The sequence below is a fragment of the Polaromonas eurypsychrophila genome, from assembly GCF_014641715.1.
Taxonomy (GTDB): Bacteria; Pseudomonadota; Gammaproteobacteria; order Burkholderiales; family Burkholderiaceae_C; genus Polaromonas; species Polaromonas eurypsychrophila.
Window position 1 is genome coordinate 115344 of sequence record NZ_BMIG01000004.1, and the last position, 57671, is coordinate 173014.

The window sequence follows — 57671 nt, forward strand, 5'->3', positions numbered from 1 at the left end:
CAATGCGATCATGGCCGATCTGGGCTTGCCCGAGGACATGCTGACCTTTGTCAACTACCCGACCCGTTTTGACTGTCGCGAAACGCTGGCCGCTCTGAAGGGTTCTGGCGTCGAGTGCCCCAACCTTAAGGACTACGCCTGGCGCGTCTGGGACTATTGGGAGCGGCACCTGGACCCGGATCTGCACATTGACCGCTCGCTCAGAGGCACAGTCAACGGCAAAGTCGTGCTGATCACCGGCGGCTCCTCAGGCATCGGCCTGGCAGCGGCGCACAAATTTGCCGAAGCCGGCGCTATCACCATCATCTGCGGCCGTGACCAGGACAAGCTCGACGAGGCCTGCAAGGAGGCCAGCGCCAAGGGGTATCACTTCATCGCCTACCCGGCCGACATTGCCGACATGGCCGATTGCGACCGTTTTGTGCAAACGCTGATTGCCAATCACGGAAGTGTTGACTTTCTTATTAACAATGCGGGCCGCTCGATCCGCCGTGCGATCGAGGCCAGCTACGACCGCTTCCATGACTTCGAGCGCACCATGCAGCTTAACTATTTTGGCTGCTTGCGCGTCACCATGGGCTTTCTGCCCGGCATGGTTGCCAAACGCAAGGGTCATGTGGTCAACATCAGCTCGATCGGTGTGTTGACCAATGCACCGCGCTTTTCGGCCTATGTCGCGTCCAAGTCCGCGCTGGACGCCTGGACACGCTGCGCATCCAGTGAATTTGCCGACCAGGGCATCACCTTCACCACCATCAACATGCCGCTGGTGCGCACACCGATGATTGCGCCGACCAACCTCTACAACAATGTGCCGACGCTAAGCCCTGAAGAAGCTGCTGACCTGGTGGCCCAGGCCTGCATCTTCAAATCGGTGCGTATTGCCACACGCCTGGGCATCGCCGGTCAGGTGTTGCACGCGTTGTTGCCGCGCGTGGCACAGATTGCGATGAATACCAGCTTCCGCATGTTCCCGGATTCATCGGCAGCCAAGGGTGCGAAGCCGGGGGACAAACCGGTCAAGCAAACTTTGTCACCCGAGGCCGTGGCCTTGCAGCAGATGATGCGCGGAATTCATTTCTAAGCACTGACTTACATGGCACTATTGTTGGAAGAATGACTTCTGCATCAAAAAGTTATTTAATTAGAAAATCTTCCTTGCTATAACCAGCCGACAGATATGCCGCCAGCCAGCTTGGCGTCTTGCCACGTCCGGTCCAGGTTTTACCATCGGACGGGTCCTGATATTTCGGCGCAACGGTTGAACGTTTGTCGCCCACTGGCCGGGGCTCTTTGCGTGTTATCGCTTTCTTCCCTGCGAGGCCCAAGTCGGCCAATGTAAGCTGATGCAATTTAATCAGCTCTTTGGCTGACGCGATGGCTTGTACACGTTCATTGCTTTTCTGTTGCGCCAATATCTTGCGCAGTTCATCGACTCTGGCTTCGGCTTGATTAATTTGCTGTTGTAGCTCATTCACGGTGGACATTAAAATTGGCCCTCTAAAATAACGCGTTGAGTAATCAGATGCGTTGGTCAAAATTAACTGGGATTGTAAGTCGCATTAAATCATTTGTTGAATCGGACTTAAGTGAATTTAGAATGGCGGCTCACTCGCCATCAAATAGCGCAGGTTGAATAACTCCAAACTCGCTCAATGGAATCTGGTTCCGCCGCCTGGATTGACAGCATTGCGTTAGCTTCGAATAAATATCATGCCGGATCCACATATGAAAATTCTCCTCCTTGGAAAAAGTGGTCAAGTTGGATGGGAACTGCAACGCAGTCTGGCGCCTCTGGGTGAGGTGATGGCAATCGATCGCAACAACCAGGACTTGTGTGGCGACCTGACGAACCTTGATGGCTTGGCCCAAACCGTGCGGCTACTGCGCCCTGCCCTCATTGTCAACGCTGCCGCCTATACCGCAGTGGACAGGGCCGAAAGCGAGCCCGAGCTGGCTCGTGTTATCAACGCCACCGCCCCCGGCGTGCTGGCGCTGGAAGCGCAGAAGTTGGGCGCTTGGCTGGTGCACTATTCCACTGACTACGTATTTGACGGCAGCGGAACCCGGCCCTGGGCGGAGACCGACGCCCCTGCCCCGCTTAACGTTTACGGCCACACCAAGCTGGAAGGTGAGCAACACATCGTCGAACTTTGCCAAAAACACCTGATCTTCCGCACCTGCTGGGTCTATGCCTCTCGCGGTGGTAACTTCCCCAGAACCATCTTGCGACTGGCTCGGGAGCAAGAGCGCTTGACCGTGATTGACGACCAGTTTGGTGCTCCCACCGGGGCTGAGTTGCTGGCCGACGTAACCGCCCACGCCATCCGCCAGGTCATGCGGCCGGCTCAGCAGTGCCCCGCAGGCGCTGGCATCTATCATCTGGCCGCCAGCGGGGAAACAACTTGGCATGGCTACGCAAATCACGTGGTTCGTCAAGCAGGTAAGGGGACGAAAGCTACTGAAACAATAGCAAAGGAGATGGTCCCAGTGGCCAGCAGTGCTTTCCTCACGCCTGCGCGGCGCCCTCACAATTCGCGCTTGAACACCGCCAAGCTGAAAGCTACTTTCGGCCTGACTCTGCCTCCTTGGGAGTACGGGGTGAACCGCATGCTGGCTGAGATTTTTTGAGCGCAGGACGAGAGGCATGACTTGGCCCAGACGCATCTCGTTGAAGGGTAGTCAGCTTCGGAGTGAGTGGCTCAAAACGGCGAGTTCGGGCGCAGTCATTCTTCCATGGGCCATACGATTTAATTGACAAGTGGGCAGGTACGTAGAATAACCGAGTGGCGACATGGCCTCGCAACTAACTGAGTCAACGGAATCCATGGAAGAAAATCATAGCCCCATCAGCTCAGGTATCCACCGCGAGCAGGATGAAGTCTGATCTTGCCCCCGAAAAACGTACTCCATAGCTGATGGTCCAATTCAGCAATTGGAGAATGAGAAATGAGCAAGAGAAAAGACGGACAGGCCCGGGGCAAGTGCACCCTGGAATTCAAGCTGGAGGCGATGCGCCTGGTCGAGGGTGTGCAAGCCGTGCCTGTGACGGCCAGGATCCTGGGTGTGCCGGTGCAGACGCTGGGCAACTGGGTGAGGCTCAGCGAGAAAGGCCAACCCAAGGGCGCAGGCGATAAGCCGGTGAGTGTCGAGCAGATGGAGCTGGCGCGCGTGACGATGGAGCGCGACATTCTAAAAAAAGCGACGGCGAACTTCGCGCGGGAAGCCCCGTGAAGTACGCCTGGATAGCCAGGCACAAGGCCCTGTGGCCCGTCACGCTGGCCTGCAAGGTGCTGGGCGTCAGCGCCATGGCTACTTCGAGCACTGGCGACGCAAGGACGCCGGCAAGCCCAGTAAACTGGGTGCCAACAAGCGCATCAGCGACGAAGCCTTGCTGGTGCACATCAAGGCCATCCATGCTGAAGTCAGGCAGGAGTATGGCTGGCCCAAGATGTGGAAAGAGCTGCTGGCCCGAGGAATTCGCGTGGGCAAGGAGCGGGTGAGAAAGCTGATGCAACGCCACGGCATCAAGGCCCGGGGCAAGAGAAAGTTTGTGGTCACCACCGACGGCAAACACGACTTGCCCATCGCGCCGAATCTGTTGGCACGCAACTTCAGCCCGGCGGCGCCGAACCAGACGTGGAGCAGCGACATCACCTACATCGCCACCGATGAGGGCATATTGCACCTGACGGCGATCAATGACCTGTTCACCGCCAGGTGGTGGGCTGGATGCCCAACTGGCCCGCCTGACCAAGAAAGCTGCTCCCAGGCTTCTCGCTCGTTTCGGTATCGGTCCGCAAACGGCCGCCCCCTTGCTGATAACCGCTGGCGATAATCCCACAAGATTGCACAGTGAGGCAGCATTGGCGGCGCTTTGCGGAACCAGCCCACTTCAGGCATCCTCTGGGAAGGTTAATCGCCACCGGCCCAATCATGGCGGAGATCGCCAGGCCAACAACGCGATGTGGACCATTGCAATGGTTCGCATGCGAAGTGACGCCCGCACCCGGCAAATACGTCGCACGACGCACAGGCGAAGGACTGTCCAAAAAGGACCGCCTGAAGGTCGGCAGGCTGTACGGGAGACGGTTTGCCACCCGGCGCGAGGCCATGGACGAGGGGATGGACTGGCTCAATTTGTAAAACCACAAAAGATTGCACTCGACGCTGGGCTATGTCAGCCCAATGACGTTTGAGCAACGCTGTCTCGCTGCCCAGCAGCGAGACAGGAAGTCCGCACAATGGGCAGTCTATGAGGAGTGGACAACAGGGGCAAGGTCACTTCGCTCTTTCAGCGTTTAAGAAAGTGTCCGTTATTTCAGGGGAATCCTACATCATTGAGCCCGAAGTGTTCGCTGACGCGCGCGGCTTTCTATGAAAGCTTCAACCAGAAAGCCTTCAATCAAGCCACCGGCCTGAACCTTGATTTTGTGCAAGACAATCGCAGTCGCAGAGGCGTGTTACGCGGTCTGCATTACCAGATTCAGTAACCGCAGGGCAAGCTGGTAAGTGTGCTGCGTGGTGCGGTGTTTGATGTGGTGGTGGATATTCGCAAATCTTCATCGACGTTTGGCGCGTGGGTCGGCATTGAGCTGATCGAAGAGAACCGCAAGCAGCAATGGGTGCCGCCAGGGTTTGCCCATGGTTTTATAGTGACCAGCGAGTGGGCCGATTTCGTCTATAAAACGACGGACTATTACGCGCCTGAACATGAGCGCTGTATCCGGTGGAATGACCCCGATCTGGCCATTGCCTGGCCGCCCAACTTGTTGCCACTGCCTTCCGACAAGGATAACAATGCACCCCTGTTTCGTCGTTGCGAGCTGGCCGGCTGAGCGCAGTCGACAGCCGTCAAGACGTGTTAGCATCCGCGTTTACTCAATGAACGCCTCCGATTTACCATCCCTCCAAGAAGAGAATCACTTCAAAATCCTGCGCCTTTTGAAGGCCCAGCCGTACCTTAGCCAGCGCGATCTGACAGACGCGCTGGGCGTGAGTCTTGGTAAAACCAACTACTGTCTCAAAGCCTTGCTCACCAAGGGCTTTATCAAGATGCAGAGCTTTCCCAAAAGCCCGAATAAGCTAGCGTATGTCTACGTGCTCTCACCTGTCGGCATTACTGAAAAAGTCGGCCTCACGGTACGTTTTCTGAAGCTGAAGATTGCCGAATTTAAGAGTCTGGCGCTGGAAATTGAAGCTCTGAAATATGAAATGAACCAGAGCAACCCAAAGCAAATCGTCCCCACTTCATGACAAACACAAAAATCACCGCCGGTATTTGTTGCAGCGGCCCGGCTACAAGATTATTGCAGCTATCGCTGAAGCGTTTCTCCAGGCAATCCTCTCATCTGCTTGATAGGCCTTTAGTCGCGCCTCGTTCAAGTTGCTTCCTGACAACCGTCCAAACGCCATGAATCCAGGCACTCATAAAATTGCTCTCATCGGCTTGGGCTATGTCGGCCTCCCGCTGGCTGTTGAGTTTGGTAAACAGCGCGCGGTGTTGGGTTTTGATATTAATGTGGCCCGGATTGCCGAACTGAAGGTCGGGCAAGACAGTACCCTCGAAGTGACTTCTGAAGACTTGAATGCGGCAGCTCACCTGTGCTTCAGCAGTGATCCGGATGATCTGAAAGCCTGCCAGATATTCATTGTCACCGTGCCCACACCCGTGAACACCGCCAACCGTCCCGACCTGACTCCGCTGGTCAAGGCGAGCGAAACGGTCGGTAAGGCGCTCAAACAAGGTGACATCGTCATTTACGAATCCACCGTATATCCCGGTGCCACGGAAGAGGTGTGCGTGCCCGTGCTGGAAAAGGTCAGTGGCAAAAAGTTCAATGTCGATTTTTTTTGCGGCTACAGCCCCGAGCGGATAAACCCTGGCGACAAGGTGAACACTCTCACAAAGATTAAGAAAATCACCAGCGGCAGCACGCCAGAAATCGCTGACACGGTCGATGCGCTGTATCGCAGTATTATCACCGCCGGTACCCACAAGGCCAGCAGCCTCAAGGTGGCCGAAGCCGCCAAGGTGATTGAAAACACCCAGCGTGACCTCAACATTGCTTTGGTCAACGAGCTCTCTGTCATTTTTGAGCGCTTGGGCATCGACACGCTGGATGTGCTTGAAGCCGCAGGCAGCAAATGGAACTTTCTGCCGTTTCGTCCCGGCCTGGTCGGCGGCCACTGTATCGGTGTCGACCCGTATTACTTGACCCACAAGGCCGAAGAGGTGGGCTATCACCCTCAGGTCATTCTTGCCGGGCGCCGCATCAATGACAACATGGCCCGCTACGTGGCGCGCAACACCATCAAGTTAATGCTCAAAAATGGCCTCGATGTGCCGCGGTGCCGCATTGGTGTGCTTGGCATTACCTTTAAAGAAAACTGCCCCGACATTCGTAACAGCAAGGTCGCCGATATGGTGCGCGAGTTCGAAGCGTGGGGCGCCACCGTGGTGGTGGCCGACCCCTGGGCCAGTGTCAAGGAGGTAGCGCATGAATACGGCCTGCTGTTGGGTACTATTGACGCAGCCAATCCAGTAGATGCGTTGGTGGTGGCGGTCGGGCACAACCAATACCGTCATGCCACACCGGCCGAACTGCGTGCGCTGTGCCGAGGTCCCAGGCCGGTGCTGGCCGACGTGAAGAGTTTGATCGATCGCCACGAAGCCGCCGCAGCCGGCTTTACCGTCTTCCGTTTGTAGTCAATCCAAGACATGAAAAACTTTGCTCTTATCGGTGCTGCTGGCTATATTGCCCCGCGCCACATGCACGCCATCAAAGACACGGGCAACCGATTGGCCATGGCCTACGACGTCAACGACTCGGTTGGAATCATCGACAGCATTTCACCCCAAAGCGAGTTCTTCACGGAATTCGAACGCTTCCAGGAATACGCCTTCCAGCTCAAGCGCGCGCCGGCTACTGCGCTGGACTATGTGGCCATCTGCACCCCAAACTACTTGCACCACGCTCACATAGCCGCGGGACTCCGCTTGGGGTGTGACGTGATTTGCGAAAAACCGCTGGTACCTACCCCTCAGTTGCTCGACGAATTGGCGCTGATCGAAAAGGAAACGGGCCAGCGCGTTTACAACATTCTGCAACTTCGCCACCATGCCGCCATCCTCAAGCTTCGAGATAGGGTGGCCGCTGCCCCGAAAGACAGCAAGTTCGATGTTGAGTTGACCTACATCACTTCTCGAGGCAAGTGGTACGCGGAAAGCTGGAAAGGCGATAACCGCAAGTCCTTCGGCATAGCCACCAACATCGGCGTGCATTTCTATGACATGCTGCACTTCATTTTCGGCAAGCTGCAGAAAAACGTGGTTCACCACACTGGCGAAGCCAAGGCCGCAGGTTATCTTGAATACGAACGCGCCCGCGTGCGGTGGTTTTTGTCTATCGATGCCAATGACCTGCCCGCCGACGTGAAAGGCAAAAAGTCGACCTATCGCAACATTGATGTGAGTGGCGAGCAACTCGAATTTTCCGAAGGCTTCACCGACCTGCACACCACCAGCTACAAGGAAATTCTTGCCGGTCGTGGCTACGGGCTGGACGATGCCCGCCATTGCATAGAGACCGTTAACGTCATTCGCACTGCAAAAATAGCCGCCGCCGGTGCCGATGCACACCCATACGTCCAGCGCTTGCAGGCATGAGCTACACGGCCCATCCCAGTGCCATCATTGACGAAGGCGCGCAAATTGGCGACGGCAGCCGCATCTGGCACTGGGTTCATATTTGCAGCGCGGCCAAAATCGGTAGTGATTGCTCCTTTGGCCAAAACGTGTTTGTCGGCAATCGCGTGGTCATCGGCAATAACTGCAAGATTCAAAACAACGTCTCGGTATACGACAACGTCACTCTGGAAGATGATGTGTTCTGCGGCCCCAGCATGGTTTTCACCAACGTGTACAACCCCCGCTCTGCCGTCAACCGCAAGGATGAATACCGTAACACTGTGGTCAAGCGTGGCGCGACCCTTGGCGCCAACTGCACGGTAGTCTGTGGCACCACTATCGGGAACTACGCCTTTGTAGCCGCCGGTGCTGTCGTCAACCGTGATGTGAAGCCTTATGCCCTGATGGTCGGGGTGCCGGCCAGGCAAATCGGCTGGATGAGCCAGTTCGGCGAGCGCCTTGAATTGCCTTTAGAGGGTAATGCTCAAACACGTTGCAGCCAGACGGGGCTGAGCTACGTGCTTCGTGGCGGACACTGCATCTTGGAAGAATGAAGATCGGAAAAGAATGGAATTCTGTGACCTCAAAAGCCAATACCAGCGGCTGAAAGCCGACATCGATGCCGGCATCCAGCGCGTGCTCGATCACGGTCAGTACATTCTTGGCCCTGAAGTGGCCGAGCTGGAAGAGAAACTGGCGGCTTACACCGGTACCAAGCATTGCATCAGTGTGGCCAACGGCACTGACGCGCTGCAAATCGCGCAAATGGCGCTGAATATTGGCGTTGGGGACGAGGTCATTACCCCTGGCTTTACTTACATCGCCACCGCCGAGACTGTGGCACTGCTGGGCGCCAAGCCGGTGTATGTGGATGTTGACCCACGCACTTACAACCTGGATCCGGCGCTGCTTGAAGCCTCCATCACCCCCCGTACCAAAGCCATCGTTCCGGTCAGCCTGTACGGCCAGTGTGCAGACTTTGACGCCATCAACGCTATTGCCGCCAAGCATGGGATTCCTGTCATCGAAGATGCCGCCCAAAGCTTCGGCGCCAGCTACAAAGGCCGCAAGAGCTGCAACCTTTCAACCATCGCCTGCGCCAGCTTCTTCCCCAGCAAGCCACTGGGTTGCTATGGCGACGGCGGCGCCATCTTCACCAATGACAACGAACTGGCCAAGGTTATTCGCCAGATTGCTCGCCATGGGCAAGACCGGCGTTACCACCACATCCGCGTCGGCGTGAACAGCCGTCTTGACACACTTCAGGCAGCCATCTTGCTGCCCAAACTGGCTGTGCTGGATGAGGAAATGGCCCAGCGGCAGCAGGTTGCCGCTATCTACAAAAAGCTGCTTGGCGAGGCGGGTATCCACACCACCCCCTATGTAGAGCAACACAACATCAGCGCCTGGGCTCAGTACACCATCCGTGTGCAGGATCGTGATACGGTGCAGGAAAAGCTCCGGCAGGCTGGTATTCCAACAGCGGTGCATTACCCGATCCCGCTGAACAAGCAACCGGCTGTGGCCGAGCCCGGCGCCACGCTGCCTGTGGGCGATCAGGTGGCGGCGGAAGTCATGAGCCTGCCCATGAGCCCGGGTTTGGCCATGGCAGATCAGGTCTTGATTGCAGAGACTCTGCGCACGCAACCAGCGGCGTAAGCACAGCAGATTCCCACAGTGAGCGCCCTCAAGTATCGGTCCGATATCGATGGTCTGCGGGCGCTGGCTGTACTCAGCGTAGTCATCTACCACGTCAGCCCTCAAAGCCTACCCGGAGGTTTTCTTGGCGTCGACATTTTTTTTGTAATTTCAGGCTATCTCATATCCCTAATCGTATTTCGTGAGCAGGCGGCTGGCACGTTTAGCTTCGCCGATTTCTACGCGCGGCGGATTCGTCGCATCTTCCCCGCCCTTGCAGTGGTGCTGCTGGCAACTGTTGTGTTCGGCGCATTCTCGCTCTTTGCTGATGAATATCGGCGACTTGGCATCCACGCTGCATCGGCCATCGTTTTCCTGCTTAATTTTCAGTTGATGGGGGAGGCCGGTTACTTCGACGTTGCTTCTGATTCCAAGCCATTGCTTCATCTCTGGTCCCTATCCGTCGAGGAGCAGTTCTATCTCGTATGGCCAGCCTTGCTCGTGGTGCTAGGGCGCGTTCGTTGGCGTATTGGCTTGGTCATTGGAATACTAATTGTCGGCTCCTTTGGCTTCGCTATTTACCTCGCGAATAAACACCTCGACGCATTCTATTTTCACCCCCTCGCTCGATTCTGGGAGCTTTTGCTAGGCGCAGCCTTGGCCTATTGCCACAACCGCTTCGGAATTAACGCACTCCCGACCAGAATAGATCAACCATGGATGCGTCATCTTCTTTCTTTCACAGGGTTGGGGGCGATATTTTTCGCGCTTTTTATGTTTGACGGCCGGGCTCCCCACCCCAGCGGACTCACGCTCATTCCGCTGCTGGGCACGGTCTTTTTGATGGCCAGTGGAGGCAGCGCGGTGGCTGGACGTCTCCTGGCACTGAAACCAATTGTCTGGATTGGACTGATCAGTTACCCGCTATACCTCTGGCATTGGCCTTTGCTTACATACATACGCGTTATGGAGTCTGGTACGCCAGCTAGAGGGCTCCTTTGGATTGGTGCGGGTGCTGCGGTCTTGCTCGCCGGGTTGACGTATAGATTCATTGAACAACCGCTGCGTCATCCCAGCAGAGCTCGCCCCGCACTCGCCATCCTTGTCAGCACAATGATTGTATTGTTCGTGGCATCGCTAAGCGTGGTGGCTTCCGAGGGACTTCCGGGCCGTACATCCGTAGGCTATGTGAAAGCCGCTGAAGCGCAAATAAAGCGTGAGCCTGCATCTGACGAGGCCTGCAAGAACCTTTTCGCTGCAGGAAGCGCACCAGTTTATTGCCGACTGCACAATTCCGGCAAGCAGATGATCGGACTCATTGGTGATTCACACGCCCATGTCTTGTTTCCGGGTGTATCAGAGTTGGCCGGTAAGCAGGGTTATGGAACATTGCTATTGGCGAATTCTGGTTGCCCGCCATTGTTGGGCGCGGTCACAGGCCGAAATGCAGCAGAGCGGCAATCGTGCGCTCAGAGCATTGAAACAATAGTAAAGGCGGTGCTTAGTGACAAACGAATCGTCACCGTTGTTATTGCTTCACGAGGTCCTCAGTACTTGACGGGTGCAGGTTTTGGCCCCGCTGAAGCCAACTATAGCTATCCACCGATTACTACAGAACCGCTTCCCACTAAGCAGAGTCAATTGACTCCGGGCAAGATCTTTGCAGATGGCCTGCTTAACACGAGCTTGCAACTTCATCAACGCGGGATTCGCGTGTCCTACCTCCTACAGGTGCCAGAGCTGGGAGTTCCTGCACGGAACTGTCTGGGGCGACCATTGGTGCTGACTCCGCAGACCAATATGTGTACTGTCGAATATGAAGTTTACCGGGATCGAATGCAGTCTTATAGAGATCAAGTTTTAGGTCTCGCCCAAACGGCGCCTTATATGCGCATAATCAACGTCGAGCAGGCGTTATGCATTGAGAATAAATGCTCTGGGTTTATCGGCAATCAGCTTCTTTATGCTGACGACAATCACTTGAGCGTAATAGGTTCCAAGAGGGTTGCACCAATAATAATCAAAGCTGCCATTGAGGGCGAGGTTCGCTAAATGGTATTAGACGCAGAAGGACGCTCGACGGTCAGAACTTTCTGGCGAAGTGTGGGCGTGGTCTTGACCGGGACGGTTGCAGCGCAGTCGATACCGTTGCTTGGATCTCTCGTTATCGCCCGAATTTATGCGCCAGCAGAGTTTGGTCTCTTCTCTGCCTGGCTGGGGATGGTGATGATGGCGGCAGTTGTCGTCACTGGGCGTTTTGAAATGACGCTTGCTGTGGAGCCCGATGGTGCCCCGAGAAGATTCGCTGTGGCGGCTACGCTCGGCACAATATTGCTTGCAAGTTCTTTTTTCGCGCTGATTACGGGGGGTATTTATCTTGCAGGCGGCCTGCTTGACGACGTCCAGCCCGCTATGGTCGGATTGTTCGTTCCGGCCGCATTGCTTGCAGGGGTGACGCACACCTGGCAGGCGTGGTCGGCAGCGGAAGGGAATTATCGCGGACTGTCCTGGATACGAATCTCCCAGGCGTTTGTCGTGACAGCTGCGCAAATAGGTGCCGGCCTCATTTCACCGACGGCGTTTGGAATGACGCTCGGCCACGTGCTGGGTACTGCAGCGGGCATAGGTTTCGCCGTGTATTTCATGCCGCTGAATCCCTTGTTGCTGGGAGGAAGGGCGGAGTTCTGGACAAAACTTAAAGCCTTTTGGCGGAACCAACGGCGTTTTCCGATGCTGGCCTTGCCAGCGGATGCCCTCAATGCGGCATCAGGCCAATTGCCGCTCCTCCTGATTGCCAGTCGTTTTGGGGCGGAAGCGAGCGGCCTGTTTGCCTTGACACTTCGGGTGCTGGGTGCCCCCATCGGGTTATTGGGTGCAGCGGTACTGGATGTGTTCAAACGAAGCGCGGCCAGCAGTTATCGAGAAAAAGGGCATTGCAGGGACGAGTACGCACGTACCTTCTGGCTTCTGGCTGCTGGCGGGTGTGTGTTGGCGCTCGGGGTCATCGTCGTTGCCGAGCGACTATTCGTTGTCGCATTTGGTGAACCGTGGCGCCAGGCGGGCATCATCGCCATCTGGCTGATGCCCATGTTTGCGTTCCGTTTCGTGGCAAGCCCCCTCAGTTATGTTTTTTATATCGCAGGTAAACAGCAGATTGACTTGGTGTGGCAGTGCGCCCTGTTTGCAATGACGCTGGCATCCTTCATGTTAACTTCCAGTTTTGAGACGTCCATCAAGTTCTATTCGGCGGGATACAGTCTTCTCTATGTTATTTATGCCATTCTTTCTTATCACTACAGCAAAGGCAAGCAATCATGATTGTCATTGTTGACTACGAAATCGGAAACCTGGCGGCGATTGCCAACATGTTCAACCGTCTGGGTGCGCCTTGCGAAATTACGGCGAACCCTGAAAAAATCGAAAATGCTGAAAAGCTTGTTCTGCCTGGCAATGGTGCCTTCGATGCCTGCATGCACAGCCTGCGCGCCACCGGGTTGATTCCTTTACTTAACGACAAAGTATTGAACAAAAAAACGCCTCTTGTCGGTATTTGTGTTGGCGCGCAAATGCTTGGCCACAGTAGCGAGGAGGGTAACGAGGCTGGGTTGGGTTGGATGGATATGAAAGTCAAGCGTTTTCCAGCCCTTCCGAACTTGCGGATTCCTCACATGGGCTGGTGCCATGTCAAGAATGCCTCGCCGGCCCATCCGCTTTTCGAAGAGTTGAGTGAGGATGCAAGGTTTTATTTTGTCCACAGCTATTTTCTCGATCCGGCAGATGCGGAGGATGTCTTGTTGAGGGCGACCTATGGTGTGGAATTTGCCGCGGCGGTCGGCAAAGACAATATCGTCGGCGTGCAATTTCACCCGGAGAAAAGCCATCGTTTCGGCAAGCAGCTGCTCGCCCAGTTTGCGGAGAGGCCGTCGTGATTCGTGCACGCGTTATTCCCTGCCTGCTGTTACGTGGTCATGGACTGGTGAAGACACGGAAATTCAAGGACCCGGTCTATGTGGGTGACCCTGTTAACGCTGTGCGCATATTTAGCGAAAAGGAAGTAGACGAACTTGTAATTCTTGACATCGACGCTTCCCGCGAAGGGCGGGAGCCAAACTACGAGCTTGTCGCAGAAATCGCGGGTGAATGCTTTATGCCGGTTGCTTATGGTGGCGGCATCAGCACACTTGCTCAAGCCCGCAAGCTGATTCGTTGTGGCATAGAAAAAGTGGTTATCAACTCGGCATCGGTTGAGTCGACTGCTTGTATTCGCGAGATTGCAGATGTTTTTGGCAGCCAGGCAGTGGTCGGCGCCATTGACGCGAAAAAGACGCTGTTGGGCGGGCACCGCGTGTTTGTGAAGTCCGGAACAATCGATGCGAAAGTGAAGCCTGAAGATCATGCCGCCATCCTTGAGCAGGCTGGGGTGGGCGAGATTTTTCTAAACAGCATTGACTGCGACGGGCAAATGCAGGGCTTCGATTTACCCCTAATCCAGAAAGTGGCACGTCGTGTCAATGTTCCCTTGGTGGCTTGTGGCGGTGCCGGCAGCGTCGAGCATCTGCGAGAGGCGATAATTGAGGGCGGTGCTTCCGCCGTTGCTGCGGGCAGCATGTTTGTGTTCCACGGAAAGCACCGTGCAGTGCTCATCAACTACCCGACCGCGATTGGATTTTGAGCCGTAACACTTATTTAGGCGCACTTTTTCTTTTTAGAGTGCGCAGGTTACCGAGGTACGAAACGTGAATAGCGCAATTGATTCAAAAATGACTGGACTTCTTCTAGCGAGCACGCTCGGCCTGCTATTTATTGGATTTATTAAAAAAGTCTTGCCCTGGCCGGTTGACATGACACTTGTTTCACTTGGCCTAATGGTCGCGACAGTTTTGATTCATCCAAGAAGGATAGAGGTCGTAGCGCACTCTAAGGTCGTTGTAATTCTCGTCATTTTCCTTTTGTTCATGGCTGTCCGCCTTGTCCCGACATACTCATTGGTCGGAATGGAAAAGTTTGCACATCTCTTCTTTATTGGAATGCCAGTATTCTTCTCGGGATTCATTATTGGACAAAGTGAGCTTGCGTTGAAACAGTTGCTGAAGGTAGTACAGCTGAGCGGTACGGCCATCAGTATTTTTTTGGTACTCAGTGTGGCACTCGGGCTTACGAGCGGGCGTCAATCGTTTTTGTCCGGGGGGTATCAACTTACTGGGGTTCTGATTGGTCTGGCGCTAATTGGTGGTGCCATTGAGCGTCGCAGTTTGGTGGTCGCTATTGCTGCGTTAGGTTTGGCGGTATGCGGCAATTTGTCGAGCGCTCTATTTGCGTCATTTGTAACTTTAGCTATATTGGTTTTAAGACGAGATTTCCGATTGGCAGCGAGCTCTGCTAGCTTGACTATCGTACTGACTAGTGGCTACGCAGTGTTATTCGAGGTGCCAATACTCGTAGATGTTATGGTCAGCAAAGTGATAGGTCTGAGTTCAACTTTTCCAGCTGCGTTTTCAGCTCTAAGTTCTAACATCTCGTGGCCTGACATAGGTGCTTTTAGAGGGGATGATCTGGGATCCGCGGATGCACGTGTTGGCAGTGAACGTGCGTTAGTATTACCTGAAGGTTTCGATCCAAGAGCCAAAACAGATGAAGCGAGCGCAAATCGAATATGGCTGTTTGCTGACGCGGCCCGTCATTGGGCTGAGGCCCCGCTAGTTGGCGGTGGTTTTGGAGCACTTACTTACCTCCTTCCTGAGCATGCTTACCCGCATAATATTATTCTCGAGCTTTTAGCGGAAACTGGGTTGGTTGGCTGCATGCTTTTCATTGGACTGTGCGGGTCACTAGTTATGGCCGTACATAGAAGCCCAAGGTCCATGGTGTTATGTGCTTTTGCATCATTTTTGTTTTTGTTGTCCATGGTGGGCGGGGATATCAGCTCTCGACTGCTCTGGTTCGGTTTAGGGCTCTTATTTGCGACTAGAGAGCGAGCACCGTTGAATTCGTAGTCTTATCGTTGCAGTACTAGCCGGGGAAGATTTGACTAAACAATGCGAATCATCGCGAATTGATAATTTTTATTAAGTGCTCATGAGCTCAAAAGAACCTCTCTTGGGGGCAAAGAGCAACATTTTTGCTTTAGCTTCGTTGTATGCGCTGTACGTGAGCGCATTACTATCTACATATATTGTGCAACTAGCAGAAGCGCACAAGGATAAAGGATGGCGGCCATTAGATATGTCGGCAGAAAGTTGGCTGGGGATGGCAATTGGTTTAGCTTTTTGCATTTGGACATTTTCTCGAATGGATGGTCGGCCTTCTGATTTTTTTAGATTCTTTCTCTGTGCTCTTCCACTGACCTCATTCATACTGTTGCATTCCGGTTCTGAGTCCTTGCCTCGCGGAGCCGTGCTAGCGTGCATCCTGATGCTCATCGCCCCCCTTATTCTTATGGAGATTTTTAATGGCGTTTTCCCCCCTCTGACTTCTCCCAAGCGATCAAATCCTGTTGCTATCGAATGGATGGTCTCACTCCCATTAGTGTTCGCCATTCTGATTGGCTTTTTAAGTGCGCCAGAAAACGCTGGCTTCGGTCTGAATAATTCTCACATCAGAAGGTTTGAAGGTCGTGAGCTATACGCCGCAGGTAGTCTTCAGGCCTATGTGCTATCAATGAGCATGAATGGATTCATACCGTATTTGGCGTTTCTTTCCGCTTTGAAGAAAAACGTATGGCTACTTGGGTTGGCAATCCTTGCGGGGATATTCTTTTTTTGGCTAATAGGGGTCAAAGCTCCGTTGGCTTACCTTATTGTTGCCCATATTCTTGGTTGGCTTCTACGCTGGAAAATGCTGAATAAAGTCGCCCATATATTCTTGAGTGCCATCGTGGTGCTATGGATGATTGTGTTGCTTGAGTGGTGGCTGAAGGGGTATTCATACACGGCTGATTATTTGTTTAGGCGTCTTTTCCCCGTTCAAGCTTTTCAACAGGGCTACTATCTCGACTTCCTACTTTCCGAAAAACTGATTTCTTGGTCTTGGCTAACTGGAGCCTCCGACCCCAACTTCCAAGCTTCGTTCTACATAGGGGAACGCTACGACGGTGGTGTAAAAACTAACTCCAACACGAATGCCTTTCTTTCCGCATTCATGAGTGCTGGGGTGGTAGGCTACGCGGGTGCGGCAATTTTCATCTCATCGATTCTGGTCGTGTTTGACCGGCTTTGGAGATCGAGTCGCAATCCCTCGTATTTATTTCTTGGATTTTTGTACGGCATTTTGGTGATTGAACAGGCCTATACCGTGGCCATGGTGTCATCGGGTGTTGGATTACTATTTATGCTGGTTTTCTTTGAAAAACCGGTGACGCACGATAATTCTAGTTATGTTAACTAAGGAAAGATAAATGCCTTTAGATAAGTATCGGCGGTGCTCGCGATGCGTGATGGATGAGAGCGACGAAGCCATTACGTTTGATACGGAGGGCGTTTGCAATCACTGTCGTCACTTCGACGCGGTTACGCGAAAGGAATGGTTTCCAAATGAAGAGGGCGCCAACCTATGGAATGACATATCTCGTGAAATTCGCAAGTCGGGAGAGGGTCGAGAGTATGACTGCATACTAGGTCTTAGTGGGGGGGTCGACAGTTCTTACCTGGCCATGAAGGTCAAAGACTGGGGGCTGCGCCCCTTGGTCGTACATGTTGACGCCGGATGGAACAGCGAACTGGCTGTCGCCAATGTCGAGAAGATTGTCAAGCATTGCAACTTTGACCTGCACACCCATGTCGTTGATTGGGAAGAGATGCGCGATTTGCATCTTGCGTATTTGAAGGCGGGGGTCGCCAACCAGGACGTACCACAGGACCACGTTTTTTTTGCAAGTCTGTACCATTTTGCGGTGCGAAATAATATTCGTTACATACTGAGTGGTGGCAATCTTGCGACCGAAGGGATTTTTCCAGATACGTGGCATGGCAGTGCCATGGATGAGATTAATTTGAAGGCGATTCATTCCAAGTACGGCGAGCGGCCACTTAAAACCTACAGCACCATCAGTTTTTTTGACTACTATTTTTGGTATCCGTTGGTCAAAAAAATGCGCACTGTACGTCCGCTGAACTATATGCCCTACGACAAGCAGCAGGCTGTGTCTGAGCTGGAGCAAAAAATTGGCTGGCGAGCCTATGGCCGCAAGCATGGTGAATCCCTGTTCACCAAACTTTTCCAGAACCATTATTTGCCGGTGAAGTTTGGCTACGACAAACGCAAGCCCCATTTATCCAGCCTGATTGTGTCTGGACAGATGTCACGTGAGCATGCTCTGGCCAAGCTGGCTGAGCCGCTGTACGATCCGCAGGAGCTTGAAATCGATATTGCGTATTTCTGCAAAAAACTCCGCATTACCCGCCAGCAGTTTGATGGTTTCCTAGCCGCGCCATCACAACACTACACCGACTTTTCTACCTGGAACGGGCGTTACCGGTTGCTTAAGAAGGCGCAGCGCCTGATTGAGCGCAGCCTGGGCCGACAAGTCAAGGTTTATTCCTGAAGCCGTAATGAGCAATTTGCAAATGGTGCACCTGAGCACCGCTCATCCGCGTGACGACACCCGTATTTTTATCAAGCAGGTGCACACCTTGTCTGCTGCGCTGGCGGAAAATGTGAGCTTGGTCGTGGCTGATGGCTTGGGTGACAGCCGGCAGCCGAACCAGCCCGGGATTTTCGATCTGGGGAAATTGCCCGCGAGTCGCTTCAAGAGGGCGGTGGTGGGGAATTTTAGGGCTTTGATGTTTTTTTGGAGGAATCGGCCGCAGTTGGTGCATTTCCATGACCCGGAGCTGATCCCGTTGGGGTTGCTGCTTCGTCTGCGCGGCTCTCAGGTTATCTACGATGTTCATGAGGATGTGCCGCGCCAGACGATGAGCAAACACTGGATACCCGTCATTTTCCGGTGGCCAGTCGCTATGGCGATCGCTGCCATGGAGTGGCTTGGTGGCAAAACTTTCAATGGCATCGTGCCAGCCACGCCAACCATCGCTGCGCGATTCCCCGTAGGCAAGACGGTGTTGGTTCAAAATTTTCCGATTCAGTCTGAATTGGTTTTGGCCGATCCTTTACCTTATGCTGAGCGGCCGCAAAAATTTGCGTACGTTGGCGGCATTTCCGATATACGTGGTGGCCGGGAGATGGTGCAGGCACTTGAACATATGGATGATCTGCCTGAGGTCCGGCTGGAAATGGCGGGAGGTATCACGCCGGAAGGCTTCGCTGCTGAACTTGCCAAGTTGCCTGGCTGGTTCAAAGTGCATCACCGCGGAACCATTGGAAGGCAAGACGTGGCGCGTCTGCTGGGTAGCGCCAGAGCCGGATTGGTGCTGTTCCAACCCATGCCCAATCACGTCGATGCCCAGCCCAACAAGATGTTCGAGTATATGTCGGCTGGCTTGCCCGTTATAGCTTCGGACTTTCCACTGTGGAGGCAGATCGTTGCAGGCGCCAGATGCGGGTTGTTGGTGGACCCGCTTGACCCGCGCGCAATTGCTCAAGCTCTCCGCTGGGTGCTCGAGCATCCCGTTGAGGCAGAGGTCATGGGCCGAAATGGGCAAGAGGCTGTTCACAAAATATACAATTGGGAGAAGGAGGCTACTCAACTGGTTGGGCTATACAAAAAATTGCTTTCCGCCTGAGCGGTCCAAGATATGAAGAAAATAGTTACAGTGCTCGGCGCGCGCCCTCAGTTTATCAAGGCAAGTGCCGTATCCGCTGCAATCGCAAAAGCTGACTCTCTGGATGAGGTGGTCATTCATACCGGCCAACATTTCGATGCCAACATGTCGGATGTTTTTTTTGCGGAACTGGGCATGTCCAAGCCTGCTTACCTCCTGAACATCCATGGAGGTTCGCATGGAGCCATGACCGGTCGCATGCTCAGTGAAATCGAACGTGTTTTGATGGATGAGAAACCCGATGCGGTGCTGGTTTACGGCGATACCAATTCCACTTTGGCGGGGGCTTTGGCGGCTGTCAAGCTGCACATACCTGTGGCTCATGTCGAAGCCGGCCTGCGCTCCTTTAACATGCGGATGCCCGAGGAAATTAATCGCATCCTAACGGACCGGGTATCGTCGTGGCTATTTGCACCTACAGCGGCTGCGATGCAGCATCTCATGCAAGAGGGCACGGATTCGAAAAAGATTTATCTTGTGGGAGATGTCATGTATGACGTTGCCCTTTACCATGGTGCACGAGTCTCCCCAGAAGCGGGGATGTTGGGGCAATTAAACCTATTGCCAGAAAATTATGTGCTGGCTACCGTGCATCGTGCGGAAAACACCGACAGTCCAGAAAGGCTCGCCGCCATCGTTGATGCGCTGGATTCAATCGCAAAAAACATACGTGTGATCTGGCCAATGCATCCGCGCACGCGCGCTGTGCTGCGCCAAAGCGGTCGGCTTGAGCAACTTTCCAAGCGCGTGACGCTCACAGAACCAGTTGGTTACCTGGACATGGTGCAGCTTGAAAAATATGCTGCTTTGATTGCCACGGACTCTGGAGGCGTGCAAAAAGAGGCCTTCTTTTTTGGCGTGCCATGCGTTACCTTGCGTGATGAAACCGAATGGGTGGAGCTGGTGGCGGCCGGCTGGAACCGTTTGGCTTCTCCCGCGGGCGGCGATGATATCCACTCCGTCATTCAGGACGCGCTTGGCAGCAGAGGTCAATCCATATTTCCGTATGGGGACGGGCGAGCAGCTGAGATGATCGTAAGTCACTTGTCTGAATCACCCGGTTTATCCTCGACCTCATCCCGCACAAGCGGAATCTTATAAATACTTTTGAAGATATATATGTGTGGCATTTTTGGAATTATTTCCCAGTCCACGATCAGTCAGGATGTCCTGAATGTTTTGGTTAGACATGCGGAGCAAAGAGGCAAAGACTCATCAGGGCTGATCACCCACAGAGACTCGCAATACAAGATCACCCGCGCTGATTTTGCGGTTTCAAAGTTGGCCAGGCAGGTGGACTTGCGAGGCATTAACCTGGCCTTGGGCCATAGCAGGCTGATCACCAATGGGCTATCAGACAATCAGCCCGTCGTGCGGGATGACGTATTTGTGCTGCATAACGGGATTGTGGTCAATCATGAGTCAATCTGGGCTTCTCTCGAAAAAAAGAGAGAACTGGAAATCGATACGGAAGTGATCGCTGCACTTGCTGCGGAGCATATTGAATCCGGCGGATTGCTTGAAACGCTCCCTGTAAAAATCCTGAATCTTTGCGAAGGCGTTGTGGCATGCGCAATCGCCCTGCCTAAATTGGGAAAGCTTTGCCTCTTTTCCAACAACGGAAGTCTGTATCTGGGGACGAAAGATGGAAGTACCATATTCGCCTCGGAGAGCTTTCCGCTGACAATGCTTGGTTGCGAGGGGGTGCGGCAAGTAAGAGATGTGGTCATCATCGATATCCCTGTGAGCGACCAGCCCGCTCAAATCATCGAAAAGGGAAGTCGGGACATCAACTTGGTGCCTGCATTGTCGTTCTCAGGCGATGAAGAGAAGCTTCTCGCATTCAGTCCAGTCAATCTGCGGCGTTGCACCAAATGTCTTCTTCCTCACACCATGCCTTTCATCAGATTTGATGCGGGCGGTATATGCAATTATTGCCATAACTACAAGCCCAGGAACGTTCCGAAGCCGAGAGAAGAACTGTTTGATTTGGTGAAGCCATATCGCAGGTCTGAGGGCGATGATTGTATTGTTCCGTTTTCCGGCGGGAGGGATAGTTGCTATGGTCTTCATCTCATAGTCAATGAACTCAAAATGAAGCCGGTAACTTATACCTACGACTGGGGAATGGTGACGGATCTGGGTCGACGCAACATCAGTCGCATGAGCGCCAAGTTGGGCGTGGAAAATATTATCGTTGCCGACGACATCACCAAAAAGCGGGAAAACATTGCCATCAATCTGCGGGCTTGGCTCAAATCCCCGCATCTGGGAATGATCAGCATATTGACCGCTGGCGACAAGCACTTTTTCAGGCATATCGAGACCATCAAGAAACAGACAGGTATTGGCTTGAATTTATGGGGGGTCAACCCGCTGGAGGTCACCCACTTCAAAGCAGGCTTTCTTGGCGTTCCTCCGGATTTTGAAGAAGATCGGGTCTATGCCCACGGGGCCATGAAGCAGCTTCGATATCAATGGTTGCGTTTCAGTGCAATGCTCGACAGTCCAGGTTACTTCAACAGATCACTGTGGGATACCCTGTCGGGCGAGTACTACCGCAGCTTTTCCGAAAAAAGCGATTATTTTCACATCTTCGATTACTGGCGTTGGGATGAGCGACAGATTGACGAAACTCTGGACCAGTACGGTTGGGAAAGAGCGCCTGATACGACAACCACTTGGCGAATCGGGGATGGCACAGCCGCCTTTTACAATTATATTTATTACACGGTTGCCGGTTTTACGGAGCATGACACATTCCGGAGCAATCAGATTCGGGAAGGAGATTTGAGCAGGGAGGAGGCGCTGGCGCTTGTGGAGCAGGAGAATGCTCCGAGATATCCGAATATAAAATGGTATCTGGACGCGCTCGGCCTTGACTTCAAGGAGGTTATCACCGTGATTAACTCCATACCCAAGCTTTATTCGGCATAAGCGACAAGATGCGCAATCGAATGAGGGTGTGGTATCTGTCCGCCTATGACCAGCCAGGAGGCCAGTCTACCCGGACCCATGATTACTCGAGAGAGCTGGTGCGTCGTGGCCACGAGGTCACGATGTTTACCAATGGGTTCTGTCACTTCACGCACACGGAGCGGCTTGGCGCTGATGAGCGCTGGCGTGTCGAGATGGTGGATGGTATCCGTGTGGTCTGGCTGAAAACGCGTCCCTACAACGGAAACGGAGCTGGACGCGGGCTCAACATGCTGGACAATGTTCGGCGCATCTTGCAGGCATCGAAAGTACTCGGGGACAAGCCGGATGTGATACTCGGCCCCTCGGTTCCCACATTGACCGGTTGGGCCGCCGCGAGGCTTGCCCAGCGCTATCGTGTGCCGTTCATTTTTGAAGTGCGTGACGTCTGGCCGGACGCGCTGGTGGATATTGGTGGGCTGTCAAAGCGCAGTCCGGTTTATCACGTTTTCCGTTATCTTGAAAAAATGCTTTATCGAAAGGCGGAGCGCATTTCATCGACATTGCCTCACCTCTCGGAACATGTTGCCGCTAGCGGCAACGATCCAGCGAAGATCGTTTGCATTCCAAACGGAGTAGATCTGACCCCCTACACCCGGGACGCAGCGTACGATGGTGGCGAAGGGCGCCAGCTTGTTGTGATGTACGTCGGTGGGTTCGGTCTGGACCACGATGTGCCCACCATCATCCGTGCTGCAAAACTGTTGCAGGACGCCGGAGACAAGACTTTTCGCTTTATTGTGATCGGCGGAGGTGTTCGCAAGGCCGAGGCTGAGGAGCAAGTGCGATCCTACAAATTGCGTAATCTTGAACTTCGCGAACCGATACCGAAGTCCCGTATTCCGGAAACCCAAAGAGGCGCGGATATTCTGGTGGCAGCCATCACGGATTCCAGGTCCTATCGGTTTGGCTTGAATTTGAACAAGCTGTGCGCGTATTTCGCCTCGGCGCGTCCCGTTTTGTTCTCTGGCAATCCGCCTAACGATCCTGTGCGTGATTCGGGTGCGGGTGTGAGTGTCGCAGCGGAGGATCCAGCCGCTATGGTGGCAGGATTTAAGGAGCTGGCGGCTATGGGGCCTGCCAGGAGGATTGAAATGGGTGAGCGCGGACGGATGTATGCACAAACCACGCTGAGCATGGAAGCTCTGGGGGCACGTATGGAAAACATGCTCGCCTCCGCTATAGAAGAGTATAAAGCGCGTTCCTGAGTCAGGGCGCGAGGTGTTTTAACGAGATCAGGAGAAAGCAATGGAACAAGGGCAATTGGAAGAGCGCAAGCTCAAGGAAATAGAGCACTCCCGCAAACGCCGCGAGGTTCTTCAGGGCTTTGAGCGCATTGCCGATACGCATGCTGCGGCGCAGGTCGAGAACCTGGAGGAGCTGGTCAAGGACAAAGAGAAGTTTGATTACCACTTCTCCAACATGAAGTACTACGCCGTGGTGGTCAAGAGCGAGGAGCACAAGCACAAGTGGCTTGAACAGCACTGCGCTCCTGGCAAGAAAATTCTGGACTTCGCCTGCGGCAATGGAGAGAACGGCATTTATGCCGCCACGATGGGGGCTGATTGCACCGGCATTGACATTTCGCCGGAAGGGGTGGCAAATGCCACCAAGAATGCCGAGAAGTTCAATGTCTCGGATCATTGCAGGTTCGTGGCGATGGACGGTGAGAACATGACGTTTGAAGACAACACCTTCGATCTGGCTGTTGAGTATGGCGCCCTGCACCATGTGGAACTAGACAAGGCCCTTTCTGAGCTGGCTAGGGTGTTGAAGCCGGGCGGGAAAATGATGTGTGTTGAGGCGCTGCGCCACAACCCGTTGATTCATTGGTATCGCAAACGAACACCGCATCTGCGCACCGAATGGGAAGTCGAGCACATTCTGGGGGTTGAGAGCCTTGACATCATGCGCAAGTATTTCGGCCAGGTCGACGTGAAATTTTTCCATCTGACCGCGCTTGCGCTGGTCCCGCTCCGCAAGACATTTCTTTTCCGTTTCCTGCTGCCAGTTTTCAACGCAATTGACAGCGTTCTGTTATCGACGCAGGCTGTCGGCAAGTATGGCTGGATCATGACCGTCGAACTGGGACAGCCCAAGAAGTGATTTATCGCGTTGCCAAGCGATTGACGGATCTGGGGTTGTCGTCCGCGGCGGTCTTGGTCCTTGCACCCGCCATGCTGTTGATCGCGCTATTGATCAAGGCAGGATCGCCTGGCCCGGTCTTCTACCGTGGGGAGCGGGCGGGCAAGAATGGTCGGGTGTTTCGCATACTCAAATTTCGTTCGATGGTCGTGGACGCAGAGCGCAAGGGTGGCTTTTCAACGGCTATCGACGACCCCAGGCTGACGGGTACAGGAAGGTTTATCCGTAAGTACAAGCTGGACGAATTGCCGCAGTTTTTCAATGTGCTGGTCGGGGATATGTCCCTCGTCGGGCCACGGCCGCAGGTGCTGTTTTACACCAACAAATACACGGGGGAAGAGAGATCGATTCTGTCCGTCAAGCCGGGAATCACGGATCTGGCGTCGCTTTACTTTGCAGACATGGACTCGGTGCTGGGAAGCGGCGATGTGGACGCCCGTTATCTTGCCGAGGTGGAGCCTGTCAAGAACAAGCTGCGCCTGCGATATATCAGGGAGCAGTCGTATTTGCTGGATATGAGGATTCTGGTGGAGACGGCGTTCAAACTGATCGGTTTTGAGAATGTCACTGGCCTTAATGTCTCGCCAGGGAAGTCCAAGGCCAATGGCTAGCGTGCCCGAAATTTCCAGAATCTGCTTTGGGTGCGAGCCACTCGGCGGCGCAGACTGGGGACCCATCAGTGTGCCGGATATCGCCGATGCGATTTCCCGGGCGCTGGAGCTCGGCGTTAACTTCTTCGATACAGCTGACGTGTACGGGTTGGGCTTGTCCGAAACGCGGCTCTCGGAAATTCTGGGTGCCAGGAGACATGACGTGGTGATTGCCACGAAGGGCGGCATGTCGTGGCGCGAGGCCACCTCAGGCGGGCGTGCTGCCGTTTCCAGGGACAGCTCCCCAGCCTATTTGAGGACGGCGGTGGAAGCGAGTTTACGGAGGTTAAGGCTAGACCGGTTGCCCGTTTACTTTATTCACTGGCCTGACCCTGGCACGGAGATCAAACATACCTTCGAATTCCTTTCCAGGCTGAAGGAAGAGGGGAAGGTCGGGCATATCGGTTGCTCGAATTTCAGCGCGGCACAGGTCCGGGCCGCGTGTGAAGTTTCAGAGGTCTCGTTGGTGCAGTTGCCCGTGAACTTGCTTGGTGAGGAGATGGATCTTGAGATGGCGGAGTTGGTGAAGGAGAAAGCTATCGGCGTGGTGGCTTACAACGTGTTGGCCAATGGGCTTTTAACGGGTAAATACGACACCAATTCGCGATTCACACAGGATGACAGGCGCGCCCGCCTACCTCTGTTTCATGGCGAAGCCTACCTGCGGGCATTGCTTCAGGTAACTGAGATTTCCGCCCGGGCGGAAGCCGAGAATCTCACATGCGCCCAGTACGCCATCGCCTCGGTACTTCGACGGGGTGATGTGGTTTCAGCAATTCTTGGTGTCAAGAATCGTGCGCAAATCGAGGAAAACTATTCTGCAATGTCCCGGCTGTTCGGGCGCTAGGGCATGAGCGGGTTATGTGATGATGGGGCTATGGTGTCTGAGCGTCCGGAAGGCGTTTCAAAGCCTTTGATGAATATCATGTTTGCCTTGCGTCTGAAGGGTGTGACGGCCCTGCGGACGGTTTGGCCCCTTTTTGGGTTGGGCAAAAGGCTGCAGCCCTTTGGCTGCAGCCAACTGTCATCGCAATTTACGGAAAACACACTATGAACGACTGGTCCCTGGGCCACTTGGCCGACCCTGCCCAACATCAGCAACCGCTCGATGTTGCTGGGCAGGATCCAGCTACCTTGCTGGCTCAACTGCAAATGATGCTCCGTATACGGCTGGCAGAGCGCTGTCTGGCTGAAGGTCGCCGTGACGGGTTCATTGGTGGCCCGGTTCATCTCGGCGTGGGGCAGGAGGCCGTGGCGGTGGGTGTTGCTGCGGAGTTACGCAAGTCGGATCGTGTCTTCGGCGCACACCGGTCGCATTCGCATGTGCTGTCCATGGGATCCAGCCTGCATCGCCTGTTTGCCGAAATTCTGGGCAAGGACACAGGACTTTCCCGGGGTATGGGAGGCTCCATGCATCTTTGGGATCAGCCTAACGGGTTTTATGGGTCTGTGCCTATTGTCTCCGGAACCGTCCCGCTGGCCGTGGGAGCGGCATTAGCCGCAAAAATGCAGGGCGGCGGTGATGTGGGCGTGGCGTATCTCGGCGATGGGGCGGTGGAAGAGGGCGTTGTTCACGAGTCGCTCAATCTGGCCAGAATGCTCAAAGCGCCAGCCATTTTCATAGTCGAAAACAACCTGTTTGCAAGTCATATGCATATCTCGTTGCGACAACCCAAAGAAGCAACCGCACGCTTTGCCGCCGCCAACGACATTCCTTACGAAATCGTGGATGGCAATGACGTGATTCAAGTCCGGGCGGCCGCTGCGAAGCTGATCGGGCAGGCACGCGCGGGGGATGGCCCGGGATTTCTGGAAGCCGTTACATACCGGTGGTACGGCCATGTTGACTGGCGTGAAGATATTGACGTGGGAGTTAACCGCAGTGCGCAGGAAGTCAGCGCCTGGCGCAAGCGTGACCCGATCGCTCGTCTGGTGGCCGGTCTGCGGGCTCTCAATCTGATCGATGCAGATCAACTGGCGAACACGGAAACCCAAATCGCTGAGGAAGTCACCGATGCCTGGAAACGGGCGCAGTCTGATGCCTTTCCTCCCCTTTCCGCATTGATTTCACGGGTGTTTGCTGGCACGGGAGTTACACAATGAGCGGCACGCGATACAACTACGGCACGGCCATGCTGTCGGCATTCGAGTATCTTCTGGAGAACTACCCTGAAGTGTTTGTGATTGGTCAAGGACTGTGGAGTCCGTGGTATGTCGGCAATTCAATGACTGACCTCGACAAAAAATTCGGTGCACACAGGGTGATAGATACACCCGTGTCCGAATCGGCGTGTACAGGCGCCGCCGTAGGAGCAGCACTGGCGGGCATGAAACCCATCGTGGTCCATCCGCGCATGGATTTCATGCTGTACGCGATGGATGCCGTGGTCAACCAGGCAGCGAAGTGGTCTCATATGGTTGGTGGCCAGGCAGGCCCCGGCCTGACCATCCGAACCATCATCAATCGGGGAGGAGAGCAGGGTGCCCAGCACTCGCAAGCCTTGCACGCCTGGTTTGCGCATGTTCCGGGTCTGCGTGTTGTCATGCCAGCCACGGTGGCTGACGCGCGCGATTTATTGATTGCTTCGGTATTGTGTCCCGATCCTGTGATTTTTATTGATGATCGTTGGCTCTACGATCTTGAAGATGACTTGCCACCGGTGGTCGAGCGTTCACTGGCCTCGGAGCGGCCGCAGTGTTTGAGGGAAGGCCATGACATCACGATCGTGGGCTCTGGCTACTCAACCAGACTCGCACTGGATGCCGCAGCACTGCTCCAGCAGCAGGGCGTGTCTGCGGAGGTCATTGATCTGCGAGTACTCAATCCGTTTTTGCCGGATAACATCATTGCTTCTGTGACAAAAACCGGTCGCTTGATGGTGCTCGACGGAGGCTGGAGCCCGTGCGGGATGGCTGGTGAGGTTATCGCTAGCGTGGTAGAACGTGTCACTCCTGCCGTCTGGAAAAAATCGCCTGTGCGTATTACCTTGCCCTTCGCGCCTGCGCCGACTTCACGGGTGCTGGAAGAGGCTTATTACCCCACTGCCGCGATGGTGGTGTCTCAAGCCGGGCAACTCATGGACAAGGCGTGCTGAAGAAGCCATCCGACCTCGCGTCCTGGCGCTTGTGGGCTGCATGCGACTCGAGAGTGGGCTAAAACGTGTGCCGGCTCTGGTGAATCAGCAATTGTCCTGCGGCCCAGGCATGGTCGCGCCGCGTGCGGGTCGCCCGTCCCCACCTGATCTGGTTGCAGGGGCAAGCCCGGCAAGCTGTATGACTTTCATGCGTTGCAAATGACGACACGCCGCATCAATACCCGTATCGCCGCCGCAGGCATGGCTGCCGTAGCCACCGGCTTGTCGGTTGCCATCATGAGCCTTGCCAAGGTGGTGTTGTTGATCGCGGCGCTGCTGCTGCTGCTGCGGGGCAATCGGGCGTCCGGCCGTGACGCAGCATTGCATGAACTGTGGACACCAAAACTGGTCCTGCTCATTATTTCAGCATTTGCCGCCAGCTTGTTATGGACGTCGGCGCCCACGTCCGAGGCCTTGGTAGCGATGGGCAAGTATGGAAAGTTACTTGTGATTCCGGCGCTGCTGGTGCTGATCCGTACGCCTCGAGAGGCCACTTGGGCCCTGACCGCCTTTCTTGGGGCGCAGGCATTTTTGCTGATCAGTTCCTTGCTGCTCTATTTTCATTTGCCCGTGCCGTGGGCGACTTCCCGGGATGCGCTGACCTCTTATGCCGTTTTTTCCAGTTATCTGGATCAGGGCATCATGAGCGCTGTGGCCGCCGCTGTGTTCTGGCACTTGAAGGGGCTGGCACCTGTCCGGTCTTTGTTTTATGCCTGTATTGGGATGTCAGTGTTGGCATTGGGCAACGTGTTTATCGTGTTCACCGGACGAACCGGTCATCTGGCGGGCATTGTCATGATGTCGCTGGCCATTTTTTGGGCATTGCCTCGGCGATATCGTTTTGCGGCGCTTTTCGCAACACCATTGATCTGTCTGCTGGTTTTCTTCAGTTTTGACAAAGTGGCGCAGAGATTTGCAGCCACCACCGCCGAGATATCTGCCTACACAGCGGGTGTCGGCGCTGCAACTTCGGCAGACAACCGGCTGGACTTTTGGGCGGGATCTCTGGGGGCCATTGCGGCGCATCCTTTCCGGGGCACTGGTGCTGGTAGCTGGATCACCGAATACAACAGAATTCAAGGCGCCAAAAGTTCTGCTTTCAAAGATTTGGGAAGCAGGAAAGAGGGAAACGCCGGTAATCCTCACCAGGAATATTTGTTGTGGGGGGTACAGCTGGGCGTGGGAGGAATCGCTCTACTGCTGGTTTTTCTGGGTGCCGGCGCGGTTGACTTGCTGAAAATGTCATCTCCGATTGCCAGGGCGGGTCTGTCAGTGGTGGCGGCCCTGGCGGTGTCTTGTTTGTTCAATTCATCCCTATACGATGCCTATATCGGTGATTTCTTTTGCCTGACGCTGGGTATTCTGCTCGCCTACGGTGTCCATGGTGGCGCCATGCGCGCCCGACAGGAATCGCCAACACCGACTTGACGGTCGATGGTGCTTTCTGGCTTCCGGTGCCCGTGGACTGCGTTCGCGGCAATCTTCCCCATCGGGAGCTTCCACAGGTCGCCGGAAGGCGTCTGTCAGGTTAAGTGGGCCACTTTTCAACCTGTTCCGCGTCGCTGCGCTGGGAGGTGCCTTCGCCTCCAATGGTTGTCGGTCTCGGTCCTTCTGTCCATGTCAGGTCAGTGCACGTGCGCGGTGTTAGGAACGGCTCCGGTAGCGCACCTGTGGCGTTTAGTCAGCCATCCAGCTGGTTTTCACCTTTGCTAATCCATCAGCATTTGGGGTCCCGGACCCCAGGGCTGAAGTGAAGGACCGGTCCCGGTTTGGGAACCGGATTAAATGACAATATAGCTGAGCGGTTATTTTGACGCTTGACGATGGCTTTGTGGCATTGACAGTTAAAACTGTTCTACTTTTCATCTAGCTGGCGAGCGGCAACAAGTCGGCGATGATGATTTGGTAAGTTTCAATAAAATAAGTTAGGGAAGTTAAATGCGGAGCAGAATTTTGGGGTGGCCTCGGGCGGTCAAACTGGCGGTGGTTATCGCGGTAGATATTGTGCTGGCGTTGCTTTCCACCTGGGTAGCCTTCACGCTCAGACTGGACGAACTGCATGTGCCCATCGATGCGCAATGGTGGGTGTATGGACTCGCACCGTTGCTGGCCATTCCCATATTCGTCAAGTTTGGTCTTTACCGGGCCATTTTCAGGTACACAGGGCAGGCCGCTTTGAAGGCCACGGGGCAAGCCGTCGTTGTTTTCGGGATTGCGTTCATGGCTGTCCTGTTGTGGCGGGAGTGGCCGGGTGTGCCGCGTAGCCTGGGGATGTTGCAGCCGTTGGTATTTTTGCTTATGGTAGGAGCCAGCCGGGCGGTGGCCCGATTCTGGCTGGCGGGTTTAGGCGGTGTACGGAGGCAGGCTAAAGGGCGTCTTTTGATTTACGGCGCAGGCACGGCGGGTGTGCAAACGGCCTCAGCAATGAGCATGTCGCGGCAATTTTTGCTGTTGGGCTTTGTCGATGATGACGCGGCCAAGGTGGGCCGCAGCATCAACGGCATACCTGTATTTTCCCCTCGAGAAGTTCCTGATTTGGTGGCCACCCTTGGCGTGACGGATATTCTGTTGGCTCTGCCCAGTTCTTCCCGGGAACGGCGAACCAGGATCATTGCCGCGCTGCGCTCCGTGCCGGTCCATATTCGGACCTTGCCCGGGCTGGCGGACCTGGCAACCGGCCGCGTGACCGTCCAGGATTTCAAGGAACTTGACATCGAGGATTTACTGGGTCGGGACCCGGTGCCGCCCCACACCGACTTGCTGGCGCGCAACCTGACCGGCAAAGTGGTGCTTGTCACAGGTGCCGGAGGCAGTATCGGCAGCGAGCTTTGCCGCCAGATTCTGGCAGAACGACCGCGCCATCTGCTGCTTCTGGATCACAATGAGTTTGGTCTCTACAGCATCCATCAGGAATTGCGTGGCCTCTGTGTGGCCGGGGGTTATGGCGTAGAGCTGATTCCCTTGCTCGGCAGTGTGGCCAACCCGCAGCGCCTGCAGGAAGTCTGCGAAACCTACCGGCCCGCGACGGTTTACCATGCGGCCGCCTACAAGCACGTGCCCCTGGTGGAGTCCAACCCGGCCGAGGGGATTGTCAACAACGTTTTTGGCACGCTGAATATCGCGCGGGCCGCCATGGCCAGCGGCGTCGGCCAGTTCATTTTGGTGTCGACGGACAAAGCCGTTCGTCCCACCAACGTCATGGGCGCCAGCAAGCGCATGGCCGAGCTGGTCCTCCAGGCCCTGGCTGGGCAGGGTCAGAACAAGCAGACTTGTTTTGGCATGGTTCGTTTCGGCAACGTGTTGGGCTCCAGCGGCAGCGTTGTGCCCTTGTTCCGCAGCCAGCTTGCCAGCGGCGGCCCGCTCACGGTCACCCACCCGGGCGTCACGCGGTACTTCATGACCATTCCGGAAGCGGCCCAGCTGGTGCTGCAGGCCGGGGCCATGGCGACGGGAGGGGATGTGTTCGTACTGGACATGGGCGAACCGGTCAAGATCATGGACCTGGCGCACCGTATGGTCGAGCTGTCCGGCCTGACTGTAAGGAACGAAGCCCATCCGGGCGGCGACATTGAAATCTCGATCACCGGCCTGCGTCCGGGCGAAAAGTTGTACGAAGAGCTGCTGATTGGTGACAATCCCTCGCCCACGGCGCACCCACGAATCATGAAGGCGCATGAGGACTACCTGAGCTGGCCCGAACTGGAAGTGCATCTGGGCACCCTGCGCCGCGCTTCTGAAAGCGGTGATGTGGACGCCATCAAGGCGGTACTGCGGACCTGTGTGCATGGCTATTTGCCGCAGGCCCCCGGCGATGCCTGAGGTCCTGACTGCCGGGATGCGCCACAATTTGATGATTGCCCTTTGACCTTATTTAATTCGCCAATGACCAATACCTCCTCCCCCACCGATCCCGACCTCTCCCACGTGGGCCCGCGCGACAAGGCCGAGATTTTGGCGCAGGCGCTGCCCTACATCCGCAAGTTCCACGGCAAGACTCTGGTCATCAAGTACGGCGGCAATGCCATGACCGACCCGGCGCTGCAGGCGGACTTTGCCGAGGACGTGGTGCTGCTCAAGTTGGTCGGCATGAATCCGGTGGTGGTGCATGGCGGCGGGCCGCAGATTGAGACGGCGCTGAACCGGCTCGGCAAGAAGGGCCATTTCATCCAGGGCATGCGTGTCACCGACGAGGAAACCATGGAGGTCGTTGAGTGGGTGCTGGCGGGCCAGGTGCAGCAGGACATCGTCGGCCTGATCAACCAGGCCGGCGGCAAGGCCGTGGGCCTGACCGGGCGCGACGGCGGGCTGATCCGTGCGAAGAAGCTCACGATGCTCGACAAGGACGACCCCGCGAAAGAGCATGACATCGGTTATGTCGGCGACATTGTCAGCATCGACCCCAGCGTGGTCAAGGCGCTGCAGGACGATGCTTTCATTCCTGTGATCAGCCCGATCGGCTTCGGTGAGCACAACGAGAGTTACAACATCAATGCAGACGTTGTTGCCGGCAAGCTGGCCATTGTGCTCAAGGCCGAAAAGCTGGTGCTGCTGACCAACACGCCCGGCGTGCTCAACAAGGCCGGAGAGTTGCTGACCGACCTGAGCGCGCGTGAGATCGACGAGCTGTTTGCTGATGGCACGATTTCTGGCGGCATGTTGCCCAAGATTGAGGGCGCACTGGATGCGGCCAAAAGCGGCGTGAACTCGGTGCACATCATCGACGGCCGGGTGCCGCACGCCATGCTGCTGGAAATCCTGACCGATCAGGCGTACGGCACCATGATCCGATCCCATTGAAAACGCGCCCATGAAGCTACTGCGGGTCTGCCATGCGTTGTTGCGCGGTGCTCGCAATCCTCATGTGCGTCAAGCACATTCCGGCGGCTAGCGCTCCGTACACCTAGCCTGACAGCCGCTCGCTAAGCTTTATGGACGCGTTTTTAACTTTGGTCGAGGCTTATGAGACTGCTGTTGGTTGAAGACGACGTCATGCTGGCCAGCGGCATCAAGCTGGGGCTCAGTGACGCCGGTTACGCGGTGGACTGGGTCGGCAGCGCCGAGCGGGCCGAGGAGGTGCTGCTGGCTGAGAGTTTTGATGCCGCGATCATCGACATCGGCCTGCCCCGCACAGACGGCCTGGAGCTCACGCGCCGCTTGCGCAGCCGCGGACTGGCGATGCCGGTGCTGATTCTGACTGCGCGTGACGCGCTGAAAGACCGGGTGCAGGGGCTGGATCTGGGCGCCGACGATTACATGGTCAAACCCTTTGAATTGCCCGAGTTGCTGGCGCGTCTGCGCGCGCTGCTGCGCCGGTCCCAGGCGGCGACCAGCGCGATCCTGAGTTTCGGCGACCTTGAGCTGGATTCCGCCAACCGCCAGGCCCGCGCCCATGGCCAGTTGATCGAACTGGGACCGCGCGAATGGACGGTGATGGAGTATTTACTGATTCACGCCCCCAAGCCTGCCAGCAAGGAAAAACTGCTGGCAGCACTGACCGGCTGGGACAAGGAAATTACGCCGAACGCCATCGAGGTCTATATTTCGCGCCTTCGCGGCAAGCTGGAGCCGCATGGCATCGCCTTGCGCTCCATTCGCGGGTTTGGCTACCGGCTGGAGCTGGTCAGCACGGCGCCGATCAGCGCTGCCGCTGCCGACGAATAGCAGCGCAAGAGTCTTCAAAAGACCTTCGCATGAGCCAACCTCCCGGCGCCGCGCCCGCAGACAGCGCTGCTTCCCAGCTCGTTCCGGGAGAGGGTCAGCCGCTTGCCTTGCCGGCGGCCATGCGATCCGGCCTGCAGCGTCGGCTGCTGCTGCTGCTGCTGCTGCCGCTGAGTCTGTTTGCCTTGATCAGCGTTTACTTTGACTACCAGGCAGCGGGCAACGCGGCTTTGCAGCAAGACCAGCAATTGCGGCGTTTGATCCCGCTGCTGGCGGACTCGGTGCTGGCACCGGGTGAGCCGGGAGCGGGCCCGGTGATGATGCTGGCGCCACAGATTGAAGAGTTCATCAAGGGCAACGCCGGCTTTTCGGGCTTTCGCGTGTCCGACTCCGATGGAAATTTTCTGGTTGGTGAAACCTGGATCAGCGCGGTGGTGCCCACCAGCCGTGAGCCGGAGTTTCACAGCATGGAAGAAAACGGGGTGACTTACCGCATCGCGGTGCAGCGTATCCGAACCGTCGCTGGCGAACTGATTTTGCAACTGGCCGATGGCTCCGACGCGCGCCAACAGTGGGTGCGTTCGGTGCTTTTCAAGGTGCTGCTGCCCAACTTGATGCTGGTGCTGGCCGCCGGCCTGGCCGTCAACTGGGCGGTCACCCGCGCGCTCAGGCCGCTGCTGGACCTGAAGGACGCGGTCGAGCGGCGCTCGCCGCGCGATCTCAGCGCGATTGACCCGCGCACCACACCGGCCGAGGTCCAGCCTCTGGTGGATTCGCTGAACCGGCTGTTTGCGCTGGTCAACGATCAGGCCGAAGGCCAGCGCCGCTTCGTCGCCGACGCCGCGCACCAGCTTCGCACCCCGCTGGCCGGGCTGCAGGCCCAGGTGGAGGCCTGGGCCCAGGCGGCGGGCGCACCGGCGGCGGGTGGGCAACTGACGCTGTCGGCAGAAAAAATCACCGCCCTGCGCAGCGCCACCCGGCGCACCTCGCAACTGGCCAATCAGTTACTGGCCCTGTCGCGCGTCGATGCGTCGGGCATGGCGAGCCAGCCCCGCCAGCGGGTGGACCTGAAGGACTTGTGCGAGTCGGTGCTGGCCCTGCACCTGGATGCGGCGGCCGCCAAGCGCATCGATCTGGGGCTGGAGGTGACTTTCGCCCAGGTCTCGGGTTATGAATGGCTGCTGCGTGAATTGCTGGGAAATCTGGTAGACAACGCCGTTAAATACACGCCGGCCGGCGGCACCGTCACCCTGCGCTGCGGGCAGCAGCACAGTCCGGCGGGGGGGCAAGCCCAGGTGTTTCTCGAGGTTGAAGACGATGGCCCAGGCATCCCGGCGGCTGAACGTGCCCGCGTGTTGGAGCGGTTTTACCGGGTGCAGGGAGCGGCCGGCGAAGGCAACGGCCTGGGGCTGGCGATCGCCGACGAAATTGCGCGCTTGCACGAGGCTCAGCTCTTGCTGGAGCCGGCCCTGGCTGCGCAACATAACGGCTTGCGGGTGCGGATGGTGATGAATTTGACGGTTTGACAGGGGGCGGGTCTCTGGCAGAAAGAGCGTTTAGCTGTGCGAGAATCCGGTCAGCCATTTAGCTTTTGAAACATCTCTTACAACGCCGCCTATGTCTGAGTTCGAATCTGAAGTGAGTCCTGACCTCCCCGCAGTAGCGGCGCCGCGCAAGCGGCCCAAGCCGGGCGAGCGCCGCGTGCAGATCCTGCAGGCCTTGGCGACCATGCTGGAGCAGCCCGGCGCGGAGCGCATCACGACCTCGGCGCTGGCCTCGCGGCTCGATGTCAGCGAAGCGGCCCTTTACCGCCACTTCGCCAGCAAGGCACAGATGTTCGAGGGCTTGATCGAATTCATCGAACAGACCGTGTTCACGCTGGTCAATCAGATCGCCGAACGCGAAACCGATCCGTCCGTGCGCACCCGCAAGCTGATTGTCATGTTGCTGCAGTTCGCCGAGAAAAACCCCGGCATGACCCGCGTCATGGCCGGCGACGCACTGGTGTTTGAAAACGAACGCCTGCAGGAACGCATGAACCAGTTTTTTGACAAGCTGGAAGCCAGCCTCAAGCAAAACCTTCGCGAAGGCGCGGCCTCCGACGGCGCCGCCATGCCGACGGTGCAGGCCCAAGTCCAGGCTTCCGTGATCGTGGCCTTCATGATGGGCCGGTTGCAGCGCTTTTCACGTTCCGGCTTCAAGCGCCTGCCGTCCGAACACCTGGACGCCAGCCTGGGCATGCTGCTGGGCTGACCTGCTGGCGCTGAGGCGCTATAAAAACAGGAGCAGCTGGGGACCGCCCGACATGGGCTGGAGGCCGATTTCCCTCATAAATTCCGCAAAATACCTTGCTGGCTGTCCAGTTCGGCCTGCAACTTCGCCAGCGCGCCCAGCAGCCCCAGACGGTTGATTTCGTCCAAGTTGCGGGTGACGAGCGCCAGCCAGCGCTGATCCCTCGGCAACACCTCGCCCCAGATCGCCGTCAGCGTGCCCAGCGCCTGGACGCTGGCCGCAGCATCACCGGCATGGGCCAGCGCCAGGGCTTGCAGCTCGCCACCCAGCGGATCGACGATGGCATAAGCCTGGCCCTGCTCGTCAGTGCCGCGCAGGTAACGCATCCAGGCCGCAGCCGCAAACGCCAGCCGCTCCACCGGCAGGCCGGCGCGCAGCGCGCCCAGCACCGAGGGCGGCCAGCGCTGCGGGATTTTTTGTGAGGAATCGGTGGCGATCTGGTGCACGCTGTGCTGCAGCGCCGGGTTGGCAAAACGCGCCAACAAGGCGTCGCGGTAGGCTGACCAGTCCGGGCGCGCCAGTTGCGGACCGACTTCCTGCGTCATCAGGCCGTGGATGAAGCCGCGGACTGCCGGCTTTGTGATGCATTCGCCGATCACCGGCCAGCCGGCCACCGCGCCCATGCAGGCCATGGCGGTGTGGCTGCCGTTGAGCAGGCGCAACTTGGCGTCTTCGAACGGGACCACATCGTCGACCACGGTCACGCCGGCGGCGGCCAGTACCGCACCGTCGGCGGCATCGGCGAAGCGGCGTTCGATCACCCACTCCCAAAAGGCCTCGGTCCCCAGCGCGGCCTCATCAGCCACAACCAGCGCCTCGCGCGCGGCGGCCAAGCGCTGCGGCGTGGCGGCTGGCACGATGCGGTCCACCATGCTGTTGGGGAAAGCGCAGCGGCCGGCCACCCAGTCCGCCAGCGCCGGGTTGAGGGCCTTTGCAGCGGTCATACACAGCGCCTGCAACTGGCGGCCATTGCCCACCAGGTTGTCGCAGGAGGCGATGGTCAGGCCCGGCAGGCCGGCTGTCTGGCGCGCGGCCAGGCCCTGCGCGATCAATTGGCCCAGTTCCGGCCCGTAGCCTTTTTCAGTCACAGTCAGCGTGAGCCAGCGCGTGGACGGCGCGGCGATGGCCTGCACCACCTGCGCCGGCTCCCGCGCAGCGACGGCAGTCTGCCAGATCGCGCCGCCGACTTGCCACTGGCTGCCGGCGCTGCTGGCCACCTGCACCGCATAGAGGCCGTCCTGCGCCTGCAGACTGTCAGCCAGCGCAGCGCTGCGCATGGCCACGCCCAGCACGCCCCAGCGCGCATCACCGCCCTGCAGCAGCGCATCAAAAACCAGCGCCTGGTGCGCGCGGTGGAAAGCGCCCAGGCCCAGATGCACGACGCCGGGTGCACCGCTGCGGGCATGGGTCGGGACGGTGATGCCGCGAGCGGCGAGGGCGGGCAGACAGGCGCTGCACAGCCGCGCCGCCGTATCAGCGGACTTCATGGTCATTTCGGCCTCCAGCCCATGGCGGACAAGCGCAACCAGCTATCAAGTTCATAGCGAATGTGCGGCAAATGAGCTCAGTCCGGCAGCGTGACACCGACCTTGCGGCCGGCTGCCACCATCTCCCGCCAAGTCTCGCCATCGACAGCGATGCCGCTGTCCTGGCGCTGGATACGTTTTGCGCGTTCCGGGTCGCCAGCGATGAGCACCGCGTCGGTGCCGGGCGCGGCTGGCGCGGCCTGGAGCCAGTCTGCAAAGGCCAGCGCCTCCTGCTCGAAGCTGGCCTGGGTGCCGAGCTTGGCCGGGTCGATCAGGATGGTCAGCATGCCGTTGATCACGGCGCGGATGGCGGGGTCGGCGGGCTTGTGCGCCGTGCCGCTGCCGGTCAGCGCGCCGCCCAGCAACTCGCAGGCCACGGCCATTCCGTACCCCTTATGTTCGCCAAAGGCCATCAGCGCGCCAAACAGGCCGTTGCTCTGCGGCACCACCACCACACCGGGGTTGGTGGTGGCGCGGCCGAACTCGTCGATCAGCATGCCGGCCTCGACCTGCTTGCCCTCGTTGTGGGCCACGCGCATCTTGCCCTGGGCGACACGGCTGGTGGCGAAATCAAGGATGAATGGTTCCCGCCCCTTGAGCGGGATGCCGATGCAGCAGGGGTTGGTGCCGTAACGCCCGTCGGCGCCGCCGAAAGGCGCGACCACCGGCCGCGACAACACGTTGACGAAATGCAGCGACACCAGACCCTGCGCCACCGCCATCTCGGCAAAGTGCCCGATGCGCCCGAGGTGGTGGGCGTTCGCCAAGGTCATGATGCAACTGCCGTGGGTTCTGGCGCGTTCCATGCCCAGCGCCATCGCCTGCAGGCCGACGATCTGGCCGTAGCCGCGCTGGCCGTCCAGACTCAAGAGCGAACCGGTGTCCAGCAGCACGCGCAGGCTGTTGTTGGGTGTGAGGCCGCCTTCGAGCACCGCGTCCACATAACGCGGCAACATGCCGACGCCGTGCGAGTCGTGCCCGCTCAGGTTGGCCAGCACCAGGTTGGCAGCGACCGTGGCAGCTTCATCTTTGGTGCTGCCGGCCGCTATCAAAACAGTAGCTACTTGCGCTTGAAGGACATGGGCGGGGAGGTTTTTTTGCATACGAAGAAGTGTTTTTGCCTGACAGAAGATGCCTGCTTCAATCCATGTCATCCCGGACTTTATCCGGGATCCATGCTGCACGAACTACCGGCGTCAGCTTGCGCGCATGGATTGCGGGTCAGGCCCGCAATGACAAGCGGGGAGGAGATGTGGCATCCAACTACATGACCGCGCCGACCTGCCAGGGCACAAACTCGTTCTGCCCGTAGCCGTGTATTTCGCTTTTGCTTTTACCACCCGAGGCGGTGGCTAGCACCAGCTCGAAAATGCGCTGCCCCATCTCAGCCACCGTGCTGGCGCCGTCGATGATCTCGCCGCAATTGATGTCCATGTCTTCTTCCTGCTTGCGCCACAGCGCCGAGTTGGTCGCCAGTTTGAGAGACGGTGAGGGCGCGCAACCGTAGGCCGAACCGCGCCCGGTCGTGAAGCAGATCAGGTTGGCGCCGCCGGCGACCTGGCCGGTCGCGCTGACCGGGTCGTAGCCCGGCGTGTCCATGTAGACAAAGCCGTGTGCGTCCACGGGCTCGGCATATTCGTAAACCGCCTCCAGGTTGCTGGTGCCGCCCTTGGCCACGGCACCCAGGGACTTTTCAAGAATCGTGGTCAGGCCACCGGCCTTGTTGCCGGGCGAGGGGTTGTTGTTCATCTCGCCGCCGTTGATCTCGGTGTAGTGCTCCCACCACTTGATGCGTTCGACCAGCTTTTCGCCAACCGCGCGTTTGACCGCGCGGCGCGTCAGCAAATGCTCGGCGCCGTAGACCTCGGGCGTCTCCGACAGGATGGCAGTGCCGCCGTGCGCCACCAGCAGGTCCACCGCCGCGCCCAGCGCCGGGTTCGCGCTGATGCCGGAGTAGCCATCGGAGCCGCCGCACTGCAGGCCGATGGTGATGTGGGCCGCGCTGCAGGGTTCGCGCTTCACGTCGTTGGCGCGCGGTAGCATCTCATTGATCAGGGCGATGCCTTTGTGGACGGTCTTGCGTGTACCGCCGGTGTCCTGGATGTTGAAGACGCGGAAGTTGTCGCCCTCGCGCAGCGCGCTGTGTGCCAGCCAGGCGTTGATCTGGTTGGCCTCACAGCCCAGGCCCACCACCAGCACCGCGGCAAAGTTGGCGTGGGTCGCGTATCCGGTGAGCGTGCGCTCCAGGAGTTGCATGCCCATACCCTTGTCGTCCATGCCGCAACCGGTGCCGTGGGTCAGTGCAACCACGCCATCGACATTCGGAAAGGCCGCCAGCGCCACCGGGTTGGTCTGGCGCGAAAAATGATCGGCGATCGCGCGCGCGGCAGTAGCCGAGCAGTTGACGCTGGTCAGCACACCGATGTAGTTGCGCGTGGCCACGCGGCCGTCGGGGCGTTTGATGCCCATGAACGTCGCCTCGCGTTTGGCGGGTGCCGGCTTGACGTCGGCGCCGAAAGCGTAGTCGCGTGCAAAGTCGCCCTTGTCGGGACCCATGTCCAGGTTGTGCGTATGCACGTGTTCACCCGGCGCGATCGGCTGGCTGGCGAAACCGATGATCTGGTTGTAACGCCTGACGGCATCGCCTGTGTTTATCGTGCGCGTCGCTACTTTATGGCCGGGCGGAATCAGGCCTCGGGTGGTGATGCTTTCAATCGACGTGCCGCCTATGAGTTGGGTTCTTGCGATGACAACGTCGTCGTCTTTGTGGAGTCTGATGAAGGGGGTCATGGGGTTGTTGTCACTTGTGTTGTGAGTTTCAGAATCAGGGCATGGTTCGGTGCAGTGCTGGCCTGGGAGGCCGGGGCGGATGGCTACGCGAATGTCCCCTGCGTGGCTTATGGCCACTGCTCCTCCTTGATTTCGCTTCGCTGTCCGCCCCAGCCTTCCACGCTTGCGATAGAGGTGGTTTGCGCGGCTCGAAAACATGCGCGGCTGCAAGGTCATGTCGGTGCGGCGTTCGGCGCAGCGGCATCAAGGAGGAGGCCGAAGGCCGGCGGACGGCCGTGTAGCCGAGTGCCGCGTCCGCAGCCCCACGTTCAGTTGACATGACCATGCAACCTGCAAGCACAACTTCTCAATAAAACATCTTCGGCAGCCACAGCACCAGCTTGGGGAAATAAGTGATGATGGCCAGCGAGCCCAGCAGGGGTACCAACCAGGGCAGGATGGCCATCGTGGTTCTCTCCACCGACAGCTTGGCCACCCGCGCAAGCACAAATAGCACCATGCCCATCGGTGGATGCAGCAGCCCTATCATCAGATTCAGCACCATCACCAGCCCGAAGTGCACCGGGTCGATGCCGAGCTGCTGCACGATGGGCATCAAGATAGGGACCAGGATGGTGATGGCCGCCGTGGGTTCCAGGAAACAGCCGACAAACAGCATCAAGAGGTTGGCCAACAGCAGGAAAACCCAGGGCTCCTTGGTGAAACCCAGTACCCACTCCGAAATAGCAGCCGTCACGCCGGTGGCGGTCAGCATCCAGCCGAAGATGCTGGCGGCTGCAACGATGAACAGCACCGTGGCTGTGGTTTCCACCGTGTCCAGCGACACTTTGACGAACATTTTCCAGTTAAGCGTGCGGTACCAGGCAAAACCCAGCACCATGGCCCACAGGCAGGCCGCGATGGCGCCTTCGGTAGGTGTGAAAATGCCGGTGGTCATGCCGCCTATCAGCAGCACGGGCGTCATGATGGGCAGCACGGCCTGGAACTTGAAAAATTTGTCCGCCGCGAACAGGACGATCAGGCCGGCGAACACCGTGATTTGCGCAGGAAACCCGGCCTTGACGATCAGCAGCCAGAGGATCAGCGGCCAGCCGGCGACAACCAGCGTCTCCGCCAGTGCCTTGATCACACGCGGCCATTCGAATTTGACGTCAGCACCCCAGCCGTTTTTGTGGGCGAAGTAAGCCACCGTCAGCATCATCATCAACGCCATCAGCAGGCCCGGCAAAATGCCCGCCAGGAACAACGCGCCCACGCTCACGTTGGCCATCATGCCGTAGATCACAAACGGCAGGCTGGGCGGAATGATGGGCCCCAGGGTGGCCGAGGCGGCCGTCACGCCGACAGCAAACTCCTTGCTGTAGCCGTGCTCCGTCATGGCCTTGATCTCGATGGTGCCGAGGCCCGCCGCATCGGCAATCGCCGTGCCGCTCATGCCGGCAAATACCACCGAGCCGACCACGTTGACGTGGCCCAGCCCCCCCTTCATCCAGCCCACCAGCGCCAGCGCATAGTTGTAGATGCGGTTGGTGATGCCAGCGTTATTCATCAGGTTGCCGGCCAGGATGAAAAATGGCACGGCCAGCAGCGGGAAGCTGTCAATACCGCTGACCATGCGGTGAATCACCACAAAGCTGGGCAGGTTACCAGTCGTCCAGATGTAGATCAGCGAGGAGCCGGCCATCGCGATGGCGACCGGGATGCCGCCACTCATGAGCAGCAGAAAAATGATTTTGAGCATGGTGGGTTTGTGTTATTTGTCGTCCATCGAGGACTCGGGACGTTCGAGGACGCTGTAGCCGCGCCGACGGTGAAACAGCGCGATCTGTACCGAGCGGAGGGCCATGGCGGCAAAGCCGAGCAAGCAGACGCCGTAGACCCAATTCATCGGTAAATCAACCATGGTCATGCGCGAATTGCCGCCAAGTTTGAGCATCATCATTCCGGTCAGAAGGGTGGCGGCTGCGAAGAAGCCGATGCGCAGAAAATCCACCAGCGTCGCCATCGCCCGGCCCACCGGCTTGGGCATGAACTTGTAGAAAAAGTCGACCTGGATGTGGTTGTTCTTGATCACGCCGATGGTGGCGCCAGTGAACACCACGGCGATCAGCAGGTATCGCGCGATCTCCTCGGTCCAGGCGGCCGAATCGTTTAACACGTAGCGCGTGAAAAACTGATAGAACACCGTGGCGCCCAGGATCCAGAAGAAGCCCAGTGCCACCCAGCCTTCCAGTGTGGTGCCCGAGAGGTCTATTGCTTCGTCCTGCGCGTGGAACTCGCCGTCGGCCCCCATCACGGGGGCCATGTCATCAATAGATTGAGTCATAGGAATAGTGTCATGAGGATTCGTTCAAGGACACCGCGGAACCGGCTTTGCCGGGCCGCAGGTGTCGCCCCCTGGGTGGAGGCGGTTCACGGCAGTGAGCCGCTTCGCGGGGTTATTTGATATTCACGACGCGGTCCCAGTCCTTCTTGTCCAGTTTCATGGACTCAAAAGTAATCGCCTTGAGCACGCGCTGCTGGAAGTCGGCGCGGTCCACCGTCACCACGTTGTTGCCTTTCTTTTTGAATTCCTCAACCAGTTCGCCTTCACGCTTCCTGATGTCGTTGGTGGCGTTGACGGCGGCTTCCTGCGTTACATCAGACAGGATTTTCTGCTCGGCTGGCGACAGCTTTCCCCAGAGGCTGGGGGCAATCACCGTCAGCAGGGCGTCTGCGATGTGGCCGGTCAGAATGATGTTTTTCTGCACTTCATAAAACTTTTTGGCTTCAATGGTCGGCAGCGGATTTTCCTGTGCGTCCACGGTGCCGTTCTGCAGCGCCAGGTAGACCTCCGCAAAGGCAATCGGCGTCGGGTTGGCGCCGCAGGCGCGCGGCAGCGCGGTGTAGGCCGGGGAGTCCGGCACCCGCATCTTGATGCCCTTCATCTCGTCGCAGTTCTTGAACAGCTTGTTGCTGGTGGCATGGCGCGCACCGTAGTAGGTGAGGGCCGTCACGGTGTTGCCAGTGGCTTTTTTGTAACCCTCGGTCAACTCCTTGAACACGTCACTTTTGCCGTACTTGATCACATGATCGGCGTCGCGGAAGGTGAAGGGGTAATAACTGACGGCCAGACGCGGGTAGGAGTTGGATGCAAACGAGGCGCCGGTCAGGATGATGTCCACCGTGCCCAGTTGCAGGCCCTGGTTGATGTCGCTTTCCTTGCCCAGGCTGGAGGCCGGAAACACCTGGATCTCGAACTTGCCGTTGGTGCGTTTTTTGAACTCCTCACCGGCCCACACCGACCACTTGTGGTAAGGCTCGGAAGTTTCATACACGTGGGCCCATTTCAGTTTGGTCTGCGCATTTGCAATGCCGAAAGGGGCTATAGCCCCCGCCAGTATTGCGCAAGCAGCTATTGTTTTGAGAGCAAATTGTTTTCTTGTCAGTGTTTTCATGGTGTCTCCTCTTGGGTGGTTTACTGGCTTCAAAGGGAAACGATGTACAAGCCAGCCGTACATCGCGTTTCATGGGTCACCCGGTCTTCGCCAGGCTGGCAAAAGGCTCCTTGAGCTGCCCGGCCTGACGCCAGCTCACGCTGAAACGGGTGTGCGAGTTGTCCATGTGGGCATGCATGGCCAGGCGGGCGGCCGCCGCGTCGCGGTCGCGCACCGCCTGCAAAATGGCTTCGTGCTCGCTGATGGCGGCGCACCAGGACTCCATGTTTTCAAAGTAGCCGCCCAGGCGCTCGAACAGCGGGCCGCGCCGCGAGTCCCAAAAGCGCTGCACGGTTTCAATCAGCACGACGTTGTCCGACGATTCGACAATTGCCGTGTGAAAGGCCCGGTCGCCTTCCAGGGGCAGCACGCCGCGGTTGGCGTCCTTTTTCATGACTTCCAGCGCCTTGCCCATGGCGGTGATGTGTTTGCGTTTGGCCTGCAGCGCTGCGATTGAGGCGATTTCGCCTTCAATCACCCGGCGTGCACGTATCAGCTCCAGTGGCCCCCACTCGTCGGGGGCAATCTGCGGCTGGCTGGCGGCGGCAGCGGCAGCGTGGCTGCTGCGGTCCAGCACATACACACCCGATCCGGTGCGCACCTCGACCCAACCCTCGACCTCCATCGCAATCAGGGCTTCACGCACCGAGGGCCGGCTGACCCCCAATTGCCGCGCAAGATCGCGCTCCGCCGGCAGGCGTGTGCCCACCGCAAACTCGCCCGACACGATCAGCGTGCGCAGTTGCCCCGCAATCTGACGGTACAGGCGTTGGGGCTCGACGGTTTGCAGCGGCATGGCTTTGGGGATGGGCAACTTAAGGGTTAGCCAGAATTGGACAAGTGGTAAGGCCAATTCATAATCCCATGAATTCCCCGGCGTCCATATCCGGCAAAACCCTGTGCGGGTTGTCCTGCCAATGCCGCACTGCAACAACAAGGAAAAACAGCCATGAGACTTCAAGGAAAAACCGCGCTGGTCACCGCCGCCGGGCAGGGTATCGGCAAGGCCAGCGTGCTGGCCATGGCCGCAGAAGGCGCGCAGGTCTGGGCCACCGACGTCAACGAGAAACTGCTGGCCGCTTATGACGGCCTGCCCAACATCCATGCCGTGGCGCTCAACGTGCTCGACAAGGCGGCGATCGCCAGGGTGATTGCGGACATGCCGGCAATACACGTGCTGTTCAACTGCGCCGGCTTTGTGCATGCCGGCTCCATCCTGCAGGCCACGGACGAGGAGTGGGAGTTCGCCTTCAATCTTAATGTGCGTTCGCAGTACTGGACCATCCAGGCCGCACTGCCCAAAATGTTGACCAACAACGGTGGCAAGGGCGGCGGCAGCATCATCAACATGGCCAGTGTCTGCAGCATCAAGGGGCTGCCGAATCGCTTTGTGTACGGTGCGTCCAAGGCGGCGGTGATCGGCCTGAGCAAAAGTGTGGCGGCCGACTTCGTGATGCAGGGCGTGCGCTGCAATGCCATCTGCCCCGGCACGGTCGATACCCCGTCGCTGCAAGACCGCATCAATGTTTTTGAGGACCCGGTAGAGGCGCGCAAGAACTTTGTGGCGCGCCAGCCCATGGGCCGACTGGCGCAAGCGCATGAGATTGCGCCGCTGGTGACCTTTCTGGCCAGCGACGAGTCGGCCTTTGTTACCGGCCAGTCCTACAACATCGACGGCGGCATGACCATATGAACCAGCTTGACCTGGCGAGCCGCCATGCGGTGATCACCGGCGGCGCGGCGGGCCTGGGCTTTGCGATTGCGCAGCGCCTGCTGGCCTCAGGCGCCAGCGTCACGCTGTGGGATCTGGACAGCCAAGCGCTGGCCCATGCGGCCGGTCAACTCGGCGCCGGTGTGCGCACGGTTGCGGTGGATGTCGGCGACCATGCCAGCGTGGTGCGTGCCGTGCGGCAGACGGTGGCGCAAGCGCCCGTCATCGACGCACTGGTCAACAGCGCCGGTGTCACCGGTCCGAATGTCAAGGTCTGGGATTACCCGCCGGAGGCCTGGCAGCAGGTGATGCGGGTCAACCTCAACGGCCTGTTTCACTGCTGCCGCGAGATTGTTCCGCTGATGCGCGAGCGCAACTACGGCCGTATCGTCAACATCGCTTCGGTCGCGGGCAAGGACGGCAACCCGAACGCCAGCGCCTACAGCGCCAGCAAGGCGGCAGTGATTGCGCTGACCAAGTCGCTGGGCAAGGAGCTCGCCGACACCGGCGTGCGTGTCAATTGCGTGACGCCGGCCGCGGTCAAGACCGCGATCTTCGACCAGATGAGCCCCGAACACATCGCTTTTATGCTGTCGAAAATCCCGATGGGCCGATTTGGCACGCCGGAAGAAGTCGCCGCCATGGTGGGCTGGCTCTGCACCGAAGAATGTTCGTTCTCAACCGGCGCCGTGTTCGACCTGTCGGGCGGCCGTTCTACATATTAATTCGTTTAATCACAAGGAAAACCATGAAACTCGTTCGTTACGGCAACCCCGGCAAGGAAAAACCCGGCCTCATTGATGCCGATGGCAAGCTGCGGGACCTCAGCGCGGTGGTCAAGGACATTGGCCCCGAGCAACTCGGCGATGCGGCGTTGGCCAAGCTGCGCCGGCTCAAGACCGCCTCCTTGCCGCTCGTCAAGGGCTCGCCGCGTCTGGGCAGTCCGGTTGCTGGTGTTGGCAAGTTCATTGCCATCGGGCTGAACTATGCCGACCATGCGGCCGAATCGGGCCTGCCGATTCCGCCCGAGCCGGTGGTGTTCATGAAGGCCACGAGTTGCATCCAGGGTCCCAACGACCCGGTCATGCTGCCAAAAGGCTCGGTGAAAAGTGACTGGGAAATCGAGCTGGGCGTGGTCATCGGCACCCGCGCGCGTTATGTGTCGCAAAAGGATGCACTCAGTTTTGTCGCCGGTTATTGCACCATCAATGATGTTAGCGAGCGCGAGTTCCAGATCGAGCGCGGCGGTACCTGGGACAAGGGCAAGGGCTGTGACACCTTCGGCCCGCTCGGCCCCTGGCTGGTCACACGCGACGATGTGCCCAACCCGCAAAAACTCGCCATGTGGCTGGACCTCAATGGCAAGCGCATGCAGACTGGCAACACCAAGACCATGATTTTCAGCGTGGCCAAAATAGTCAGTTACTGCAGCCAGTTCATGACCTTGCTGCCTGGTGATGTGATCACCACCGGCACGCCGCCCGGCGTTGGCCTGGGCATGAAGCCGCCGATGTATCTCAAAAAAGGCGACGTGATGACCCTCGGCATCGAAGGCCTGGGTGAACAGCGCCAGCTTGTGGTGCCGTTCAAGCTGTAAATCCGGCTGCCCTGGCGGCCCTGCGGCAGGTAAACTGCAGCAAATGAGTGCCGCACCCGACCTGTCTTTTCTTTCGGGCGATACCTCGACGTCGCAGCTGATACGTGGCATGGACTGGTCTGGTCCGGGGCTGGGCCCGCCGCAGCAATGGCCCCAGCCCTTGCGCTCGGTGGTCAGCTTGATGCTGGGTTCGGCCTTCCCCATGTTTGTCGCTTGGGGGCCTGCGCTGCAAACGCTGTACAACGATGCCTACGGCGAAATCATGGGCGCCAAACATCCTGCGGGGATGGGTCAGCCGTTTCTCGACATCTGGCATGAAATTCGCAACGATCTCGCGCCGCTGGTTGCGCGCGCGGTCGGCGGCGAAGCATTCTTCATGGAAAATTTGCCGCTGCTCATGCGGCGCCACGGCTACGACGAAGAGACCTGGTTCACCTTCTCATGGTCGCCGGTGCGCGACGAGGTCGGTGCCGTTGCAGGATTTTTCTGCGCCTGCACGGAGACTACGGGGATGGTGCTGGCCGAACGTCACCAGCGTGCGGAGCAGGAGCGGCTGCAGTCGCTGTTCAGCCAGGCACCCGGCTTTGTCGCCATCATGCGCGGGCCCGACCATGTATTTGAAATCGCCAACCAGGCCTATGTGCAGCTGACCGGCTTTCGCGACGTGATCGGCAAGCCCCTGGCCCTGGCGCTGCCCGAGGTGGTCGAGCAGGGTTTTGTCCAGCTGCTTGACCAGGTGTTCCGCACCGGTGAACCCTATGTGGGCCGATCTGTACGCCTGATGCTCAACCGTGAACGTGATGCGCCGCCCACCGAAGCTTGGCTGGACTTTGTCTACCAGCCTCTGCGGGATGCAACGGGTGCGGTCAACGGCGTGTTTGTGCAAGGGCACGAAGTCACCGAACTGCAACGCACCCAGCAGGCGCTGCTGGCTTTTTCCAACAGCATTCCCGCCATTGCGTGGGTGGCCGCAGCCGATGGCCTGCTGGAGCGTTTCAATTCGCAGTGGCAAGCCTATACCGGCCAGACCGAGCAGAGCGCCCTGGGCCGCGGCTGGACGGCAGCGCTGCATCCGGATGACCGTGCCGTGGCCCGGCAGACCTGGGACAGCGTTCGCGCCGGCAATCAGGCGTGGCAGGTTGAATACCGCTTGCGCGGCGCGGATGGCGCTTACCGCTGGTTCCGCGCCCATGCTGTGCCTCAGCTTGACGCGACCGGCCGCGTGTTGCGCTGGTTCGGTACCACCACCGACATCGAAGACTCAAGAACTGCGGCGCAAGTGCTGCGGCATGCCGACCGTCAAAAAGACGAGTTTCTCGCGACCCTGGCGCACGAGCTGCGCAATCCCTTGGCGCCGATTCGCACGGCTGTGCAGCTCTTGACTTCCCCCGGCTCGACCGCAGAAATGCGCGAACGCGCAACGGCTGTCATCGGGCGTCAGGTTGGTCACATGGCGCACCTGCTCGACGACCTGATTGATATTGCGCGCATTACAAGGCGACGGCTTGACCTCAAGAAGGAGTGGGTGTCGGTTGATGAACTGGTCGAAACAGCGCTGGAGACCGCGCGGCCGCTGGCACACGACAAAAAACAGAGCTTGAGTGCCAGCGTTGCCAGCCCCGGTCTGCACCTGGTTGCTGACCCGGTCCGAGTGGCACAAATTCTTTCCAACCTCTTGAACAATGCCTCGAAATACACCGATGTGGGTGGGCGCATCTCGCTGGAGGTGTCGCTTGAGAGTCAGGGCTTGTGCTTCAGCGTGTCAGACAGCGGTATCGGCATGAGCGAGGCGGCCATCGGCCATGTTTTTGCCATGTTTGCCCAGGAGCAGTCGGCGCTGGACCGCTCTGAAGGTGGCTTGGGCATTGGCCTGGCCCTGGTCAAGGGCTTGGTCGAGCTGCACGGTGGCAGCGTTTCGGCGCATAGCGATGGCGCCGACCGGGGCAGCCGTTTTGTAGTGACGCTACCCGGTTCGGCGCCGGCGCGGGCCACCGCGCCGGTAAGCGACGCATCGGTCGCGCCACCCGGCTGTATCCGAACGGTGCTGCTGGCGGACGACAACCGCGATGCGGCCGATGTGCTGGCAGAGTTGCTGCGCCTGGACGGTCACCTTGTTCACACAGTCAGCGACGGACTGCAGGCCGTTGAGCTAGCCGCTCAACTGCGCCCCGATGTGCTGGTGCTGGATATCGGCATGCCGGGCATGAACGGTTATGAGGTGGCACGCCACGTCCGCGCCCAGCCGTGGGGCAGCCGCCCGCTGCTGATCGCTGCCACCGGATGGGGCCAGGAGGATGACCGGCAAAAGGCGCTGGCAGCAGGCTTTGATCTGCACCTGACCAAGCCTTTCGACCCGCTGCAGCTATCGACAGTCATCTCCGAGCGGGTTTTCTAAGGGGTTGCGGGTTTACCCTCGGTTTGCTTAGGCGTCGGTGTCTATAAATCCCGGTTTTTTGCCGGGACAAGTGTGTTCAGCGCTGGATTTACGGCAAAATAGAACGGTCGTTCTTTTTTGTCTGGCTGCCATGTCTGTTACCGAACTTTCTGTCAAGTCTGCCCGCCCGGGAGCGCGCGAGAACGTCCGTGCGGCGCCGGTTGGCATGCAGAAAGGTCAGCAGACCAAAGCCGCCATTGTGGATGCCGCGCTGGGCCTGGCCACGCAAATCGGTCTCGAAGGTTTGAGCATAGGCGCGCTGGCGGAAGTTATGCGCATGAGCAAATCTGGGGTGTTTGCCCATTTCGGTTCGCGCGAAGAGTTGCAGATTTCCGTAATCCGCGAGTATTTCGCGCGTTTCGAGGAAGAGGTGTTTTACCCGGCCCTCAAGGAGGCCAGGGGCCTGCCGCGGGTGCATGCGCTGTTTGGCAACTGGATGAAACGTGTGGCGGTCGAGCTGCAGTCGGGTTGCATCTTCATCAGCGGCGCGGTTGAATTTGACGACCGACCTGGCCCGGTTCGCGACGCACTGGCGACCTCGGTGCAGACCTGGCTGGCCGCCATGTACCGCGCCGTCGTGCTGGCCAAGGAGGCCGGCCATCTGCGCGCCGACGCCGACGAACGCCAGATTGCCTTCGAGATCCACGGCCTGATCCTGGCACTGCATTACGAAGCACGTTTTCTCAAAACGCCGGGTTCCATCGAGCGGACCCGGCAGGCTTTTCAGAGCATTCTGGCGCGTTACGGCAACGGCGGCGCACTTGCAACGTCGCTGCCGAAGCCCGTCTAGCTTTTCATTTTCCTCCATTTACTTCCCTTTCAAAGGACATAGCCATGCCCCAATACTCCCCGCCGCTGCGTGACATGCAATTTGTGATGCACGAAGTGCTCAAGGTCACCGACGAGCTCAAGCCGATTGCCAAGTACGCTGATGCCGATGTGGACACCATCAACGCGATTCTGGAAGAAGGCGGCAAGTTCGCCAGCGAAGTGATTCTTCCGCTCAACGTCAGCGGTGACGAGGAGGGCTGCAAGCTCGACCCGGTGACCCACGCCGTGACCACCCCCAAGGGTTTCAAGGAAGCCTACAAAAAATACGTTGAAGGTGGCTGGCCCGCCCTGAGCGGCGACCCGGAGTTTGGCGGCCAGGGCCTGCCGCTGGTGGTTAACCAGTGCTTTTATGAAATGCTCAACAGCGCCAACCAGGCCTGGACCATGTACCCCGGCCTGACGCACGGCGCCCATGCGGCATTGCACAGCCACGGTACCGACGAGCAGAAAAAAACCTACCTGCACAAAATGACCAGTGGCGAATGGACCGGCACCATGTGCCTGACCGAGCCGCACTGCGGCACCGACCTGGGCCTGATGCGCACCAAGGCCGAGCCCCAGCCGGACGGCAGCTACAAAATCACCGGCAACAAGATTTTCATCAGCGCCGGCGAGCACGACATGGCGGGCAACATCATTCACCTGGTGCTGGCCCGCGTGACCGATGCCCCAGCCGGCATCAAAGGCGTCAGCCTGTTCATCGTGCCCAAGTTTCTGGTCAACGCCGATGGCACGCTGGGTGAGCGCAACGGCATCTACTGTGGTGGCCTGGAGCACAAAATGGGCATCCACGGCAACGCCACGGCGCAAATTGTCATCGACGGCGCGATCGGCACCATGGTCGGCCAGCCGAACAAGGGCATGCAGGGCATGTTTGTGATGATGAATGCCGCCCGCCTCGGCGTTGGAAATCAGTCGCTGGGTTTGACCGAAGTGGCCTACCAGAACGCGCTGGCTTATGCCAAAGACCGCATCCAGATGCGCAGCCTGTCTGGCCCCAAGGCCAAGGACAAACCGGCCGACCCGATCATCGTCCACCCCGACGTGCGCAAGATGCTGCTGACTGCCAAGGCTTATGCCGAAGGCGGCCGGGCCTTGGCGATCTACTGCACGGTGCTGCTCGACAAGGAGCACTACCATCCTGACGAAAAAGTGCGCAAGGACAGCGGCGAAATCCTGTCGCTTCTGACACCCATCGTCAAGGCCTTCCTGACCGACAACGGCCATATTTCCACCAATGCCTGCATGCAGGTATTCGGCGGCCATGGCTTCATCAAGGAATGGGGCATGGAGCAGTTTGTGCGCGACAACCGCATCAACATGATTTATGAAGGTACCAACACTATCCAGTCGCTGGACCTGCTCGCCCGCAAGGTCCTCGGCAACAACGGTGCGACCTTGAAGAAATTCGGCAAGCTGATAGGCGCGTTGGTGGCTGAAGAAGGTGTCAACGAGAAGATGGCCGAGTTCATCAACCCGCTGGCTTACCTGGCCGACCAGATGACCAAGTTCACCACCGAACTCGGCTTCAAGGGCTTCCAGAACGCCGACGAAGTGGGTGCCGCAGCGGTGGACTACCTGCGCGTCGCGGGCCACCTGGTGTTTGGCTACTTCTGGGCCCGCATGGCGCAAGTGGCGTTGCAGGAAATTGCGGCCGGAAATACCGACAGCTTCTACCTTGCCAAGTTGCAGACGGCGCGGTTTTACTTCGCCAAGCTCTTCCCCGAGACCGCGACCCTGATGCGCACCGCGCGCAGTGGCAGCAAGGTGCTGATGGACACCGACGCCGCACTGGCGTGACAGTCCAAACCTTGAAGTCTTTTATGCCTGGAACCCATATGTACCGTGCGCTGACAGCTATTGTTTTGGGAGCAAGTTGCATTTCCGGCTTTGCCCAGATGACGCCTGTGGGCTTGTGGCGCAACGTCGACGACAAGACCGGCGAGGCCAAGGCCGAGATCCGGATTGTCGAGACCGGTGGCGTGCTCAGCGGGAAGCTGGACAAACGGCTGGGCAAGGATATCAAGCCCGATGACGTGTGCTCCGAATGCAGCGATGACCGAAAGGGCAAGCCGATTGTTGGCCTGGAAATCATTCGCGGCGCGAAGAAAGCCGACGGCAAGGAAGTGTGGGAGAGCGGCAAAATCCTCGACCCGGAAAACGGCCGCGATTACACCCTGCGCATGACCCCTGTCGAGGGAGGCAAAAAGCTTGAAGTCCGGGGGTCGTTCGGCCCTTTCGGCCGTACCCAGACCTGGGTGCGTATCAATTGACACACCCCGCCTGCGCCTCACTGCGTGTAGCCGCATCCCCCCTTGCAGGGGCGACACCTGTGGCCCGGCATAGCCGCATCCACGCTGTCACTGGCTTGGGTGCCAAGCTGAGCATCCAAGATGCGCAGCGAAACGAGATAAGCAATCAATAAGGAACGAAACAAGATGTCCCGCTTCCAAGTCAAAAAAGTCGCTGTGCTCGGTGCCGGCGTGATGGGTGCGCAAATTGCCGCCCATCTTGTCAACCTCAAGATTCCGGTGGTGCTGTTCGACCTTCCAGCGAAAGAAGGCCCGAAAAACGGCATCGTCACCAGGGCTGTCGAGGGCCTGAAAAAGCTCAAGCCCGCGCCGCTCGGCGTGCCGGAAGACGCCGCGCTGATCCAGCAGGCCAATTACGAGGAGCACATGGATGTTCTGAAAGAGTGCGACCTGATCATCGAGGCGATTGCCGAACGCATGGACTGGAAGACCGACCTGTACCACAAGATTGCGCCTTTCATCGGTGAAGGCGCCATCGTCGCCAGCAATACCTCGGGCCTGTCGATCACCACTCTCAGCGAAGCCTTGCCCGCATCCATCAAGCCGCGTTTTTGCGGCATCCACTTCTTCAACCCGCCGCGGTACATGACGCTGGTCGAGCTGATCAACACGCCGACCACCGAGCCTAAGGTGCTGGACGATCTCGAAGCTTTTGTGACCAGCGGCCTGGGCAAGGGTGTGATCCGCGCACACGACACCCCCAATTTCGTGGCCAATCGCGTCGGCATCGCCAGCATGCTGGCGACCATCAAGGAGGCCGAGAACTTCGGCCTGAGCTACGACGTGGTCGATGATCTGACCGGCAAGAAGCTGGGCCGCGCCAGCTCTGGCACCTTCCGCACCGCCGACGTGGTGGGCCTTGACACCATGGCCCATGTGATCAAGACGCTGCAGGACAACCTTGGCCCTGGCAAAACGGCAGATCCTTTCTCCGATATCTACGGCACGCCGCCTGTTCTGGCGAAGCTGCTGGAAAGCAAAAGCCTGGGTCAGAAAACCGGCGCCGGTTTTTACAAAAAAGTCGGCCGTGACATCCTGCGACTGGACCCCGAAAGCATGGAGTACGTGCCCGGCGGCGCCAAGGCCAATGAGGTGGTCGGCCGCATGCTCAAGAAGCCTGCCGGCGAACGCCTGAAACTTCTGCGCGAGGCCGAAGGCGCCGAGCCGCGATTCCTCTGGGCCATCCTGCGCGACCAGTTCCACTACGCCGCCGTGCACCTTGCCACGATTGCCGAAACCGCACGCGACATCGACTTTGCCATGCGCTGGGGCTTTGGCGCCAAGCAAGGCCCGTTCGAGCTCTGGCAGGAAGCCGGCTGGCTGCAGGTGGCCAACTGGATCAAGGAGGATATCGATGCAGGCAAGGCCATCAGTTCCGCGCCCTTGCCCGACTGGGTCTTCAAAGGTCCGGTGGCTGACGCCGGCGGTGTGCACACGCCGCAAGGTTCGTGGAGCGCTTCGGCGAAGAAGTTCATCGCGCGCCGCGAGCTGCCGGTGTACCAGCGCCAGTTTTTCCCCGAAGACGTGCTGGGTGCCAACGCTGCTTCCTTCACCACAGCCGGAACTACGCTACACGAAGATGATTCGATTCGCCTCTGGACGCTGGACGGTGAGCAGGGTGACGTGGTGATCGCCAGCATCAAGACCAAGATGCATGCGATTGGGCCCGACGTGGTCGAGGGCCTGGCGATGGCGGTGGACATCGCCGAGAAAAGCTACAAGGGCCTGGTGATCTGGTCGAACGACGAGATGTTCTCAGCCGGTGCCGACCTCCAGGCCATGCTGCCGGCCTTCATGATGGCTGGCGTGTCGGCCGTGGAAGGCGCCGAGGCCGAGATGCAAAACGTCATGCTCAAGCTGCGTTATGCGGCTGTGCCTGTGGTTTCTGCTGTGCGTGGCCTGGCCCTCGGTGGCGGTTGTGAACTCGCTGTGTACTCGGCCAAACGTGTGGCGGCCATGGAAAGTTATATCGGCCTGGTCGAAGTCGGTGTGGGCCTGGTGCCCGGCGCCGGTGGCCTGACCTATATCGCGCGCCGCGCTGCCGAGAATGCCGCGATGTCCACCAACAAGGACGTGTTGCCCTTCCTGACCGAAGGTTTCACCGCTGCGGCCATGGCCAGGGTCGGCACCAGCGCGATCGAAAGCCGTAAGATCGGTTATCTGCTCGACAGCGACATCATCGTTCCGAACAAGGATGAGTTGCTGTACGTGGCGCTTAACGAAGCGCGCGCTCTGTTTACCTCCGGTTACCGCGCACCGCACAAGCGGCCCTTTCCGGTGGTGGGCCGCAGCGGCCTGGCGACGATCAAGGGACAACTCGTCAACATGCGGGACGGTGGTTTTATCAGCGCGCACGACTTCCACATTGCCAGCCTGATCGCCAACGTGGTTTGCGGCGGTGATGTTGACGCCGGTTCACTGGTGACGGAAGAGTACCTGATGACGCTGGAGCGCAAGGCTTTCTGCTCCTTGCTCGAACACCCGAAAACGCAGGAGCGAATTATGGGAATGATGAGCACGGGCAAACCGGTTCGCAATTGATAAAGCTACTTCGGAGCCATCATGCGTCGTTGCAGCCCGAGCCCAATCCTCACGTACCTCAGGTACGTTCCGGTTGTGCTCGGGCGCCCGCGCCTAGCCTCAAGGCTCCCCGCTACGCTTTCTCAATCACGATCCTATCGCTATGACCACCGACCATTCCCCCAATCGCCTTGAACGCCAGCTCAATCGGCTGTCGGACCTGCCGGTCTTTGCGCGCACTTTTTTCCGAGGTGTGGTGATGCACCGCGCCGTGCCGTTTACCGGCACCGCGGGGCTGGATTTTCTGGAGATGACGACCCGCCGGGTCGAAATCGGCCTCAAAAACGAGAAGAAGGTGCAGAACCACATCGGTGGTGTCCATGCCTCGGCGATGAACCTGCTGGCAGAAACTGCCACTGGCATGGTGGTCGGCATGAATGTGCGGGATGACTGCACACCGCTCGCCAAGGAGTTGAAGATGGCGTTCAAAAAGCGCGCCACCGGTGCGCTGCGGGCTGTGGCCACCTTGAGTGATGTGCAGCGCGACTTGATGCAGGCCAGTGACAAGGGTGAAATCAATGTGGCGGTCACCGTGACCGACGAAGCCGGTGTGAATCCGGTCGAATGTGAGTTTGTCTGGGCCTGGATACCTTCCGGCCCGCGAAAAAGTTAACAAGAATTCAAGGAAATCATCATGGTCAAACAAGTCCAGGAAGCCTACATCGTTGCCGCCACGCGCACGCCCATCGGGCGCTCGCACCGCGGCTTTTTCCGCAACACCCGTCCCGACGACCTGCTGGTGCGCGCCCTGCAGGCGGCGTTGGCGCAGGTAGCCACGCTGGACCCGAAAGCGATTGAAGACATCATCTGCGGCTGCGCGATTCCTGAGGGCCCGCAGGGCCTGAATATCGCGCGCATAGGCGCGGTGCTGGCGGGGCTGCCGACCAGCGTGGGTGGCATCACGGTCAACCGCTTCTGCGCCTCCGGCCTCTCCGCCATCCAGATGGCGGCCGACCGCATCCGTGTCGGCGAGGCCGATGTGATGATTGCCGCCGGCACCGAAAGCATGAGCATGGTGCCCATGTCGGGCAATTCGCCTTCGCTGTCGCCGGCCATGTTCGGCAACGACGAAAACATCGGCATTGCCTACGGCATGGGCCTGACCGCCGAAAAAGTGGCGCAGCAGTGGAAAGTCTCGCGCGACGCGCAGGACCAGTTTGCGCTGGAGTCGCACCAGAAGGCGATGAAGGCGCAGAAGGACGGCGAGTTCACGGCCGAGATCACGCCGGTCGAAGTGACCGACCGCTCGCCCGATCTGGACAGTGGCGAAGTTATTGCCACAACCCGTACTGTCAGCCTCGATGAAGGCCCGCGCCCAGACACCTCGCTGGAAGGCCTGGCCAAACTCAAGACGGTGTTTGCCGCGCGCGGCTCGGTCACGGCCGGTAACAGCTCGCAAACTTCGGACGGCGCCGGCGCCCTGATCCTGGCCAGCGAAAAAGCTGTCAAGGAGCATGGCCTGAAGCCACTCGCACGATTTGTCAGCTACGCGGCCAAGGGCGTGCCACCACACATTATGGGCATAGGCCCGATCGAGGCGATCCCGGCTGCACTGCGGTACGCCGGCCTGCAACAGGACGACATCGACTGGTATGAATTGAACGAGGCTTTTGCCGCGCAGTCGCTGGCAGTGATCAACACGCTGGGTTTGAATGCCGCGAAAGTGAATCCGATGGGTGGCGCAATTGCGCTGGGCCATCCGCTGGGTGCTACCGGCGCCATCCGTGCCGCGACCGTGATCCATGCCTTGCACCGGCATCAGCTCAAGTACGGGATGGTGACGATGTGTGTGGGGATGGGGCAAGGCGCCGCCAGCATCTTCGAGAGAGTTTGACGGCTACTGCGCGGGCGCATTGCGTCGTTGCAGCCCCAGGAAAATCCTCACGACCCTGAAGGTCGCTCCGGTTTTCCTCGGGCACCCGCGCCTCGCACTGCATCCCGCTCGCTACGCCTTGCGGGCGTTGTAGTTCTTTTTTGGAGACAGTCATGCAACAGCAGGTTCTTGAATCTGGCACTTCCCAACTGGCCTTGCGGGTGTACGACACGCCAGCACCGGCGCGCGCCAGCGTTGTTATCGGAGGGGCGATGGGGGTGCGGCAGGACTATTACGCGCCGTTTGCCGAGTGGCTGTCGGGCCAGGGTTTCCGGGTCACGACTTTTGACTATCGTGGCTCCGGCGAGTCACTGCCCGACACGCCGGGTGGCAGCTTGCGTGGCTTCAAGGCGGACCTTTTCGACTGGGCCAGTGACTACGAAGCCGTCATCGACAGCGCCAAGTCCGCGCTGCCTCAGGTGCCCTTGTATTTGCTGGGCCACAGCCTGGGCGCGCAACTGCCGGGCTTGCTGAACAACCAGGGCAAGGTCGATGGGCTGATCAGCATTGCCGCTGGCAGCGGTTATTGGCGCGACAATGCGCCGCAGCTCAAACGCATGGTGCTGTACTTCTGGTACGTGCTGGTGCCGCTGGCCACGCGGCTGTACGGTTATTTTCCGGGACGCAAATTGAAAAAAGTTG

General features: G+C 58.3%; 48 protein-coding genes and 2 pseudogenes (2 of these 50 cut by a window edge). 42 read left to right on the top strand and 8 right to left on the bottom strand.

What is annotated here, in order from left to right; genetic code table 11:
* A protein-coding gene (locus IEX16_RS07170) for an SDR family oxidoreductase (RefSeq protein ID WP_188707673.1) crosses the window boundary here: on the top strand, positions 1–1084 show its 3' portion. 914 nt of this gene lie to the left of the window's left edge; the window shows 1084 of its 1998 coding nt (coding positions 915–1998); its start codon lies off the left edge, out of view; its stop codon occupies positions 1082–1084.
* A 52-nt stretch (positions 1085–1136) separates the two neighbouring features.
* Here IEX16_RS07170 and IEX16_RS07175 read toward each other — a convergent pair whose 3' ends face one another.
* The gene (locus IEX16_RS07175) at positions 1137–1487 is read right to left on the bottom strand and encodes an H-NS histone family protein (RefSeq protein ID WP_188707674.1); all 351 of its coding nucleotides are present in this window, start codon (positions 1485–1487) and stop codon (positions 1137–1139) included.
* A 241-nt stretch (positions 1488–1728) separates the two neighbouring features.
* Between IEX16_RS07175 and rfbD the strand changes: the two genes are divergently transcribed.
* The 30 genes and pseudogenes from rfbD (at position 1729) to slmA (ending at position 35860) form a co-directional block, all read left to right on the top strand.
* Complete coding sequence (rfbD, locus tag IEX16_RS07180) at positions 1729–2631, top strand: dTDP-4-dehydrorhamnose reductase (RefSeq protein WP_188707675.1); 903 nt, start codon at positions 1729–1731, stop codon at positions 2629–2631.
* Positions 2632–2949: 318 nt separating this feature from the next.
* A pseudogene (locus IEX16_RS20345) lies at positions 2950–4227 on the top strand (IS3 family transposase); the annotation flags it as partial.
* Positions 4228–4255: 28 nt separating this feature from the next.
* A pseudogene (gene rfbC, locus IEX16_RS07205) lies at positions 4256–4838 on the top strand (dTDP-4-dehydrorhamnose 3,5-epimerase).
* Positions 4839–4884: 46 nt separating this feature from the next.
* Positions 4885–5256: a MarR family EPS-associated transcriptional regulator gene (locus IEX16_RS07210; RefSeq protein WP_188707678.1), complete on the top strand. Its 372-nt coding sequence runs from the start codon at positions 4885–4887 to the stop codon at positions 5254–5256.
* 157 nt (positions 5257–5413) lie between these two features.
* On the top strand, positions 5414–6709 hold the full coding sequence (locus tag IEX16_RS07215; RefSeq protein WP_188707679.1) for a nucleotide sugar dehydrogenase: 1296 nt from the start codon (positions 5414–5416) through the stop codon (positions 6707–6709).
* 12 nt (positions 6710–6721) lie between these two features.
* The gene (locus IEX16_RS07220) at positions 6722–7669 is read left to right on the top strand and encodes a Gfo/Idh/MocA family protein (RefSeq protein WP_188707680.1); all 948 of its coding nucleotides are present in this window, start codon (positions 6722–6724) and stop codon (positions 7667–7669) included.
* Positions 7666–8244 carry an acyltransferase gene (locus IEX16_RS07225; RefSeq protein WP_188707681.1) on the top strand — a complete coding sequence of 193 codons (579 nt, stop codon included), beginning with the start codon at positions 7666–7668 and terminating at the stop codon, positions 8242–8244. Before IEX16_RS07220 ends, IEX16_RS07225 begins: the two co-directional genes overlap by 4 nt.
* A gap of 13 nt (positions 8245–8257) precedes the next feature.
* Positions 8258–9349 (top strand): DegT/DnrJ/EryC1/StrS family aminotransferase, encoded by a 1092-nt coding sequence (locus IEX16_RS07230; RefSeq protein ID WP_188707682.1) that lies wholly within the window; start codon positions 8258–8260, stop codon positions 9347–9349.
* Positions 9350–9367: 18 nt separating this feature from the next.
* The gene (locus IEX16_RS07235) at positions 9368–11380 is read left to right on the top strand and encodes an acyltransferase family protein (protein ID WP_188707683.1); all 2013 of its coding nucleotides are present in this window, start codon (positions 9368–9370) and stop codon (positions 11378–11380) included.
* A complete protein-coding gene (locus tag IEX16_RS07240) occupies positions 11381–12646 on the top strand; it encodes an oligosaccharide flippase family protein (RefSeq protein ID WP_188707684.1) in 1266 nt (421 codons plus the stop codon).
* The gene (hisH, locus tag IEX16_RS07245) at positions 12643–13257 is read left to right on the top strand and encodes an imidazole glycerol phosphate synthase subunit HisH (RefSeq protein WP_188707685.1); all 615 of its coding nucleotides are present in this window, start codon (positions 12643–12645) and stop codon (positions 13255–13257) included. The genes IEX16_RS07240 and hisH overlap by 4 nt, the downstream gene beginning before the upstream one ends.
* Positions 13254–14000 carry an AglZ/HisF2 family acetamidino modification protein gene (locus IEX16_RS07250; RefSeq protein WP_188707686.1) on the top strand — a complete coding sequence of 249 codons (747 nt, stop codon included), beginning with the start codon at positions 13254–13256 and terminating at the stop codon, positions 13998–14000. Before hisH ends, IEX16_RS07250 begins: the two co-directional genes overlap by 4 nt.
* 64 nt (positions 14001–14064) lie before the next feature.
* Entirely contained in the window at positions 14065–15321 is a 1257-nt protein-coding gene (locus tag IEX16_RS07255; protein ID WP_188707687.1) for an O-antigen ligase family protein, read from the top strand.
* Between the two features lie 82 nt (positions 15322–15403).
* Positions 15404–16711 carry a hypothetical protein gene (locus tag IEX16_RS07260; protein WP_188707688.1) on the top strand — a complete coding sequence of 436 codons (1308 nt, stop codon included), beginning with the start codon at positions 15404–15406 and terminating at the stop codon, positions 16709–16711.
* Between the two features lie 10 nt (positions 16712–16721).
* Complete coding sequence (locus tag IEX16_RS07265; protein ID WP_188707689.1) at positions 16722–17867, top strand: N-acetyl sugar amidotransferase; 1146 nt, start codon at positions 16722–16724, stop codon at positions 17865–17867.
* A gap of 7 nt (positions 17868–17874) precedes the next feature.
* Positions 17875–19005, top strand: a complete 1131-nt coding sequence (locus IEX16_RS07270) for a glycosyltransferase (RefSeq protein WP_188707690.1) — start codon at positions 17875–17877, stop codon at positions 19003–19005.
* Positions 19006–19017: 12 nt separating this feature from the next.
* The gene (gene wecB / locus IEX16_RS07275; protein WP_188707691.1) at positions 19018–20145 is read left to right on the top strand and encodes a non-hydrolyzing UDP-N-acetylglucosamine 2-epimerase; all 1128 of its coding nucleotides are present in this window, start codon (positions 19018–19020) and stop codon (positions 20143–20145) included.
* 18 nt (positions 20146–20163) lie between these two features.
* Positions 20164–21981, top strand: coding sequence for a glucosamine 6-phosphate synthetase (locus IEX16_RS07280; protein ID WP_188707692.1), 1818 nt, complete (start codon positions 20164–20166; stop codon positions 21979–21981).
* Positions 21982–22001: 20 nt separating this feature from the next.
* A complete protein-coding gene (locus IEX16_RS07285; RefSeq protein WP_229676250.1) occupies positions 22002–23228 on the top strand; it encodes a glycosyltransferase family 4 protein in 1227 nt (408 codons plus the stop codon).
* 40 nt (positions 23229–23268) lie between these two features.
* Positions 23269–24126 (top strand): class I SAM-dependent methyltransferase, encoded by an 858-nt coding sequence (locus IEX16_RS07290; protein WP_188707694.1) that lies wholly within the window; start codon positions 23269–23271, stop codon positions 24124–24126.
* A complete protein-coding gene (locus tag IEX16_RS07295) occupies positions 24123–24776 on the top strand; it encodes a sugar transferase (protein ID WP_229676236.1) in 654 nt (217 codons plus the stop codon). The genes IEX16_RS07290 and IEX16_RS07295 overlap by 4 nt, the downstream gene beginning before the upstream one ends.
* A 1-nt stretch (position 24777) precedes the next feature.
* A complete protein-coding gene (locus tag IEX16_RS07300; protein WP_188707695.1) occupies positions 24778–25662 on the top strand; it encodes an aldo/keto reductase in 885 nt (294 codons plus the stop codon).
* A 203-nt stretch (positions 25663–25865) separates the two neighbouring features.
* Positions 25866–26918 (top strand): thiamine pyrophosphate-dependent dehydrogenase E1 component subunit alpha, encoded by a 1053-nt coding sequence (locus IEX16_RS07305; protein WP_188707696.1) that lies wholly within the window; start codon positions 25866–25868, stop codon positions 26916–26918.
* The gene (locus IEX16_RS07310; RefSeq protein ID WP_188707697.1) at positions 26915–27910 is read left to right on the top strand and encodes an alpha-ketoacid dehydrogenase subunit beta; all 996 of its coding nucleotides are present in this window, start codon (positions 26915–26917) and stop codon (positions 27908–27910) included. The genes IEX16_RS07305 and IEX16_RS07310 overlap by 4 nt, the downstream gene beginning before the upstream one ends.
* Before the next feature lie 198 nt (positions 27911–28108).
* Positions 28109–29377 carry an O-antigen ligase family protein gene (locus tag IEX16_RS07315; protein WP_188707698.1) on the top strand — a complete coding sequence of 423 codons (1269 nt, stop codon included), beginning with the start codon at positions 28109–28111 and terminating at the stop codon, positions 29375–29377.
* A gap of 510 nt (positions 29378–29887) precedes the next feature.
* Entirely contained in the window at positions 29888–31768 is a 1881-nt protein-coding gene (locus tag IEX16_RS07320) for a polysaccharide biosynthesis protein (protein ID WP_188707699.1), read from the top strand.
* Positions 31769–31831: 63 nt separating this feature from the next.
* The gene (argB, locus tag IEX16_RS07325) at positions 31832–32746 is read left to right on the top strand and encodes an acetylglutamate kinase (protein WP_188707700.1); all 915 of its coding nucleotides are present in this window, start codon (positions 31832–31834) and stop codon (positions 32744–32746) included.
* A 162-nt stretch (positions 32747–32908) separates the two neighbouring features.
* On the top strand, positions 32909–33610 hold the full coding sequence (locus tag IEX16_RS07330; protein WP_188707701.1) for a response regulator: 702 nt from the start codon (positions 32909–32911) through the stop codon (positions 33608–33610).
* Positions 33611–33729: 119 nt separating this feature from the next.
* Positions 33730–35133: a sensor histidine kinase gene (locus IEX16_RS07335; RefSeq protein ID WP_188707866.1), complete on the top strand. Its 1404-nt coding sequence runs from the start codon at positions 33730–33732 to the stop codon at positions 35131–35133.
* A 91-nt stretch (positions 35134–35224) separates the two neighbouring features.
* Positions 35225–35860 carry a nucleoid occlusion factor SlmA gene (slmA, locus tag IEX16_RS07340; protein WP_188707702.1) on the top strand — a complete coding sequence of 212 codons (636 nt, stop codon included), beginning with the start codon at positions 35225–35227 and terminating at the stop codon, positions 35858–35860.
* 74 nt (positions 35861–35934) lie between these two features.
* On the opposite strand, the gene IEX16_RS07345 is transcribed toward slmA, so the two are convergent.
* The 7 genes from IEX16_RS07345 to IEX16_RS07375 all read right to left on the bottom strand — a co-directional run bounded on the left by IEX16_RS07345 (position 35935) and on the right by IEX16_RS07375 (position 44487).
* Positions 35935–37392, bottom strand: a complete 1458-nt coding sequence (locus tag IEX16_RS07345; RefSeq protein WP_229676237.1) for a mannitol dehydrogenase family protein — start codon at positions 37390–37392, stop codon at positions 35935–35937.
* Positions 37393–37463: 71 nt separating this feature from the next.
* Complete coding sequence (locus tag IEX16_RS07350; protein ID WP_188707703.1) at positions 37464–38528, bottom strand: malate/lactate/ureidoglycolate dehydrogenase; 1065 nt, start codon at positions 38526–38528, stop codon at positions 37464–37466.
* 160 nt (positions 38529–38688) lie between these two features.
* Positions 38689–40215 carry a UxaA family hydrolase gene (locus IEX16_RS07355; protein WP_188707704.1) on the bottom strand — a complete coding sequence of 509 codons (1527 nt, stop codon included), beginning with the start codon at positions 40213–40215 and terminating at the stop codon, positions 38689–38691.
* A gap of 346 nt (positions 40216–40561) precedes the next feature.
* Entirely contained in the window at positions 40562–41956 is a 1395-nt protein-coding gene (locus tag IEX16_RS07360; protein ID WP_188707705.1) for a TRAP transporter large permease, read from the bottom strand.
* 12 nt (positions 41957–41968) lie between these two features.
* A complete protein-coding gene (locus IEX16_RS07365; RefSeq protein WP_188707706.1) occupies positions 41969–42541 on the bottom strand; it encodes a TRAP transporter small permease in 573 nt (190 codons plus the stop codon).
* A 112-nt stretch (positions 42542–42653) separates the two neighbouring features.
* Complete coding sequence (locus IEX16_RS07370) at positions 42654–43652, bottom strand: sialic acid TRAP transporter substrate-binding protein SiaP (protein ID WP_188707707.1); 999 nt, start codon at positions 43650–43652, stop codon at positions 42654–42656.
* Positions 43653–43728: 76 nt separating this feature from the next.
* Positions 43729–44487 (bottom strand): FadR/GntR family transcriptional regulator, encoded by a 759-nt coding sequence (locus tag IEX16_RS07375; protein ID WP_188707868.1) that lies wholly within the window; start codon positions 44485–44487, stop codon positions 43729–43731.
* A 153-nt stretch (positions 44488–44640) separates the two neighbouring features.
* On the opposite strand from IEX16_RS07375, the gene IEX16_RS07380 reads away from it, so the two are divergent.
* From IEX16_RS07380 to IEX16_RS07430, 11 genes are all read left to right on the top strand, one after another.
* Complete coding sequence (locus IEX16_RS07380; protein ID WP_188707708.1) at positions 44641–45384, top strand: SDR family oxidoreductase; 744 nt, start codon at positions 44641–44643, stop codon at positions 45382–45384.
* Positions 45381–46127, top strand: a complete 747-nt coding sequence (locus tag IEX16_RS07385; protein ID WP_188707709.1) for an SDR family NAD(P)-dependent oxidoreductase — start codon at positions 45381–45383, stop codon at positions 46125–46127. Before IEX16_RS07380 ends, IEX16_RS07385 begins: the two co-directional genes overlap by 4 nt.
* A 23-nt stretch (positions 46128–46150) precedes the next feature.
* Complete coding sequence (locus IEX16_RS07390; protein ID WP_188707710.1) at positions 46151–46999, top strand: fumarylacetoacetate hydrolase family protein; 849 nt, start codon at positions 46151–46153, stop codon at positions 46997–46999.
* A 43-nt stretch (positions 47000–47042) separates the two neighbouring features.
* Positions 47043–49394: a hybrid sensor histidine kinase/response regulator gene (locus IEX16_RS07395; RefSeq protein ID WP_188707711.1), complete on the top strand. Its 2352-nt coding sequence runs from the start codon at positions 47043–47045 to the stop codon at positions 49392–49394.
* Between the two features lie 130 nt (positions 49395–49524).
* On the top strand, positions 49525–50223 hold the full coding sequence (locus IEX16_RS07400) for a TetR/AcrR family transcriptional regulator (RefSeq protein ID WP_188707712.1): 699 nt from the start codon (positions 49525–49527) through the stop codon (positions 50221–50223).
* Between the two features lie 44 nt (positions 50224–50267).
* Positions 50268–52064 (top strand): acyl-CoA dehydrogenase C-terminal domain-containing protein, encoded by a 1797-nt coding sequence (locus IEX16_RS07405; protein WP_188707713.1) that lies wholly within the window; start codon positions 50268–50270, stop codon positions 52062–52064.
* A 38-nt stretch (positions 52065–52102) separates the two neighbouring features.
* Positions 52103–52537 (top strand): DUF2147 domain-containing protein, encoded by a 435-nt coding sequence (locus IEX16_RS07410; RefSeq protein ID WP_188707869.1) that lies wholly within the window; start codon positions 52103–52105, stop codon positions 52535–52537.
* Between the two features lie 165 nt (positions 52538–52702).
* Positions 52703–55117, top strand: a complete 2415-nt coding sequence (locus IEX16_RS07415; protein ID WP_188707714.1) for a 3-hydroxyacyl-CoA dehydrogenase/enoyl-CoA hydratase family protein — start codon at positions 52703–52705, stop codon at positions 55115–55117.
* Positions 55118–55259: 142 nt separating this feature from the next.
* Positions 55260–55769, top strand: a complete 510-nt coding sequence (locus IEX16_RS07420) for a DUF4442 domain-containing protein (protein WP_188707715.1) — start codon at positions 55260–55262, stop codon at positions 55767–55769.
* Between the two features lie 21 nt (positions 55770–55790).
* Complete coding sequence (locus tag IEX16_RS07425) at positions 55791–56990, top strand: acetyl-CoA C-acyltransferase (protein ID WP_188707716.1); 1200 nt, start codon at positions 55791–55793, stop codon at positions 56988–56990.
* Between the two features lie 152 nt (positions 56991–57142).
* On the top strand, positions 57143–57671 hold the 5' portion of the coding sequence (locus IEX16_RS07430; RefSeq protein ID WP_188707717.1) for an alpha/beta hydrolase family protein. 368 nt of this gene lie beyond the right edge of the window; the window shows 529 of its 897 coding nt (coding positions 1–529); its start codon is at positions 57143–57145; its stop codon lies off the right edge, out of view.

Coding starts and splice junctions, on each gene's coding strand:
- rfbD (WP_188707675.1), top strand. CDS start 1,729: ATGAAAATTCTCCTCCTTGGAAAAAGTGGTCAAGTTGGATGGGAACTG.
- slmA (WP_188707702.1), top strand. CDS start 35,225: ATGTCTGAGTTCGAATCTGAAGTGAGTCCTGACCTCCCCGCAGTAGCG.
- IEX16_RS07215 (WP_188707679.1), top strand. CDS start 5,414: ATGAATCCAGGCACTCATAAAATTGCTCTCATCGGCTTGGGCTATGTC.
- IEX16_RS07335 (WP_188707866.1), top strand. CDS start 33,730: ATGCGATCCGGCCTGCAGCGTCGGCTGCTGCTGCTGCTGCTGCTGCCG.
- IEX16_RS07320 (WP_188707699.1), top strand. CDS start 29,888: ATGCGGAGCAGAATTTTGGGGTGGCCTCGGGCGGTCAAACTGGCGGTG.
- IEX16_RS07365 (WP_188707706.1), bottom strand. CDS start 42,541: ATGACTCAATCTATTGATGACATGGCCCCCGTGATGGGGGCCGACGGC.
- IEX16_RS07310 (WP_188707697.1), top strand. CDS start 26,915: ATGAGCGGCACGCGATACAACTACGGCACGGCCATGCTGTCGGCATTC.
- IEX16_RS07330 (WP_188707701.1), top strand. CDS start 32,909: ATGAGACTGCTGTTGGTTGAAGACGACGTCATGCTGGCCAGCGGCATC.
- IEX16_RS07385 (WP_188707709.1), top strand. CDS start 45,381: ATGAACCAGCTTGACCTGGCGAGCCGCCATGCGGTGATCACCGGCGGC.
- IEX16_RS07225 (WP_188707681.1), top strand. CDS start 7,666: ATGAGCTACACGGCCCATCCCAGTGCCATCATTGACGAAGGCGCGCAA.
- IEX16_RS07315 (WP_188707698.1), top strand. CDS start 28,109: ATGACGACACGCCGCATCAATACCCGTATCGCCGCCGCAGGCATGGCT.
- IEX16_RS07240 (WP_188707684.1), top strand. CDS start 11,381: ATGGTATTAGACGCAGAAGGACGCTCGACGGTCAGAACTTTCTGGCGA.
- IEX16_RS07380 (WP_188707708.1), top strand. CDS start 44,641: ATGAGACTTCAAGGAAAAACCGCGCTGGTCACCGCCGCCGGGCAGGGT.
- IEX16_RS07265 (WP_188707689.1), top strand. CDS start 16,722: ATGCCTTTAGATAAGTATCGGCGGTGCTCGCGATGCGTGATGGATGAG.
- IEX16_RS07395 (WP_188707711.1), top strand. CDS start 47,043: ATGAGTGCCGCACCCGACCTGTCTTTTCTTTCGGGCGATACCTCGACG.
- IEX16_RS07285 (WP_229676250.1), top strand. CDS start 22,002: ATGAGGGTGTGGTATCTGTCCGCCTATGACCAGCCAGGAGGCCAGTCT.
- IEX16_RS07355 (WP_188707704.1), bottom strand. CDS start 40,215: ATGACCCCCTTCATCAGACTCCACAAAGACGACGACGTTGTCATCGCA.
- IEX16_RS07270 (WP_188707690.1), top strand. CDS start 17,875: ATGAGCAATTTGCAAATGGTGCACCTGAGCACCGCTCATCCGCGTGAC.
- IEX16_RS07305 (WP_188707696.1), top strand. CDS start 25,866: ATGAACGACTGGTCCCTGGGCCACTTGGCCGACCCTGCCCAACATCAG.
- IEX16_RS07220 (WP_188707680.1), top strand. CDS start 6,722: ATGAAAAACTTTGCTCTTATCGGTGCTGCTGGCTATATTGCCCCGCGC.
- IEX16_RS07375 (WP_188707868.1), bottom strand. CDS start 44,487: ATGCCGCTGCAAACCGTCGAGCCCCAACGCCTGTACCGTCAGATTGCG.
- IEX16_RS07290 (WP_188707694.1), top strand. CDS start 23,269: ATGGAACAAGGGCAATTGGAAGAGCGCAAGCTCAAGGAAATAGAGCAC.
- IEX16_RS07370 (WP_188707707.1), bottom strand. CDS start 43,652: ATGAAAACACTGACAAGAAAACAATTTGCTCTCAAAACAATAGCTGCT.
- IEX16_RS07420 (WP_188707715.1), top strand. CDS start 55,260: ATGACCACCGACCATTCCCCCAATCGCCTTGAACGCCAGCTCAATCGG.
- IEX16_RS07400 (WP_188707712.1), top strand. CDS start 49,525: ATGTCTGTTACCGAACTTTCTGTCAAGTCTGCCCGCCCGGGAGCGCGC.
- IEX16_RS07280 (WP_188707692.1), top strand. CDS start 20,164: ATGTGTGGCATTTTTGGAATTATTTCCCAGTCCACGATCAGTCAGGAT.
- IEX16_RS07405 (WP_188707713.1), top strand. CDS start 50,268: ATGCCCCAATACTCCCCGCCGCTGCGTGACATGCAATTTGTGATGCAC.
- argB (WP_188707700.1), top strand. CDS start 31,832: ATGACCAATACCTCCTCCCCCACCGATCCCGACCTCTCCCACGTGGGC.
- IEX16_RS07260 (WP_188707688.1), top strand. CDS start 15,404: ATGAGCTCAAAAGAACCTCTCTTGGGGGCAAAGAGCAACATTTTTGCT.
- IEX16_RS07230 (WP_188707682.1), top strand. CDS start 8,258: ATGGAATTCTGTGACCTCAAAAGCCAATACCAGCGGCTGAAAGCCGAC.
- IEX16_RS07175 (WP_188707674.1), bottom strand. CDS start 1,487: ATGTCCACCGTGAATGAGCTACAACAGCAAATTAATCAAGCCGAAGCC.
- IEX16_RS07345 (WP_229676237.1), bottom strand. CDS start 37,392: ATGACCATGAAGTCCGCTGATACGGCGGCGCGGCTGTGCAGCGCCTGT.
- IEX16_RS07350 (WP_188707703.1), bottom strand. CDS start 38,528: ATGCAAAAAAACCTCCCCGCCCATGTCCTTCAAGCGCAAGTAGCTACT.
- IEX16_RS07210 (WP_188707678.1), top strand. CDS start 4,885: ATGAACGCCTCCGATTTACCATCCCTCCAAGAAGAGAATCACTTCAAA.
- IEX16_RS07410 (WP_188707869.1), top strand. CDS start 52,103: ATGTACCGTGCGCTGACAGCTATTGTTTTGGGAGCAAGTTGCATTTCC.
- IEX16_RS07390 (WP_188707710.1), top strand. CDS start 46,151: ATGAAACTCGTTCGTTACGGCAACCCCGGCAAGGAAAAACCCGGCCTC.
- wecB (WP_188707691.1), top strand. CDS start 19,018: ATGAAGAAAATAGTTACAGTGCTCGGCGCGCGCCCTCAGTTTATCAAG.
- IEX16_RS07415 (WP_188707714.1), top strand. CDS start 52,703: ATGTCCCGCTTCCAAGTCAAAAAAGTCGCTGTGCTCGGTGCCGGCGTG.
- IEX16_RS07425 (WP_188707716.1), top strand. CDS start 55,791: ATGGTCAAACAAGTCCAGGAAGCCTACATCGTTGCCGCCACGCGCACG.
- hisH (WP_188707685.1), top strand. CDS start 12,643: ATGATTGTCATTGTTGACTACGAAATCGGAAACCTGGCGGCGATTGCC.
- IEX16_RS07360 (WP_188707705.1), bottom strand. CDS start 41,956: ATGCTCAAAATCATTTTTCTGCTGCTCATGAGTGGCGGCATCCCGGTC.